Genomic DNA, 57671 nt, shown 5'->3' with positions numbered 1-57671 from the left:
AGCACCTGGGCGCCCGCCGACTCGGCGAGCCGGGCCAGCTCCTCCATGGACTCCTCTACCTCCCAACGCTTCTGTCTCGGGAGTCGGAGGCCGACCAGGATGGCCCGATCGGCAGCACGGTGGGTCACCATCGCCACGTCCCACCGAGGTTAGCCGAAGATACGCGCCCGTTCAACCAATTTCTTGACCTGGGCGATCACCATTCCGGGCTGGCCGGGATCGACGGAAACCCACTGGACGGCCGCCTCGCGGAGGAACCAGGTCCACTGGCGCTTGGCGTAGCGCCGGGTGTCTCGCTTCATGACGCGCACGGCATCAACCAGCGACCCGCCCCGTGTCACGACCGGGGCCAGGTGCCGGTAGCCGATCCCCTGCATCGCGGGGAGATCGAGGGCGAAACCGGCGGCGAGGAGGGCCTCCACCTCGGGCAGGAGCCCTTCGGCGATCATCCGGTCGACCCGCGCGTCCAGCCGGGCGAAGAGCGCCCCGCGGGCCATCGTGAGGCCGACCGTGAGGGCCCGGTACGGGGGCGGAGGCTCGTGCCGGGCCCGGGCTCGGGCGGCGCTGACCGCCTCGCCGGTCAGCAGCACGATCTCCAGCGCGCGCGTGACGCGGACGAGGTCACGCGGGTGAAGCTGGGCCGCCGCTGCCGGGTCCAACTCGGCGAGCCGTTGGTGGAGCGCGGTGGGGCCTCCGGCGGTCGCTTCGGCCCGGAGCCGGCGGCGGAGGGCCAGGTCCGCCGCCGGCAGGGGCGACAGGCCCCGCAGAAGCGCCCGCAGGTAGAGTCCGGTACCCCCGATCAGGAACGGCCAGCGGCCCCGAGCGCGGATGTCGGCGATGGCCCGCGCCGCGTCCCGGGCGAAGCGCGCGGCGTCGTAGGGCTCATCCGGCTCCACGATGTCCAGCAGGTGATGCCGGAGCGTGCGGCGCTGCGCCGCGGTCGGCTTGCCGGTGGCGATGTCCATGCGCCGGTACACCTGGCGCGAGTCGACGCTGACCGCCTCGATGGGCCACTCGCGCGCGAGGGCGACCCCGAGCGCGGTCTTCCCCACCCCGGTCGGGCCGACGATGGCGACGACCGGGATCGGATCCTCCGGCGCCGCCTCCGGGTCGCTGGGCCGCGCTACCAGGTCCGGCGGAGCTCGCGCTTGATGTCGCCCAGTGGGATGCGCGAGACCACCGGGCGGCCGTGCGGGCAGTAGAAGGGGGTCGCGGTGGCGGCCAGGTCGGCGAGAAGCCGCGCCATCTCCTCTCGCGGCAGCGGCTCGTGGGCCTTGATGGCAGCGCGGCACGCCACGAAGGCGAGGAGCCGGTCCAGGACCGGGGAGCTCGGCCGGCTCCCCTCGTCCTCGATCTCGCGGGCGAGGTCGTCCACCAGCCGCTGCGGCTCGTCGCTGCGCAGGAGCGAGGGTACCCCGCGCAGCAGCAGGGTGCCACCGCCGAAGCCCTCGATCGCGAAGCCGAGCCGGCTGAGGTCCGGGAGGGCGCGCTCGACGGCCCGCCGGCGGGCCGGGGACAGCTCGAGGGGTTCGGGAAAGAGAAGCGCCTGGCCGGTCAGAGGCCCGGCCTCGAGGTCGCTCCTGAGGCGCTCGAAGAGGACGCGCTCGTGCGCGACATGCTGGTCGACGAAGAAGACCTCCTCGGGCGTGTAGGCGACGATGAACGTGTCCTCGATCTGCCCGATGGGTTGGCCGAAGAGCGGCGCCGCGTCGTAGGCCGCGTCACCATCGCGGAAGAGCGAGGCCTGATTCTCGCCGGCGCCTGTCGATTCCGACAGGGCGCCGGTCGCCAATGGGATCGCGTCGCCGAACGGGACGGTGAGCCGCTGGGCCGGGACGACCTCGAGCTGGCGCAGGGCCCGAGAGGTCGCCTCGTAGACCAGGTCGTGCAGGACCCGGGGGTGACGGAAGCGCACCCAGGCCTTGGTCGGGTGAACGTTGACGTCGACCTCGGCGGGATCCATGGCGAGGAGGAGGACGGCGAGCGGGAACTGATCGCGCGGGAGCAGGGGGCGATACGCCTCGATGAGCGCCTGGCTGAGGAGCGTGTCCCGTACCGCGCGCCCGTTGATGATGAGGTGGATGTCGTCCCGGTGGGTCCGGGAGAGTGAAGGCGGCGCGACCAGCCCCGTGAGGCGCGCGCCGCCCGCCTCTCCCGTGACCTCGAGGAGCCTCCCGGCCAGCCCGAACCCGTAGAGCCCGCCGAGGCGTTCCCGCGGCGTGGCCCCCCGGGGCGCGTTCAGGGCCAGGCGCCCGTTGGCCGTGAGCCGCAGGTGGACGCCAGGGTGGGCGAGCGCGAGCTGCGTCACGACGCGGGTGATCGCGGCCTGCTCGGTGGGTGGGCTCTTCAGGAACTTCGCGCGGGCCGGCGTGTTGAAGAAGAGGTCGCGGACCTCGATCGAGGTTCCCTCCGGCACCTCCGCGGCGCCGGCCTCGAGCACGATGCCACCCTCCCCGAGGATGAGGTAGCCGCCCGGCGCGCCCCGCAGCCGCGAGGCGAGAGTGAGCCGCGAGACGGCGAAGATGGCGGGGAGCGCTTCTCCCCGGAAGCCGAGCGTGGCGATCGTCGCCAGGTCGGCTTCCGCGGCGAGCTTGGAGGTGGCGTGGCGCTCCAGGGCCAGGCGCGAGTCATCGGGTCCCATGCCGTGGCCGTCGTCGACGACCGAGATGAGCTGACGGCCGGCGCCCCGCACGGCGATCGTGATGCGCGACGCGTCCGCATCGAGGCTGTTCTCGACGAGCTCCTTGACCACCGAGGCGGGACGCTCCACGACCTCGCCGGCCGCGATCTTGTTGACGACGGCGTCGGGGAGCCGCCGGACGGGCCGGGCCACCCCGCTCACGAGCGTACCCTCGGATCAGCCACGTGATCGGGTGCGACGCTGGGCGATGTCACACGCCGTCCTGCAGCTTCTGGCGGAGAGCATGGAGCGCGTTCAGGGCCTGAAGCGGCGTCATGGCGTCGGGATCGAGGGCGGCCACGGCCTCGAGGACCGGATGTGAGACCGGCGGGAAGAGCGCCAGCTGACCGGTGGCCGCGCCGGGTGGCGGCGCCGGCGCCGGTGCCCGCTGGGTGAGCTCCTGGAGAAGCGTCCGGGCCCGGCTCACCACCTCGTCGGGAAGGCCGGCCAGCCGGGCCACCTGGATCCCGTAGGACCGGTCGGTGCCGCCGGGCTGCACCTTGTGGAGGAAGACGATCCCGTCCCGCCACTCGCGGACGGCGACGTGCACGTTGCGGACGCGGGGCAGCTCGGCGGCCAGGCGGGTCAGCTCGTGGTAGTGCGTGGCGAAGAGCACCTTGGCGCCCGGGCAGCGCTCGTGGAGGTACTCGGCCACCGCCCAGGCGATGGCGAGGCCATCGAACGTGGAGGTGCCCCGGCCGATCTCGTCCAGGAGGACGAGGCTCTTCGAGGTCGCGTAGCGCAGGATGGCGGCGGTCTCGGTCATCTCGACCAGGAAGGTGCTCTGGCCGCGCAGGAGGTTGTCCTGAGCCCCGATGCGCGTGAAGATCCGGTCCACGACGCCGACCCGGGCCGAGCGCGCCGGCACGAAGCTTCCGAGCTGGGCGAGCAGCACGATCAGCGCCGCTTGCCGCATGTAGGTGGACTTGCCGGCCATGTTGGGGCCCGTGAGGACCAGGCAGCTCGTGTCCTCGCCGTCGAGCACGAGGTCGTTCGGCACGAAGGGGGCGCCGTCGGTCCGGAGCTCCAGGACGGGGTGCCGCCCCTCGAGGATCTCCAGGACCGCCGAGGTGTCGACGACGGGACGCGCGTAGCCGCGCTCGCGGGCGACGTGGGCGAGGCTCGCCAGCCCGTCGAGGGTTGCCACCGCGCGGGCCGTCCGCAGCAGCCGGTCGGTCTCCCCCGCCACCGCGCGGCGCAGCTCGTCGAAGAGCTCGAACTCGAGCCGGTTCAGTCGCTCTTCGGCGCCGAGGATCTTCGCCTCCTGCTCCTTCAGCTCCGGCGTGACGAACCGCTCCGCCCCGACCAGGGTCTGGCGGCGCGCGTACTCGGGGGGCGCCAGGGGAAGATGCGACTTCGAGATCTCGATTCCGTATCCGAAGACGCGGTTGAAGCGCACGCGCAGGGTCGGGATCCCCGTGCGCTCCCGCTCCCGCGCTTCGAGCCCGGCGATCCAGGCCTTCGCCGCGCGGATCTCCGCCTGCAGATCGGCCAGGGCCGGGCTGTATCCCTCCCGGATCAGCCGGCCCTCGTGGGCCGTGAGCGGCGGGTCCTCGACGAGCGCCGCCTCGAGCTGCTTGGCCAGCGGGCCGAGATCCTCCACGGCCTGGGCCGTCTCCCGCAGGTGGGGATCCGGCGATTCGCTCGCGCGCTCTCGCAGGGCCGGCAGCGGGCGGAGGGCGGCCCGCAGCGCCACCAGATCCCGCGGCGTCGCCACTCCGAGCGACGCGCGGCTGGCGAGGCGCGCCAGATCCCCGATCGCGTCGAGGTGGCCGCGGAGGGTCTCGAGGAGCGCGGGCGCGTCCGAGAGTGCTCCGACGGCGCCGAGGCGCCGGTTGATCTCGGCGGGCTCCCGGAGCGGCCGGAGGACCCACTGGCGCAGGAGCCGGCCGCCCATGGGGGTGAGCGTCCGATCCAGGGCCCACAGGAGCGAGCCGCGGGTCGTCCGGTCGTGGAGGCTCTCGACGAGCTCGAGGTTGCGGGCCGCCGCCTCGTCGAGGACGAGATGGTCCTCGAGGGTCAGGCGCTGGAGCCGCGTGAGGTGGGCGGGAGGTGCCTGCTGGGTCTCCTGAAGGTACCCGAGCACCGCGCTGGCGGCCCGCACGGCCGCCGCCTGCCCGCCGAGACCGAGCCCCTCGAGCGCCGCCACCCGGAAATGCTCCCGGAGACGCTCTTCCGCGATTCGCGGCGCGAACTCGCTCGCGTCGCGGGTGGTGAGGAGCACCCCGGCCTCGCGCAAGCGGGCGACCACGGGATCGGTCGGGGGGAGCGAGGCCGGAACCAGCACCTCGGCTGGGCGGCGCAGGAGGACGGCCTCGGCCAGGGCCGCCGGGTCGGCCGCCTCGCCGACCCAGAAGTCCGCGGCGGTCAGGTCGACCAGGGCCACCCCGAGCCGATCCCCGGCTCGGGCGAGCGCGCCGAGGAAGTTGTTCTGCCGACTCTCGAGGAGCCCGGCCTCGGTGACAGTGCCCGGGGTGATGAGGCGGATCACCTCGCGCCGGAGGAGCTTTCGCCCCTTCGCGGGCGCCGCCTCGACCTGATCACAGAGGGCGACCTTGTGGCCGGCGCGGATCAGCCGCGCGATATACCCGTCCACGGCGTGGTGGGGGACGCCCGCCATGGGGATCGCCCCCTCGCCCTTCTGGCGCGAGGTCAGGGCGATGTCGAGGGCCCGAGCGGCGACGGCGGCGTCCTCGTAGAAGGCCTCGTAGAAGTCGCCCAGCCGGAAGAGCAGGAGGTAGTCGGGGTACCGGCGCTTCCACTCGCGGTACTGGCGCATCATCGGGGTGTCGTCGGTCGCTGCCTCGCGCGCGGGAGGGGTCATCCGTTCGCCGGCGACCGAGGGGGGCGTGTCGTCCGCCACCGGAGCCCGCGCGGCGTCCCCCCGCTCGTCGGCGGCCGGCGGGGAAGGCTCGTCGGCCGCCCAGGGCGGCGTCACGACGTGACCGCGGGGCTCGGGCGGACCGGAGGACTCGCCACCACCCGATCCCCTCACGGTGACAGGTGTACCCGGAGGCGGCGGTACGTCTCGTCGAGGCTTTCCGGGATCACCTTGACCGCCCCCACGACCGGCATGAAGTTCGTGTCGCCCGCCCAGCGCGGCACGACGTGAAGGTGGAAGTGCCCTTCGATCCCGGCCCCGGCCGCGCGCCCCATGTTCACGCCGAGGTTGAACCCGTCGGGCCGGTAGACGGCGCGCAGCGCGGCCAGCGCCCGCCGGGTCACGCGCATGAGGTCCAGGCTCTCCTGGTCGTCGAGGTCCTCCGGCGAGGCGGCGTGGCGGTTCGGCGCGATCATGAGGTGGCCACTCGAATACGGAAAGGTATTGAGGATGAGGAAGGCACTCCGCGAGCGGTCCAGGATCCGGTGCTGGGCATCGTCACCGGCGGCGAGCGCTGTGCAGAAGAGGCACCCCTCCGGCTGGTGCGCGCCGCTCACGTACGACATTCGCCAGGGCGCCCAGAGTACATCCACGGCGCTACCGGACTCTCCGGCCGGAGCCGAGACGCGGTCCGATCGCGGGCAGACCTAGACAGCGTGTGCCCGGACGGCTCGCGCGGCTAGCCGTTGACGAGCTCTTTCAGGCGTTTTCCGACCTTGAAGAACGGGACCCGCTTCTCGGGCACGCTGACGCTCGAGCCGGTTTTGGGATTTCGCCCCCGGCGGGCATTCCGGCGGCGCACACGGAAGCTGCCGAAGCCCCGCAGCTCGACCTTCTCCGCTTTCGCCAGGGCGCCGCTGATGCTGTCGAAGATCGTGTTGACGATGAGCTCGGTCTCTTTCTTGGTGAGGTTCGAGACCTTGGCGACCTCGTCCACCAGGTCGGCCTTCGTCATCGTGGGCACGCTTGCTCCCCCTTCTCCGGTCGGGCTACCCATCTCGTGTCCGCCCCGAGGGCGTGACGGGCGGCCGGGGACCCGCGCCCGCCCTCCTCGACGTTTCGAAGCGGCCTCACGCTACCACGGAGCGAAAACGCCTGTCAAGCCGCGGGGTTGTGACAATGGGGGAGCCGTGCGGCCGTCAGAGAGGAGCCTGACCGGCCGAGCTGCGCACGATGGCTCGGCGGGACCGCCCGCGGAATTACTCCATGAGGAAGAGCGGGAGTTTCGCGGAGCCGAGGGACGAGATCGAAGGGAGCGCACCGCGGGTTGAGGTCAGTCCCCCGAGCGGGGTCTGGCTCGCCACCCAGTCGAGGAGGTCGGCGAGGCGGAAGGGGCGGCGGGGCCGGACCAGACGGGGCTTGCCCGGAATCTTGGCCAGGTCCCCCGCCGTTCGGACCGCGTCCTCGAGCCCCCCCAGCGTGTCGACGAGGCCCAGTTCCTTCGCCTGTCGCCCCGAGTACACGCGGCCATCGGCGAGGCCGAGCACCCGCGTGCGGTCGAGGCCCCGGCCCTCGGCGACGGCGGTGACGAACTGGTCATAGATGTCGTCGAGCAACGCCTGGAGGATGGCCCGCTCCTCCTCGCTCATGGGTTGCCCCAGGTTCCCGAGGTCCTTGTACCGGCCGGCCTTGACGACCGTCAGGTGGACCCCGACCTTTTTCAGGAGCCCCTCGAGGTCGGCGAGCTGCATGAGGACCCCGATGGAGCCGGTCAGCGTGCCCGGGTTGGCGACGATGCGATCGGCGGCCACCGCGAGGTAGTAGCCGCCGGACGCGGCGATCGCGCCCATCGAGGCGACGACGGGTTTACCCTTGGCCCGGGCGCGTCGGATGGCGTCGTAGATCTCCTGGGTCGGCGCCACCACTCCGCCGGGGCTCTGGATCCGGACGACGATGGCCCGGATGGAGGAATCCTCGAGGTGCTCCTCGATCTCGCGGACAACCCGGTCGGCGTCGAGGATGATTCCCTCGACCTCGACGAGCGCCACGCGATTCCCGCCGAAGGAGAGGTTGGTGCGCTCGGCGAGGACCAGGAGGCCCAGGATCGCGATGAGACACGCGACGAAGACGAGGCTGGTGACCCCGAGCGCCCGGAGAAGCCGTCGCCGCATCGCGGTCACCCGCGCCGTTCGTCACCCGCAGCGATGATCATTCGTCGTCATCGTCGTAGCGGTCGTCCCGCTCGCGCCGCTTGCCACGGCGGCCGAAGTGCTCCGGCTCCTCCATCACGGCGAGGTCGGCCGCCAGCTCCTTCAGCGAGAGGCCGATCCGGCGCTCGTTGGGGTCGACGCGGATCACCTTCAGCGTGAGCTCGTCGCCGAGCTGCACCACGTCCTCGGGCCGGACCACCGGCCGGTGCGACATCTGCGAGATGTGCAGGAGTCCGTCGATACCGGGCTCCAGCTCCACGAAGGCGCCGAACTCCGCGAGGCGAACGACCTTGCCCCGCACGTTCGCCCCCAGCGGGAACTTCTGGACGGCGCTTTCCCACGGGTCGGGCTGGATCTGCTTGAGCCCCAGCGAGATCCGCTTGGCTTCCTTGTCGACATGGAGCACGACGGTCTCGATGGCCTGGCCCTTCTTGAGGACTTCGGACGGATGCGCGACGTTCCGGGCCCACGTCATGTCAGAGATGTGCAGCAGCCCGTCGATGCCCGGCTCCAGCTCCACGAAGGCCCCGAAGTCGGTCAGGTTGCGGACCTTGCCCTGGACGCGCATGCCGGGCTGGTAGCGCTGCTCGATCGTGTCCCAGGGGTCCGGCTCGACCTGCTTCATGCCGAGCGAGATCCGCTTCTGCCCCCTGTTGACGTCGAGCACCATCACCTCGACCTCGTCCCCCACGTTGACCAGCTTGGAAGGATGGCGGACGCGCCGGGTCCACGACATCTCCGAGACGTGAACCAGCCCCTCGACGCCCTTTTCCAGCTCGACGAAGGCGCCGTAGTTGGTCAGGCTCACCACCTTGCCGTGGTGCCGGCTGCTGGGCGCGAACCGCTCTTCCACCGTCTCCCAGGGATCCGGGCCCTTCTGCTTGTACCCGAGGGAGACGCGCCCGGTTTCCCGGTCGAAGTGAAGCACCATCACCTCGATCTTGTCGCCCACCTGGACCAGCTCCGAGGGGTGGTTGATACGTCCCCAGGACATGTCCGTGATATGCAGGAGGCCGTCGATACCGCCGAGGTCGATGAACGCCCCGTACTCGGTGATGTTCTTGACGACGCCGGTGAGGACCATGCCCTCTTGCAGGACCGAGAGGGTGTGCTTGCGCTTCTCCTCGCGTTCCTCCTCGAGAACCACCCGGCGGGAGAGGACGACGTTCCCGCGCCGCCGGTTCAGCTTGATGACGCGCGCCCGGATCTGCTGGCCGAGCATGGAGGCCAGGTTCTTGACCGGACGCAGATCCACTTGCGACCCGGGGAGAAAGGCCTTCACGCCGACATCGACGGCGAGACCGCCCTTGACGACCTCGACGACCTTGCCCTCGATCGGACTCCCCTTCTCGTAGGCGCGGGTGATGACGTCCCAGACCTTGATCTTGTCGGCCTTCTCCTTGGACAGGACGATCAGACCCTCGGAGTCCTCCTTCATCTCGAGGTAGACTTCGATGTCCTCGCCGACCACGGGCACGATGCCCGTCCGCTGGAACTCGTCGAGCGGGATGGTGCCCTCGCTCTTGTAGCCGACGTCGACGAGGACCTCGGTGTCGTTCACGGCGACGATCCGGCCGCGGACCACCTCCCCTTCCTCGAGATCCTGGAGGCTCTGCCGGTAGAGGTCTTCGAGCTCGTCCTGCCCGGCGCCCGGCGGCGGTCCGACCGGACCCCTCTCTCGCGTGCCCTCATCCGGAGCGCTCCGTCCCCTGCCCACCTCCTTGAGGGAAGCTCCGGTTCCGACACCCCCGCTCTGATGGGCCGTCGCGAGGGGCTCGGGTTCTGGCGTGACATGTTCCATTCCTGCGTTCCTCCCGTTTAGTGAAGTTGCCCGGCGGGCCGCGGCCCGCGGGCCGTCCGATCCGCGTGGTTGGTGGTGGCCGAGTGGACGGGGAGCGGCGTGGCTCTTCCATCGACCTCGGCCTTCAGGCGACCGATGGCCGCCATGATCTCGTTGCTGATGTCCTGATACCGGTCCTTTCCCCGGCCGCGGGCGAACCGGAGCGGCGGGCCATAGGCCACCGTGATCGGGACCCGCCGCGGCCGCGTGCCCCCGCGCGGCAGCACGTGCCCGGTCCCCCGAATGTACACCGGGACGACCGGCGCCTCCGAGAGGGCGGCGAGCATCCCGGCTCCCGCCCGGCCGGGCCCCAGCGTCCCCTCGATTCCGCGTGTCCCTTCTGGAAACACGAGGAGGGCCTTCCCCTCCCGCAGGAGGAAGAGCGCCCGGCGGAGCGCCCCGGCGTCCGCGCCCTCCCGCTCGACCGGATGGGCGTTGAGGCGCCGGATGAGCGCGCCGAGCAGCGGAATCCGGAACAGCTCGGCCTTGGCCAGGAAGTGGAGCTGGCGCGGCGCACCGGCGCCGACCGCCGGGGGATCGAGGAGGCTCACGTGGTTTGCCGCCAGGAGCACGGATCCCTCGCGTGGCACGTTGTCGCTGCCGAGCGTCCGGAATCGGAAGAGCAGGCGAAGGACACCGAATGCCACTGGCTTCAGGACATCGTAGAGCACACCCGCTCAACCTCCTTGGCCATGAGCTCGATCACCTCGTCCACGGTCAGGTCGCTCGACTCGATGTAGGTCGCATCGGGCATCCGGCTGAGCGGAGCGAGCGCTCGCGTCCGATCGGCCCGGTCGCGTACCGCCAGAGCGTCTCGGACAGCCCCCAGATTCCCTGGCTCGCCCCCCGACTGCGCCTCGGCGAGTCGGCGTCGGGCCCGGGCCTCCAGGGAGGCGTCGAGATAGAACTTGCAGTCAGCCTGGGGAAAGACGACGGTCCCCGCGTCGCGGCCCTCGACCACCAGCGGGCCGGCCTCGGCGATGCGCCGCTGGAGGGCGTCGGCGAACGCTCGGACCTCGCCCCGCTGCGAGAGGGTCGAAGCCAGGACACTGATGGCGGCCGCCCCGAGGGCCTCGGTCACGTCCTGGCCGTTCACCAGGATTCGCTGGGTCGTCGGGGTTCCGCGGAACTCGATCCGGGTCTGCGTCAGGACCTCCTCGAGAGGAGCGCCGGCCGCCACGCGCCAGGCCACGGCCCGGTAAATGGCGCCGCTGTTGAGGTATCGATATCCTAACCGCTCGGCCAGTCCTCGCGCCACCGTGCTCTTGCCCGCTCCGGCCGGCCCATCGATGGTGACGACCGGATGTCGGGTCACCCCCCCGCTCACTCCACCACCTCGATACAGGTCTCGCCGCCCACCCGCCGGCAGGTCGAGACGAAGTCCGGGTACGAGGTCGCGATGCAGTCGATGCCCTCCACCAGCGTCGGGCCGTCCGCGAAGAGTCCGGCGACGACGAGCGCCATGGCGAGCCGGTGATCGCCCCAGCTCGACACGCGCGCCCCCCGGAGCGCGCGCCCCCGGCTTCCGCGGATGCGGAGCCCGTCCGGTCGCTCCTCCAGGTCGGCCCCCATCTTGCCGAGCTCCACGGCCAGCGCATGGATGCGGTCCGACTCCTTCACGCGGAGCTCGGCGGCGTCGGTGATCTCCGTCACGCCGGAGGCCACCGCGGCCGCCACGGCCAGGACCGGGAGCTCGTCGATCGCCCGCGGCACCAGCGTGCCCCCGAGGGCGGCGCCGCCGAGGCGTGAGGGAAGTACGGTGATGTCGGCGAGGGGCTCGCCCTCGGCCGCTCCGGGAACCACCTCGAGCCGGGTCCCCATGTCGCGAAGGGCGTCGAGCACGCCGGTCCGGGTGGGGTTGATCCCCACGCCCTCGACGGTGACGCTGCCCTCACGGGCGAGTGCCCCGGCCACCAGAAAGAAGGCCGCCGATGAAATGTCCCCCGGCACCTGGACGAGGCGCCCCCTGAGCGTGGGTCCCGGCGTGAGGGTGACCGCCCGATCCCCGACGGCGATGTCCGCCCCGAACGCCGCCAGCATCCGTTCCGTGTGGTCGCGACTCGCTGCCGGTTCGACGACGGTCACCGGCCCCGAGGCCGAGAGGCCTGCGAGAAGGACCGCGGATTTTACCTGGGCGCTCGCCATCGCCGACACGTGCCGGATCGGGCCCAGCGGCCGGCTGCCGGCGATGGCCAGCGGGAGGCGGCGGCCGCCGCCCTTCCCGAGGACCCGCGCGCCCATGCGGCCGAGCGGCTCCACGACGCGGTCCATCGGGCGGCGCCGGAGCGAGTCGTCTCCGGTCAGCACGGTGGTGAAGGGCTGGCCGGCCAGGACCCCGAGCAACAGCCGCGCGGTGGTGCCGGAGTTCCCGCAATCGATCACGGCGTCCGGCTCCGTGAGCCCTTCCGGCCCCGCGCCGCGGACCAGGTAGTGGCCGGGCGCCTTGCGCGTGACCTCTACGCCGAGGGCGCCGACCGCGGCGAGGGTGCCGAGGCAGTCTGCGCCCTCCAGGAGGCCGTGCACCTCGGTCACGCCGGTGGCGACGGCTCCCAGCAGCACCGCGCGGTGCGAGATGGACTTGTCGCCGGGCACGGTGAGCGTGCCACCAAAACGCTCGACGGGTCGGACGCGCGCGTTCACGGAAGCTTTTCCCGGATCTCGCGCGCCCGCCCGAGGGCCGCTTCCAGCGCCGTCCACTGCCCGTCGCGGATGAGCGCCTCCCAGTGGTCGAGGACCTGGCGGTAACGGGCGAGGCTCTCGAGGAGCGGCGCCCGGTTCGCGCGGAAGATGTCGGCCCAGAGCGCCTCGGCGGACTCGGCGACGCGGGTCGTGTCGGCGAAGCCCGGTCCCGCCAGCCCCAGCGCATCATCGTCGGCGGCGGCGACCAGCCCGTAGGCCGCCAGATGCGGAAGGTGGCTCACGGCCGCGACGCCGCGATCGTGAGCATCCACCGTGACCAGCCGCACGTGGCTTCCCAGCAATTCCCAGAACTCGGTGACCCGCGCGACCGCGGCCTCGGGCGACCGCGCGGTGGGCGTGAGCAGGGCGAGCCGCCCCTCGAAGAGGTCGGGATCGGCTGCCGCGAATCCCGACTGCTCGGATCCCGCCATGGGGTGACCGCCGACGAACCCGACACCGGGCCGCGGCTCACAGGCATCGGCCGCCGCCGTGACGCCCGCCTTGACGCTGCCGACGTCGGTGAGCACGGCCCCGGACCGGAGATGAGGCCATGCCCCGCGGACGAGCTCCGGGAGCGCCCCGACGGGCGCGCACAGGACGACCAGATCGGCATCCTGCGTGCCCTCGGCGAGGTCCTGGGTCGCTCGATCCACCGCGCGGGCCGCCTGCGCCTGGGCCAGGGTCGCCGCCCGGCGGCTGACCCCCACGATCTCTCCCGCGATGCGCCGCGCTCGCGCCCCTCGGGCGACCGAGCCTCCCAGGAGGCCGAGCCCCACGACGGTCAACCGTCCGACGAGCGGACTCCTCACGCCGGCCTTCGTTTGCCGAGGCTCACGCGGAGGGCCTCGATGAGGCGCGCGTTCTCCTCGGGTGTTCCCACCGTGATGCGAAGACCCTGCTCCTGCCCGAAGGCCGCCGTCGGCCGCACGATGACTCCGGTGCGGAGGAGCTGCTGATAGACCCGGCCGGCGTCCGGGATCTCGACCAGGATGAAGTTGGCCCGGGTCGGGACGTACCTGATACCCAGCTGGTCGAACGCCCGGTAGAGGGTCTTGATGCCTTCCTTGACCATGGCGACCGTGGCCTGGGCATGCGCCTCGTCCTCGAGCGCAGCCAGCGCCGCCACCTGGGCGATGGTGTTCACGTTGAAGGGTTGCCGGACCCGATTGAGCAACGCGATGCAGTCGGGATCGGCGATGGCGTAGCCGACCCGGAGGCCGGCCAGGCTCGAAACCTTGGAGAACGTGCGGAGTACCACTACCCGCCGCCCCTGCCGGAGGTAGCTCAGGCTATCCGGGAAGTCGGGCCCCTGCGCGTACTCGTAGTACGCCTCGTCGAAGGCGACGATGACTCGCTCGGGGATGTCGGCCAGGAATTTCTCGACCTCGTCAGCGGTGACGATGGTGCCGGTCGGGTTGTTCGGGTTGGCGATGAAGACCAGCTTGGTGAGCGGGGTGATGGCCCGCGCCATCGTCGGAAGGTCCAGGCGGTGATCCTTGAGGGTGACCACGACGCGGATCCCGCCGACACTCTGGACGATCGAGGGGTAGACGATGAACGAAGGGTGCGGGAACACGACCTCTTCACCCTGGCGGACGAAGGCCCGGGCCAGGAGCTCCAGGAGCTCGTTGGAGCCGTTGCCCAGGACGATCGCGTCGGGCGCCACGCCGTGGCGCTTGGCCAGGGCCTGGCGCAGGTAATAGCCCGACCCGTCGGGGTACCGGTTCAGGTTTCCCAGGACCTGGCGGATCGCCGCCAGGACCCCCGGCGACGGCGGCAAGGGGTTCTCGTTCGAGGCGAGCTTGATGGCGCCGGCGATACCGAGCTCCCGCTCGAGCTCCTCGATCGGCTTGCCCGGCTCGTAGGGGGCGACATCCAGGATCGGCTCGTTGGCAAGGCGCTCCCAGGAAGTGCTCATAGTCTCCTGTCTCAGCTGGCGGCCGGGTAGGAGCCGAGGACTTTCAGGAACAGGCAGCGCTCGCGCAGCGCCTCCAGGGCTCCCTGCACGACCGCGTCTGCCCGATGGCCTTCGAAGTCGACGAAGAAGACGTACTCCCACGGGCGCCGCCGCGTCGGCCGGGACTCGATCTTCGTCAGATTCAGGCGGGCCGCGGCGACCGGCTCCAGGATGCGATGGAGCGCGCCGATCTCGTCCTTGATGGACAAGAGGATCGACGTCTTGTCGCGCCCGGTGGGACCGATCGCCCGGCGCCCGATGATCAGGAAGCGCGTGACGTTCTGGGCGAAGTCCTCGATGCGCTCGCCCAGGGTGGGCAGCCGATAGAGCTGCCCGGCCAGCTCGCTGGCGATCGCCGCGGCCGTGGCGTCCTCGAGGGCCCGCTCGGCGGCCACCGTCGTGGAGGCGACCTCCGCCATCTGGGCGTGCGGGAGGTTCCGGTCGAGCCACTCGCGGCACTGGGCCAGCGCCTGCGGATGCGAGAACACCTGCTTGACCTCGCTGAGGTCACCCGCGCGCGAGAGCAGGTAGTGGTGGATCGTGACCCGGACCTCGCCTTCGATCAGGAGCTCGGAGTCGATGAGGCGGTCGAGGGTATGGTTGACCGCGCCCTCGGTCGAGTTCTCGACCGGAACCACCCCGACGTCGGCCCACTCGTGCTCGACCTCGGCGAAGACTTCCGGGATCCCCCGCAGCGGCACGTACTCGGCGCTGGCGCCGAAGTGCTCGAGGGCGGCCAGGTGGGTGAACGTGGCGACGGGACCGAGGTAGGCGACGCGGAAGGGGCGCTGGAGAGTGCGGGACGCCGAGAAGATCTCCCGCCAGACGGCCCGCACGGCCTCGGCGGGCAACGGGCCGTCGTTCAGCTGGAGGAGCCCCTCCAGGATTGCCTGCTCGCGCTCGGGGACGAAGAGCGGCCGACCGGCCTCGCGCTTGACACGCCCCACCTCGAGGGCGATCGCCGCGCGCTGATTGAGGAGCTTGAGGAGTTGCCGGTCAAGGTCGTCGATCCTTACCCGCCATTCATCCAGACCCATACACTCTCCAGGGGACGGTCGAGAAAGCCCAACTAGTATAGTGAACCCGGCCGGCCGGCGCAAGGTGGGCAGGGCGCGCGGGACGGGTAGGAGCGGCCCCTACGGGGTTCGCGGCTCGCTCGCTGCCGTCCGCTCGCCGAGCGCCGCGAGCTCTCGGCGATCCAGGTCCCGCCACGCCCCGGGCGCCAGCCGGCCGAGCCGGAGCGGCCCGAAGGCCACGCGCACGAGCCGGCGCACGGTGAGTCCGACGGCCCGACACATCCGCTTCACTTCCCGATAGCGGCCCTCGCGGAGCGTCAGGGCGAGCCACGCCGCCTCAGGCCCGGCCCGCCGGAGAAGCCGTGCCTCTTCGGCCCGGGCCGGCCCGTCCTCCAGGAGGACGCCGCGGCGCAATGCCGCGAGCGCCGCCGGGTCGATCCGTCCTTCCACCAGCACGTGGTAGACCCGGGCCACCGCGTGCCGCGGGTGCGTCAAGCGGTAGGTCAGCGCGCCGTCGTTCGTGAGGAGCAGGAGTCCCTCGGCATCGTAGTCGAGGCGCCCGACCGGGTGGAGACGCACCTCGAGCTCGGGCAGGAGGTCGAACACGCGCGGGCGGCCCCGCGGATCCTCGCGCGTCGTCAGGTACCCGGGGGGCTTGTGGAGGAGGACGTAGCGCTTGGGCTCGGCGCGGGGCAGCTCTTGCCCGTCGACCTCGATCCGGTCGCGCTCGGGATCGGCTCGGGCGCCGAGCTCCTCGACCGGACGGCCGTTGACAGACACACGGCCGGCCTGGATCAGCCGTTCCGCGCCGCGCCGGGAGGCGACGCCCGCCTCGGCGAGGAGCTTCTGGAGGCGGACTCCCGCCACGGTCTCAGGGCCTATCGAACAATCCGCGGGGCACTGCCCTCGCACTCAGGCTCGACCGTACCACCACCGCAAGGTCCGCTCCCGACAACCTGGGCTGTTCCAGGTTCATCCATCCGGCTGCGCTCCGCGCCCGGGAACTCCGAGCGGCGGCTGTGCCGCCGCCACGATTCCTGGGGGAGCTTCGGAGGGGGTGTTCCGACACCCCCTCCGAAGCACCGCTAGGGCTGGCGGAGGGCCGTGTCCTCGGCGGCGTGGGGCGTCGTGGCGGCGGCCGGCCCGGGCTCCGGCGCCTCGGACAGGCCCGGCGCCTCGTCGGCCGCGGCCGGCTCCTGGTCCGTCGGCTCGATGACCGGGGACACGGGCGTCTCGTCCGGCACCTCGAACGGGGGGAGCTCGGAGAGGTCGCGCAGCCCGAAGTGTTCCAGGAACTCCCGGGCAGTGCCGTAGAGGATCGGCCGGCCCGGCGTCGCCTTCCGGCCCACCACGCGGATGAGGCGCCGCTCGAGGAGGGCGGCCAGCACGCTCTCCGCGTTGACGCCTCTGAGCTGCTCGATTTCGGGCCGGGAGATCGGCTGCCGATAGGCCACGATCGCCAGCGTCTCGACCGCGGCCCGCGAGAGCCGGCTCTTGAGGCGCAGGCGCTGGAGCCGGAGGAGGACCGGGGCCAGCTCGGGGCGCGTGACCAGGCGCAGGCCGCCGGCCACCTCGACGACGGCCAGGCCGCGGCCGGGCGCCTCGCAGGCCGCGCGCACGATCTCCACGGCCTGCCGGGCCTCGTCGGGGTCGACCTCGAGCACCTCGGCGAGCCGGGGAAGCTCGAGCGGGGCATCCGACGCGAACAGGAGCGCCTCCAGGGCGGCCACGGTCTCAGGATTCACGGCTCGGTCCTCCCGACAGGGCGCGCTCGATGACGATGTCGCCGAAGAGCTCCCGCTGCTGCGTGCGCGCCTGCCCCAGACGCACCAGCTCGAGGAGGGCGAGCAGGGTCACGACGACCTCCGGGCGCGGCGGACTCGCGCCGAGGAGCGCCGAGAAGAGCACGTACCAGGAGTGGTCCAGCACGCCCAGGATCTCGGCCATCCGGGCCAGGAGCGACGGCGGCTCGGGCTCGACGTCCCGCGTGGGCTCGCCCCGGGCCAGGCGGGCCAGAAACCGGCGATACGCCTCGCCGAGGTCCCACAGGCTCAGGCTCTCGACCGGCAGGTACTCCGGCATCGGCAGCTCGCTCCACGTCCGGGTGAAGCAGAGCGCCCACGCCGCCTCCTTCTCGCGGAGCCACTCGCCGATCGTCTTGACCCGCGCGTAGGCGCGCAGGCGCGCCTCCAGCTCGAGCCGCAGGGCCTCCCCTTCCGCGTCGAGCGCCTCTTCCTCGATGTCGGGCTGCGGCAGGAGGAGCTTCGACTTCAGGTAGATGAGGGTGGCCGCCATCACGAGGAACGCCCCCGCGTCGTCGAGCTCGCGGAACTCCACCGCCTCCAGGTAGGCGAGGTACCGGTCGGTGATCTGGCGGATCGGCAGCCGGGCCAGGTCGATCTCGTTCGAGCGGGCCAGATGGAGGAGGAGATCGAGGGGGCCCTCGAAGCCCTCGAGCCGGACGGTGAGGGCGGACGCGGTGACGGCCGGCTCCAGGCTGGCCATGCTCAGGCGATTCCCACGGCCGCCTTCGCCTCACCGAGGGTCTGGCGAGCGGTCGCGCGCGCGCGGGCCGAGCCGTCGCCCAGGATCTGGCGGATCCGACCCGGGTCGGCCGCGATCTCCGTGCGGCGCTCCCGAATGCCGTCGATGGTCGGCATCATGTGGGTGAGGAGGATGCCCTTGCAATCGAGGCAGCCGATTCCCGCCGTCCGGCAGCCGGTGGCCGCCACCTGGCGCTCGCTCTCGGGCGTGAAGATCTTGTGGAGATCGAAGACGGGACACACCTCGGGATTCCCGGGGTCCGTGCGCCGCTTGCGGGCCGGGTCGGTCACCATGGTCCGGACCTTGGGCACGGTCACCTCGGCGGGATCGGCGAGGTAGATCGCGTTGTCGTAGGACTTCGACATCTTCCGCCCGTCCGTCCCGGGCACCTTGGGAATGACGGTGAGCTTCACCTCGGGCTCGGGAAACACGGGTCCGAAGAGGTGGTTGAAGCGCCGCGCCACCTCCCGGGTCAGCTCGACGTGCGGCACCTGGTCCACCCCGACCGGCACGTAACGTGGCTTGTAGATCAGGATGTCGGCCGACTGGAGGAGCGGGTAGCCGAGGAGCCCGTAGGACGGGGACTCCAGCCCGAGCTGATCGACCATCTCCTTGTAGGTCGGGACGCGCTCGAGCCACGCGACCGGCGTCAGCATCGAGAACAGGAGGTGGAGTTCGGCGTGCTCCGGCACGAGCGATTGAATGAACAGCGTGCTCCGCTCGGGGTTCAGTCCCGCCCCCAGCCAGTCGGCGGCCATCTCCAGGGTGTTGATGCCGAGGTCCCCCTTGCCCGGAATCTCGGTGGTGAGGGCGTGCCAGTCGGCCACGAAATAGAAGCAATCGTACTCGTCCTGGAGCCGGACCCAGTTGTCGAGCGCCCCGAGCAGATTTCCGAGGTGCAGTCGCCCGGTCGGGCGCATCCCCGAGAGCACGCGGCCGCGGCCCGTCGTCACAGCCGAGCCTGCCCCTCGCGCGAATCTGCGCCCCCGCCGGCCGCCAGGTGCGCCGCGAAGCGCTCGAGGTCGGCGGGCGTGTCGACGCCGAGCGACGCGTGCGGCGTCAGGAGCACCCGGATGCGGACGCCGTGCTCCAGGGTCCGGAGCTGCTCGAGCGTCTCCGTCAGCTCGAGCGGGGTGGGCCGGAGGCCGGCGAAGCGCTGGAGGAAGCCGGCCCGAAAGACGTAGATCCCGATGTGACGCAGCGGCGTCACCAACCCGGGCTGTCGGCGGTACGGGATGGGCGCTCGGGAGAAGTAGAGGGCATAGCCGCCCTGGTCGAGGACGACCTTGGTGGCGTTGATGTCCGTGAGCTCGGCATCGTCCCGGATCGGGTGGGCGAGCGTCCCCATCTGGATCACCGGGTCGTCGGCCATCAGCCGCACCAGCTCGTCGACCGCCTTGACGTCGAAGGTCGGCTCGTCCCCCTGGAGGTTCACCACGAGCTCGGCCGGATCGCCCCGCACCGCCTCGGCCACGCGGTCGGTTCCGCTCGGATGCGTCGGGCTCGTCATGGCCACCGCGCCCCCGAACGCGCGGACCGTCCCGGCGATTCGCTCGTCGTCGGTGGCGACGAGCACCCGCTCGACCGCCGTGAGGTGCCGTGCCCGCTCCCAGACGTGGCGGATGAGGGGCTTCCCTCCGGCCACCGCCAGGGCCTTTCCCGGGAACCGCTTGGACGCCCAGCGGGCCGGGATGACGGCGATCGCGCGCGTCATCCCGACCCGTCGGCCGGAAGCGCGCCAGCCGCCTCGAGGCGGTCGACCCAGGCGATCTCTTCGCGGAGGCCGTCGGCGAGCGGCGTCTTGGGAGCCCACCCGAGGAGCCGAGCGGCGCGCCCGATGTCGGCGTAGGTGTGGGGCATCTCGCCGGCGGCTCCCGCCCCCGCCTGGACCCGGGCCTTCCGCCCCGTGAGGCGCTCGAGCTCCGCGATGGCCTCGCGCAGCTCGATCCGGACGCCGCCGGCCACGTTGACGACCTCGCCCGCAGGGAGGTCGGCGGCCGCCGCCCGGCACGTCGCCTCCACGATGTCCGCGACGAAGGTGAAGTCACGGGTCTGGCCGCCGTCCCCGAAGACGGGGATCGGCCGGCCGGCCCGAAGGGCGCGGATGAAGCGGTGGAACGCCATGTCCGGGCGCTGGCGCGGTCCGAACACGGTGAAGTAGCGGAGGGACACGGTGGGGACACCGTAGGCGGCGGCGTAGAGGCTCGCCAGGTGCTCGCCGGCGAGCTTCGTCACCCCGTACGGGGAGAGCGGCCGCGCGGGACTCTCCTCGCGCATGGGGACCTCGGACCGGCCGTACACCGCGGACGACGACGCGTAGACGAACCGGCGGAGCCGGCGGTCGCGGGCGGCTTCGAGGAGGCGCTGGGTGGCCAGGATGTTCCAGTCCGTGTAGATCCGGAAGGCGCGGCCCCAGCTCGCCCGCACCCCCGCCTGGGCCGCCAGGTGGAACACGACGTCCACGCCGTCGAGGAGCACGGCCGGATCGACGTCGAGCAGGTTGCCCCGCAGGAGCGTGAAAGCCGGCGCCCCCTGGAGCGCCTCGAGGTTCGCCTCCTTGAGACTCGGCGCGTAGTAATCGGTGAAGGCGTCGACCCCCGTGACCCGATGGCCGTCGGCCACGAGACGCTCCGCCAGCTGGGAGCCGATGAACCCGGCGCAGCCCGTCACCAGGCACTTCACGCGCGCGGCTCTTCGCCGGCCGTGAGCTCGGCCGCGACGCCGACCCCGTCCACGTCGCCGATCGCGCTCGGGCCCGTCACGGCCCGGGCGCGCCGAATCGGGCGAGGATCTCGGCGATGAGGTCGCGGCTCGAGTGGCGCTTGTCGTCCCCCGCGATCGCGACCTCTCCGCCGCTGTCCCGGACCGTGGCTGCCTCGGGGACGGACTCGGGACTGTAGTCGGTGCCCTTGGCGTGCACGGCAGGGCGCAGCAGCCTCACCAGGCCGTCGGCGGTGTCATCGTCGAAGATCACCACATGGTCGACGGCCGCCAGCGCTGCCAGAAGCTCGGCCCGCTCGGCGGCGGGCATGAGGGGACGGCCGGGGCCCTTCAGTCGCCGGACGGAGGCGTCGGAGTTGAGGCCCACGATGAGGATGTCGCCCAGGGCCCGCGCGGCGGCGAGGTAGCGGACGTGGCCCACGTGGAGGAGATCGAAGCATCCGTTGGCCAGGACGATGCGGCGGTCTCGCGCGCGGGCGGCGGCCGCCACCGCGCGGACCTGCTCAAGAGCGAGGACCTTCCCGGTCATCCCGGCTGCCGGCGCGCGCGTCCTGCCGAATGGCCTCGCACAGCTCGCCCCGTGTGACGGGTGCCGTGCCGCGCTTCATGACCACGACGCCGCCGGCGTAATTCGACAGACGGGCAGCCTCCAGGGGTCCGGCGCCGGCGGCCAACGCGAGGGTGAACGTGCTGATGACCGTATCGCCCGCCCCGGTCACGTCGGCGATCTCGTCACTGCCGTAGATGGGGATGAAGGTCGCGTCGCCGCCCCGCTCGAAGAGGGCGAGGCCCTTGGAGCCGCGGGTCACGAGCAGGAGGCGGGTCGAGAGCCGCGCGAGGAGCCGCCAGCCGGCCTCCTCGACGGCCTTGTCACCGTCGAGCGAGATGCCGAGGAGCTGCTCCACCTCCGGCTCGTTGGGTGTGGCCGCCGTGATCTCGCCGAAGCGGAGCAGGTCGTACCGCGAGTCGGCGCTGACGATGACGCCACCCCCGTCGAGCTGCCGGACCTCGTCGAGAAGCTGCCCGCCGATCGTCTCGTACCCGTAGTCGGACAGCACGACCGCGTCGACTCGGGGGGCCCACGTCCGCAAGCGCTCCAGCAGCGCCGCCTCGGCCGTCACCGGCAGCGGCCCCTCGGGCTCCCGATCGATCCGGCAGAGCTGCTGTCGCGTCGCGACGTAGCCCCCGGCCATGATCCGCGTCTTGACCGGCGTCGCGCGGTCGGCCACCGTCACCAGCCCCTCGGCGGTGACCCCGAGCTCCCCGAACAGCGCGCGGAGAGCGCCTCCGGCCCAGTCGGCGCCCACCACTCCGAGGGGAAGCACGCGGGCTCCCAGAGTATGCAGGTTGTGACACGCGTTGGCGGCGCCGCCGAGGCGAACGTCGCGGGACAGGTAGCGGAGAATGAGGACCGGGGCTTCGCGGGAGATCCGCGCCGGCTTGCCGTAGACGTATTCGTCGGCGACCATGTCGCCGAGGACTAGGACGGTCTTGCCCTGGAACGCCTCGACGGCGCGAAGCAGACGCGCGCCGTCGGCGCTAACCACCGTGCAGAACCATCCCGGAGACCATCGGCCTCATTATACGGATCGCCTCGAAGCTGGAAAGCGGTTTTTCGCACCCGCGACGCCTGCGGGTGCTTCGATCACCCCGGCCCGATGAGCTCGCGGATCTTCGGCTTGAGCTGCTCGTACCTCACCGGCTTGGCGAATCCACCCTGGACGTCGAGATCGAACGTCACGACGTCCCACAGCGCCGACACGACGATGATCGGCACCTCGGCCACGGCCCTCCACTCCGGATCGGTTCGGATCATCTGGACCAGGCTCGCCCCGCCGAGCCCCGGCATGTTGATGTCCAGGATCACCAGATCGATCCCGCCCTGCCGCAGGAACTCGAGCGCGGCGTGCCCATCGTGGGCCATCGTGACCGCGTACCCGTCCCGCTCGAGGAACTCGCCGAGTACCTCGCAGAGATTGGCGTCGTCGTCCACGACCAGGACGCGTTTCACCGCGCTAGCTCATCGGAGGGGGCCTCGACGGCCCCCTCCGAGACCTCCCCCAGGAGGAGAGGTTGCGGCGGCAAACCCGCCGCTCGGAGCATTCCTCCGTGCACTGCCCGGCCGGCCCTGGGCACAGCATTACTCCGGGACACCGCTAACCCACGAAGTGCGCGGTCGCGAACGCGAAGAGGAAGACCACCAGGAGCCCGAAGGACAGCAGCCGCAGACCCTCGGCCAGGCTGCCATCGCGATCCGCGATGCCGGCGGCGGCGAAGGCCGGGACGGCGGCCAGGAGCTCGCGCCCCACGCTCTCCGGCGCGAACAGAACGCCGACGAAGACGGTGGCGGCCGTGTAGATCCCGGCCGTCGAGCCGAGCCGGTGGAAGACCTTCACCGTCAGTGCGATGAAGACCAGCGGCAGGACGACGCGGAGCGAGTCGAGGAGCCGCGTGTAGGCCTGGATGCGGGGACCCCGGGTGAGGATCCAGTAGGTCTCCCGCCAGTAGCCGGCCAGGTCCCAGTGAAAGCGCACGTTCCAGCCGTTGGCGTGCGCGTCCCAGAATGCCAGCGGGTTCCCGAAGGCCAACCACAGGTACACCGCGTAGGCAGCCAGACCAGCCGGCACCAGGCACACGCCGAGCACGTCCTTCATCTCGACGTCGTGGCCCGCTCGCCAGCGCCGGTAGAGCGGCCAGGCGAACGCCGGGAACAGCAGGACGCCCATCGGCCGGGTGGCGGCCGCCAGCCCCCCCCACAGGCCGGCCAGTGGCCAGCGCTTCCGGCCCGCCGCGATGAAGGCCAGGGTCGCCAGCAGGAAGAAGAGCGACTCCGCGTAGATGCTGTGGAAGAAGAAGGAGAAGGGAAAGACCAGAAGCCACAGCACCGCCCGCTCGGCCGCGACGGGGCCGGCCTGGTCTCGCACCCAGACCCAGAACGCGATCACTCCGCCCACCGCCGCCAGGTTCGCGATGAGCAGTCCGGCCACGACCTGGTTGCCGGTCACCGCCGTGAGCGCCTTGATGGTCAGGGGGAAAAGCGGGAAGAAGGCCACGTTCGACTTGCCGGTCGGATCGAACCAGTACCCGCGCTCGACGACGTTCAGGTACCACCAGGAGTCCCACCGCACCCAGGTCGCGATCGAGAGGCTCTGGCCCAGGTACACCTCGGTCGGGGACTGGATGCCGGCCGGGACGATACGGATTGCGCAGGCCGCCACGATGAAGAGCGACAGGCGGGTCAGCGCGAAGTAACCCAGCGAGCGGCACAAGCCCAGGCGATCGGCGGTGGCCGTGACCCAGGCGCGCGCGGTCGCGAGCGTGGACGGGGCTCGGGGCTTGCGGAGGCGAGCACTCGCGGAAACGGACATTGGTGTCTCGGGGACCAGTCGGCGCCGGACCCGGGGGATTGTAGCACGACGGAGTCACCGGCCGAACTGCCCGATGTCAGGCGCTCCCGGTCAGGGCGCGGGCATATGCCTCCTCGACGGCGACCGCGCGGCGCTCCGGCGTGAATCGCGCCAGCACTCGCTGACGCCCCGCGGCGCCCATCGCCCGGGCCCGCCCGGGATCGGCGAAGACCGCCGCCAGGCGCTCCATCACCGCCTCCGGCTGCGGATCGACCAGCCAGCCCGTCTCCCCGTCCACCACGGTCTCGGGCATCGCGCCGAACCGGCCGACGACGACCGGTCGCTCCGCCGCCATCGCCTCGATGACCGCCCGCCCTGACTCCTCCGCGCCGCCCCCGAGGAGCGCGAAGCAGTCCATCGCTGCCAGCACCTGCGGCAGATCGGCGTCACGGTACCCGGCGAAGATCACGACCTCCTCGAGTGCGAGGTCACGCACCAGCCGTTCCACCGCGGGCCGCCCCTCCCCTCGCCCGACGAGCAGGACCCGGAGGGCCGGGAACCGCGCACGCAGCCGACCGGCGGCGCGGAGCAGGACGTCGTGGCCGCGTCCGGGGACGAGGCGCGCGACCGAGCCCACCACGGGGCGGGTGCCGAGCTGGAGCTCGGCCCGCACGGGCCGGCTGTCGGCCCGGGGGGAGAAGCGGCCGACGTCGACCGCGCCCGGCACCACGGTCGGACGCGCGCGGAGGAGCCCGGCTCCCCAGGCCGCCTCGGCGATGGCCTCGCTGGCGGCCAGGACCGCGCCCGTCCGTCGGAAGAGCCACCGGAGCGCCGGACCCCGGCGGATCGCGCGACGGTGATGGACGGTCCGCACCAGGACGACCGGGAGACCCCGGGCGGCCACGGCCGCCAGCCAGTGGTCGTGGCTCAGGTGGGCGTGGACGATCTCGATCCGGCGCGCGCGGAGGAGCCGGCGCAGCGCGCGGACGTCGCGCAGGAGAACCCAGGGACGCGCGGTGCGCTCGAGCGACAGGCTGTCCACCGGCACCAGACCCACGGCGAGCGCCCGGGCCTCGAGGGCGTCGCCGCGGATGCAGGCGAACGCGACGTCGTGCCCGCGCCCCCGCAGGCTGTGGGCGAGACCGAGTGCGGGGTCCGCGCTCCCCGTCCACCAGCGGTTGGCGATCAGGTGGAGCACCCGAAACCGTCTCATGCCGGAGCGCGCGGGTCGACCTGGAGCCGCTCGTGGACCGCGCGCCTCACCTCGTCCACGGTGATGGCGCGGACGCATCGGTGGTCGATGGGACAGTGCGGCTGGTAGCAAGGCGCGCAGGGTGGCGGCCGCCAGAGCGCGAGGTGGCGGCTCCCGAGCGGCGCCGACCGACGTGGATCGGTCGGACCGAACAGCGCGACGACCGGGACGCCCACCGCGGCGCCCAGGTGTGCGGGTCCGCTGTCCGGCGTCACCAGCACTGCGAACTCCGCCAGGAGGGCGGGAAGGAGGGCGACGTGGTCCCGGCCCACCAGAGTCCGGGGCGGTGCCGCCATCGCGTGCTCCACGGCGGCGAGGAGCGCCGCGGCTTCCGGGCTTCCGAGGAACACGACCGGCGTCCCGTCCGCCTCGAGACGGGAGGCGAGCGCGGCGAGACGCTCGGCGGGCCAGAGCTTCGACGGACCGAAGGCGGCGCCGAGCTGGATCGCGACCGGACGGTCCCGGGAGCGCACCCCGACCTCTCGCAGGAGTCGGCGGGCTTCGTCCCGGTGCGTGGGGGCGACGGCGAGCGTGGGAGCCGTCATGCGGGGCGCGAGCCCGAGCGGACGGAGGAGGGCCAGATACTCCGCAACCTGGTGGCAGCGCTCGGCCGACGGCGGCACCGGGTGGGTCAGCAGCGCCGCCCGACCGTCGCCCGAGTACCCGACGCGCCGGCGTGCGCCGGCCAGCCAGGCGCCGAGCGCGCTCTCGAAGGAATTCGGGAGGAGTAGCGCGAGATCGAGGTCGGCCTGACGGAGCTCGCGGGTGAGGGCCCAGCGGTCGGCCCAGCGCCGCGGGTACGGGAGCAGGCGGTTGAGGGCCGGCTCCGTCGCGAGGACGGCGGGCACCCAGGGCCCGAGGCCCCAGAGCTCGGCCCGTGGCAGGGCGTCGCGCAGCGCGTGGATGGTCGGCAGCGCCATCACCGTGTCGCCCAGCCAGTTCGGGCAGCGGACCAGGGCCCGCCGGATCTCGCCGACCGGGATCGGTGCGACGGATCGGCTCACCGGGCGCCCCTCCGACGGTCAGCGGCACCGAGGCCGGCGGTGGGCCCGGTCCCCCTCACGGCGTCCCCAGATGCGCGTCGAGCACCGCCCACCAGGCGGCGTCGCCCCGGAGCCGCAGCCGCACCCGCAGCACCCACACCGGCAGCGTCCCCGGCGGCGGGAGGCGGACGGCATCCTTCTCGGTGGTCAGGAGCACCTCGGCCGCGACGGCGCGCGCGCGGGCCTCCAGCGTCGCGAGGTCGCCCGGCTCGTACGGGTGGTGATCGGGGAACGGGACGAAGTCGAGTGGCGTCACGCCCAGCTCGGCGAGGGTGGCGGCGAAGTTCTCGGGCACGGCGATCCCGGCGAACGCCACGACACGTCGGCCGCGGAGCACGCCGACGCCGGTCACGGTGCCGGCGCCCAGATCCTCGACCGCCTCGGGCTCGTAGCTCGCGAGGGCCAGCGGCGCCGACGGCGCCCGGGCGCGCAGCTCGGTCTCGACGTGGCGGAGGTCCGGCCGTCCGGCGGCATGGGTGAGAACGAGTAGATCGGCGCGCCCGAGCGCCGCCGGCGGCTCGCGGAGGCTCCCGCGCGGGAAGAGTCCGCGGTGGCCCCACGGGGCGCGCGCGTCGAGACAGACGACCTCGACGTCCTTGCGCAAGCGCATCTGCTGAAAGCCGTCGTCGAGCAGCAGGACGTCGGGCCGGAAGCGACGCAGAGTGAAGGCTCCGCCCCGGAAGCGATCGCGATCCACGATGATCGGGACGCCGCCCGGGACGTCGGCCAGGCGGCGCGCCAGCAAGATCGGCTCGTCCCCACCGTCTGCGACGCTCGCGACGAGGCGCTGCCCGTCCGACACGAGCCGCGGCCCGTCCGATGCCCGCCGGCCGTAGCCGCGGCTCAGGATCGCGACCCGCCGCCCGCGCGCGCTCAGGGTCCGCGCGATGAGCTCGACGAGCGGCGTCTTCCCGGTGCCGCCGATGGTGAGGTTACCGATGGCTACCACGCGGCACGGGAGGGTCCGCGTCGTCCGGAGGCCGCATGCGTACGCGGCGCGGCGGAGGGCGAGCCCGGCGCGGTAGGCGAGCGCGGCGACCGCGAGCACGGTGTCCCAGGGCGCCGGGAGCCCTTCGCGCCAGGCGCGCACGAGCCGGGCCCGCTGGGTCGCGCTGAGCACGTGCTCAGGTCACCCTGGAGGGGAGCGGCGGCGCTCCGCCCCCGAGCGCGAGGGGCATGGGCTCACGGCCGCTCACCGTCGCCTCACCCGCTCGAGCACGGCCTCGAGCGCCTCGATCGTGCGCTCACACGCTCCCTGGTGGGCGCGGACGGCCCGCCAGGCCGCTTCCCCGAGCTCGCGCCGGGCCGCCGCGTCCGCGAGGAGGGCGCCCAGCGCGCCGGGGAGCTCACCGGCGTCCCTGACCTGGATGGCGCCTCGCGCCCGGAGGAGCGTCTGGGCCGCGTCGCGGAAGTTGGCCATGTGGGGCCCGAAGACGATGGGCTTGGCGTGGAGGGCGGGCTCGATGACGTTGTGGCCGCCCGCGGGCACCAGGCTTCCTCCGACAAAGATCACGTCGGCGACGGCGTAGAGCTGGGCCAGCTCGCCGACCGTATCGAGCAGGATCAGCTCGCTCGGCGCGCCCGGCTCGATCCGACTCCGCCGCGTCGGCGCGAGCCCCCGGGCCCGGGCGAGAGCCTCCACCTCGTCCACCCGCTCGGGGTGGCGGGGAGCCAGGATGAGACAGAGCGACCCGACCCGGGCGCGGAGCGCCACATACGCGTCCAGGATCGGCCCCTCCTCCCCGCGATGGGTGCTGCCGGCCACCCACACGGGCACCGGCCCGAGGTGCAGGAGCCGCCGCCACAGCTCATCCGCGCCCCCTTCCCCGGCCGGCATCTCCATCTTGAGGTTGCCGGTGACCACCACGCGCTCGGGCTGGGCACCCAGGCTGATGATGCGGCGCGCGTCCTCCTCGGACTGCATGGCGAAGAGCTGGATGTCGTCGAGCACGCGGCGAAACAGCCCGCCCGCCCAGCCGTAGCGCCGGAGCGACCGGTCGGAAATCCGACCGTTGGCCAGGACCGCCGGGACCCCGGCCGCCCGGAGCGTGCGGAGGAGGTTGGGCCAGATCTCCGTCTCGAGGCCGATGAAGCAACGGGGGCGGACCCGCTGGACGGCGCGCCGCGTGGCCAGCGCGAGATCGACGGGGAACACGAACGCCGCCGCCGTCTCGGTCAGGCGCGTCCGGGCGACGCTGGCGCCGGTCGCGGTGACGGTGGACAGCACGACCTCGCTCTCGGGCCACCGCTGGCGGAGCGCGTGGACGAGGGGCACCGCGGCCATGACCTCGCCGACCGAGACCGCGTGGACCCAGAACCGATCGGGCCCCGGCTGGAGCGCGACCCCGCCGAGTCGCTCGCGGAGCGCCAGCGGGTAGCCCGCGCGCCAGACCTTTCGCACGAGGAAGACCGGGAGGTAGGCGAGGCCGAGCAGGACGAGGACCAGGCTATAGAGCCGATACACGTCGCCTGCCGACCAGACGGTCGGCCTCCCCCGTGAGGCGACTCAGGGTCGCCTCCAGACGCTGACGATGGTGCTCGAGCGCCTCCCGGTCGGCGTCCTCGGGGACCACGAGCGGCTCCCCGAAGACGACGGCGATGCGCGCGAACGGGTGCGGAATGAGGAACTCGTCCCACGACGCCAGGACGGTGCCGCGCGAGGCGCCGAGGCCGAGCGGCAGGATGGGCGCCCGCCCCAGCTTGGCGAGGAGCACGGGCCCCGGCTGGGCCACGTAGCGCGGCCCGCGCGGGCCGTCGGGGACCACCCCGATCTCCGCGTGCTGCTCGCGGAGCAGCCGGGCCAGGAGGCGGAGGGCAGACGCGGCCCCGCGCGAGGACGAGCCGCGGACGACCTGGAAGCCGAAGGCCCGGGCGAAGCGGCTGACGAGCTCCCCGTCCCGCGACCGGCTGGCCAGCACGTGGACGCGCCGGAGGCGACCGTAGAAGTAGGGGAACATCAGGATCCGGCCGTGCCAGGCGGCATAGATCAGCGGGCCGCCGACCGCCCACAGCCGGTCCGCCACCTCGCGATTCGCCTCGGTGAGACGGAGGCTGGCGCCGAGGAGCCGGATCAGTGGGCGGCCGACGGCCACCAGTCCCGCGAGGACGAGCCGGTCGCGCCGGGTGAGTCCACCCCCGGCCGCCTCACCCCGGGACGGCAAGGCTGCTCTCCCGCAGGACCGCCCGCGCCGCCCGCTCGCCGGCCCCCGCGTCTCCGAGTCGCACGCGGACGTCGTGGAGAGCGGCCTGCTGCGCCGCGCGCTCGGCCTCGTCAGCGAGGAGCGCCAGCCCGGCCCGCGCTACCCGGGCAGGCGTGGCTTGTCCCTGGATCAACTCGGGGACCGCGCCGCGCCCGGCGATGATGTTGGGCAGGCTGATGTGCCGAACGCCGCGGACGAGCAGCCGCGCCAGGACGTACGAGACCCGCGAGAGGCGGTAGACCACGACCATCGGGGTCCCGTAGCAGGCGGCTTCGAGTGTCGCCGTTCCGGAGGCGACCAGCAGCAGATCGGCACCTGCCATCACGCGATAGGCCTCGCCCGGCAGGATCCGGACATCCACCCGCGAGTCTCGCACCAGCGCCTTCGCGACGGCCGGCGCGATCGTAGGAGCGAGCGCCAGGACGACCCGGGCGGCGGGCACGCGGTCTCGGATGGCGGCGGCGGCATGAAGGAGCAGCGGCAGGTGGCGTCGCACCTCCTCGACCCGGCTCCCGGGAAGAAGCCCGATCAGGGGCTCGGCGGCCGCCAGGCCCCGGCGCGCCGCCTCGCGATCCAGGGGTGGCAGCACGTCGAGGATCGGGTGGCCGACGAACTCCACGGGGACCCCGGCCTCGCGATAGAAGCCGACCTCGAACGGGAACACCGCGAGGACGCGCGTCACGTCGCGGGCCATGACCCGCAGCCGGCCCCGGCGCCAGGCCCAGACCTGGGGAGGGATGAAGTAGACGACCGGGATGCCGAGGGTGCGGGCGTGGCGGGCCAGGCGGAGATTGAAATCGGGGAAGTCGATCAGCACGAGGACGCTCGGGCGGCGTTCCCGGAGGCACCGTCGAAGGTCGCGCAAGATGCGGAGGAGCGCGGGAAGCCGGCCCAGCACCTCGGTGACGCCGACGACCGCCGCCCGGTCGATCCCGTGCAGGAGGCGCACCCCGGCGGCGCCCATGCGGGCACCGCCCATTCCCGCCAGGCGGATCCCCGGGGCGAGGCTCACGAGGGCGCGCGCCAGCGTCGCGCCGTGAAGATCGCCGGAGGCTTCCCCGGCGACCAGCAGGACGTCAATCGGTCGGGAGATCCCCGCCGACTCCGACAACGCTGATGCCCATCCGCTCGGCGTCGCTCGCGATCCGCTCGCGGTCCAGGAGGAGGACCCGATCCGCTTCCACGGCCAGGGCGGCTGCCCGGCCCTCGCCGCAAAGTGCCAGCGTGGCGGGGCCGATCGTCGGCACGTCGAAGCGGTAGTCGTGGCTGGGCCCCGTCGCCTTCACCACCACCGCCCCCGGGCCGGCCAGCGCGAGTCCCCGGCGGATCGTCTCGTCCGTGCCCTCCATGGCCTCGACGGCCACGACCGTTCCGTTCCGGACGACCACGGTCTGGCCGATGCCGTGCCGGCCGAGGTCGCGGGCGATCCGGAGGCCGCACCCGACGTCGGCCCGGGCGGCTTCGCTCAAGGCCGGTCCGGCGGCGTGCCCGACCGGCGCCAGCCAGGCTGCGAGAAAGCGCCGCTGGTCGAGCAACTCGATGCCCAGCGCCGCCAGCGCGGTGGTGGCCGTCCGGAGAAGCCCGTCGTCCGTCCAGTCCGGGCTCCGCGCGACGAGCGCCCGGGCCGCCTGGTCGAGGAGCTCCCCCCGGAAGAGCCCGTGCTTCGAGATGCGTCCGGCCAGCACCACGTGGCGGATGGCCTCCTCGACGAGAGCATCGACGATGGGTCCGACGTCTCCGACCCGGCACGGGACGACCCGGTCGACCACGTCGGAGAACCCGGCGGGATCGTCGAGCGCGAAGGCGATGACGCGCCAACCGGCGCGACGAGCCTCGCGGGCCACCAGGGCGGGCAGGACCCCCGCCCCGCCGACGAGGCCGAGGCTCTCCGGCATGTTAGATCATGGGAGGCGGCCTCGACGGCCCCTCCCAGACCCGCCCCCCAGGAGAAGGTGGCGCGGGCCAAGCCCGCGCTCGGAGCGGAACATCAACCGTGGGCGGTTGGGCAAGCCGCGGGGCATGGTTACTCCGACAGCGTCCTAGCGGGGCGGCCAGCGGAGGTGGACGCTTTCCTCCCGGATCATGCGCTCGATCGCCAGGGCGACGGCGAGGGAGCGGACGTCGTCGTATTCGCTGAGGTCCACCCGCCCCGTCCGCTGAGCCTCGCGGACAGCGTTCAGCAAGTGGAGGATCTCGAGCTTGAGCGGGTTCTCCTTGTGCACGAAGAGGTGCTCCACGAAGGATTCCTGCCGATACCGGATGGACTCTCGGTTCAGGATGTATTCGGAGGCGGCCCGCCGGTGAATCTGGATGTCCTGGTCGGTGTAATTCAGGAAGATATAGGCGTCCGGCTGGGTGATGGCCAGCGTGCGGATCTTCTGCTCGGTGGCTCGGCTGGCGGTGATGTTGGCCAGCGTGCCGTTGGCGAACAGCATCTGGACGTTCGCCACGTCGGGGTGTGTCGACTGCACCCGGGCCCCGGCCGCGGTGATCTCCTGAATGTCGGCGTCCACCAGGCCGAGCACGATGTCGATGTCGTGGATCATCAGGTCCATGATCACGGTGTCGTGCTGGACCCGCGGGACGAACGGGCCCAGGCGACGGGACTCGACCAGGATCGGACTGACGACGATCTTCCGGAGCTCCTGGACGGCCCCGTTGAATCGCTCCACGTGCCCAACGTGGAGGACGACGTTTTGCTGCCGGGCGATCCGGAACAGCTCGCGCGCCTCTTCCAGCGTGGGGCTCAGCGGCTTTTCCACCAGCACGTGGATGCCGGCCTCCATGCAGGCACGCGCCACCTCGAAGTGAAGGGGCGTCGGGACGGCGATGGAGACAACGTCGACCTTGCCGAAGAGCTCCCGGTAGTCGGTGAACCCCTGGGTGTCGTACTGAGCTGCCAGCCGGGCCACCGTGCTGGGGTCGAGGTCCACCAGGCCGACCAGGTCGACATCCCACAGCTCGGCATAGACGAGGGTGTGGTACTGCCCCATGTGGCCGGCCCCGACCACTCCCGCTCGCATCCGCTTTTCCGCTCTCTTCACCCCTCCACCTCTTCGGTCGGCTCCGGGCCACGCGGCCGGTGCCGACAAATGCCACGCTTGGACGTGGCGATGAACTCGGCCAGTTGGTCGACGTACGGGGAGGGCGCCAGCTCGGCGCGGATCTTCTCCAGCGCCTTCTCCGGCGTGTGGCCCGATCGGTAGAGGATCCGGTAGGCCCGTCCGATCAGGAGTCGCGCCTCGGCGGGCACTCCGGCGCGCCGCAGACCGACGACGTTGACGCCCCGGACGTGGGCCGGGTTCCCCTCGACCAGGAAATACGGCGGCACGTCCTGGGGCAGGCGGGTGCAGCCGCCCACGAAGGCCAGGGTGCCGATCCGCACGAACTGGTGGATGCCGGCCAGGCCCGAGATGACGGCCTTGTCGCCGACCTCAACCCACCCGGTCAACCCGGTGTAGCCCGTGAGCACGACACCGTTGCCGACCCGGCAGTCGTGGGCGATGTGGGAGCTCGCCATAATGAAGCAGCCGTCGCCGATCGTCGTCCAGCCGTCTTCCACCGACGAGCGGTGGATCGTCGCGTACTCGCGGATGATGTTGTCGGCTCCGATGCGGACGCCGGAAGGCATGCCGGGCTTCCACTTGAGGTCCTGGGGCGGGAAGCCGATGATCGCTCCGGCGAAGATGCGCGAGCGCGGACCGATCTCGAGCCGCCCTTCGAGGACCGCATGGGGCCCGACCTCGACGCCGTCCCCGAGCTGGACGTCCTCTCCGATCACCGCGTAGGGACCGATCCGCACCCCGATTCCGAGCTCGACCTTGGGGTGGATGACCGCCGTGGGATGGATCTCGGCCCGGAAATCGTCGAGGGGACGCCAATCACCCGGCGAGCTCCCGCCCTGCTCGCCGGTCGGCTCGGCGGTCATTCCGGGGGGCCCGTGGCGGTCTCCAGGCGCCGCTCGAGTGCGGCCACCCGCTTCTCGAGGCGCCGGACGGATCGAAGCAGTTCCGGCAAGCGCGGCAAGGACACGGCCACTCGGCGGCCCTCGGCGATGGGGATGGCCGGAGTCCCGAGGACGGCGGTCCCCGGGTCCACGTCGTCCGTCACGCCCGACTGCGATGCGACCCGGGCGCCGTCACCGACCCTGACGTGGTCCACGATGCCCACCTGCCCCCCGATGATCACGCGGTTCCCGATCCGACACGAGCCCGAGATCCCCGCCTGCGCAACGATGACGGTGTCCGCGCCAACCACGGTATTATGGCCGATCTGCACCAGATTGTCGATCTTGCTTCCGCGGCCGATGATGGTGTCGCCGAGCGTCGCGCGGTCGATGGTCACGTTGGCGCCGATCTCCACGTCGTCCTCGACCACCACTCGGCCGACCTGCGGGATCTTCCGGTGCCGGGTACCGTCGAACGCGTACCCGAACCCGTCGGCGCCCAACACGGCGCCGGCGTGGATGACCACGTGGCGACCGACCTCCACGTCCTCTCGGAGCACGACGTGGGGATGCAGCACGCTGGCCTCCCCCACCCGGCAGCGCTCGCCGAGCACGACGTGGGGATGCAGGACCGCTCCGGCCTCCACGACGCTCCCGTCACCGACCACGACGTGGGCGAGCACGGCCGCGTCGCCGGCCACCCGTGCCGAGGCCGCCACGACCGCGGTGGGATGGATCCCCGAGGCGGGCCTGACCTCGGGATGGAAGACCCGGAGCAGCGTGGCCAGCGCGAGGTGCGGGTGGGCCACCCGGATCACCGAGCGGCCGGGCAGGGTCACGTCGAGCGCCACCAGGAACGCGGAAGCGCGGCTCTGTTCGGCGAGGGCTCGATAGTGGCGGCCGGCCACCAGGCTGAGGTCGCCGGCCTGGGCCCGATCGAGGCTGGCCATACCCCGGATGGGCAGATCGGGATCGCCGTCGATCGCGCCGCCGACGAGCCGGGCCAGCTCGCCCAAACGCCGATTGCCGCTCACCGGGTCACCCTGAAGAACCACTGGAGCCGTGGTCGGCATCGGGCCCCGGCTCGGGCCGGCTCATAGCCCGCGGGCTGGCTGCCGCCGGCTCCTCATCTACTTCTTCTCCTTGGCCTTCTCCTGGTCGTAGAACTTGATCACGTCCTCGGTGACGTCCGCCTCGGCGTCGCCGTAGATCACGCTGGCGCCCCGCTTCTCGAGAATGAGGAGATAGCCGCGCTCCTTCCCGACCCGCTCGATGAGCACCGTCAGGTCCTGGAGGATCCGCTGGGTGAGCGCTTGCTCCTTGCGCTCGAGCTCCTTCTGGAAGTCATCGACCACACGGCGGAGATCGCGCACTTTCCGCTGGAGCGTTTCTTCCTTCTCGCGCTTGGAATCCGCCGAGAGGACGAGCCCCTTCTTCTCGAGCTCGTCCCGAAGCTTCTCGACCTCGGCCCGGCGGGTGTCGACATCCTTCTGCATCGCGGCCTTCTCGCGCTCGAGCTGCTCGCGAGCGGCCACGCCGGCCACCGACCGCACGAGGACCTTCTGCACGTCGACGAACCCGATTCGGGAGGCCGCCGCCCCGCCGTCTCCGGCCAGAACGAGGACGGCCGCCAGGGCGGTTACGAGAACTGCCAGTCGCTTCATGTACTACCCCTCGTCGCCTCAGAAGGGCGACCCGACCGTGAAGTTGATCTGACCAGAACTCTCGCCCGGTTTCCGATCCAGGTTGTACCCGTAGTCGAGCCGGAGCGGTCCCAGCGGGGAATAGAACCGGAAGCCGGCGCCGACCGTGAGGCGGAGGTTGGCCGGATCGAAGTCGGTGCCGAAGCCGTAGGCGTTGCCGGCGTCGAAGAACAACGCAACCCTGAACCGCGGGAAGATCGGGATCAGCAGCTCCGTGCTGCCGACCAGCTCCTTGTCGCCGCCGATCACGAAGCCCTGGGCGTCCTTGGGAGCGACCGACCGGGTGCGCTGGCCGCGGAGGGTGGTCGCGCCCCCCAGGAAGAACCGCTCGAAGATGGGGACTTCCTTTCCACCCCAGCCCTGGACGATCCCGGCCAGCCCGCGGGCCCCCACCACCCAGTCGAAGAAGGGCAGAGGCCAGTACCAGGCCGTCTCGCCCACCACCCGGTACCATTGCGTGTCCCCGCCGAGGCCGGCAAAGGCGATGCCGAACGCGTTCCGGCTTCCCGAGCTCGGCTCGAAGATGTTGTCGCGGGTGTCCCGGGCCACGCCGAGCTCGACCAGGGAGTTGAGCTTCCGCCCGACCTCCGCCTTCAGATCGGCGCTCGCGTTGTCCGCCACGTTGCTGATCTTGACGTCTTCCAGCCGGTAGACGGCCGTCATCGACACGAACTCAGTCAGCGGGTAGGTACCCCGCACGTCGCCGCCGATGCGGGCTTCGGTGAAGTCGTCGAAGTCCCGCTCGCGGAGATAGAGGTCGAAGCCGGCCCGCAACGGGATGTCGAACAGGTAAGGCTCGGTGAAGCTCAGCTGGACCAGCTGACTGGCGGAGCCGATGCGAAACTGGAGGGACACCTCCTGCCCTCGGCCGAAGAGGTTGCGCTGGGTGATCTCGACCGTCCCGAACAGCTTGTCGAGGGAGCTGTAACCGGCCCCGATGCTGAACATGCCGGTGGCGCGCTCCTTGACGTCGATGTTGACGATCACCCTATCCGGTGTCGATCCGGGCTCCACGGTCGCGTTGACTTCGTCGAAGTATCCCAGGTTGAAGAGTCGCTGACGGCTTCGCACCAGCTTCTGATACGTGAAGAGCTCGCCCTCGGCCACCCGCAGCTCCCGGCGCAGCACCTTTTCCGAGCTCTTCGTGTTGCCGGTGATGTTGATGCGCTCGACGTAGACTTGCGGCCCCTCTTTGATGGCGAGGGTGAGGTTGACCCGGCGGGCCTCCAGGTCGGTGTCGGTGCTCGGAGTGACCTCGGCGCGGGCGCGCCCCAGCTCGGAGTAGCGGTCGGTGATCTTCCGGATCGCCGTCCGCACGGCGCTCCGGTCGAAGGCGTCCCCCGGTTTGAGCGCGATCAGGCTCCGGATCTCGGCTTCACTGAGGATCTCGTGGCCCTCGATGGCGACCGCGCCGACGTGGAACTGGGGGCCTTCCACCAGGCGGGTTCGGAGGATGATCTTGCCGCGCTCGAAATCGGGAACGATCTCGTGCGACTCGATCCGGGCCTGCACGTACCCGTGGTCGGCGTAGAAGCCGAGGATCCGATCGGCGTCTTCCTCGAAGATCTTGCGGTGCACCTTCGAGAACGGGAGGATCCACAACATGCGCTCCTTCGTCATCATGGCGCCCTTGATTTGCTTGTCGGTCAGGGCCTGGTTGCCTTCGATGACGATGCGATCGATGTACATCTTGGCGCCTTCGTCGATCCGGAAGACCACCCGGATGTCCCCTTCGGGGGTCCGCTCCGTCCGGGGCTGGATGGTGACGCCGAAGAACCCGTCCTCCTCGTACTTCTGGCGGATGGCGTCGACCGCGCGCTGCACCTCCACGGGGTTGTAGAGGACGCCGATGCGCAACCCGGCCTTCTCCCGGAGCTCCTCCGTCTTCGCGTCGCGGTTGCCCTCGAATCCCACCTCGCGGAGGAGGGGCCGCTCGATGACGACGAAGATGACCCGGAGGCCGCCCTCGAATTCCTCCACGCGCACCTGGACGTCGTCGAAGAACCCGAGGGCGAAGATGGCGCGGACGTCTTCGCGCAAGGCGCCGGGGGAGAAGACATCGCCGATCTTGGTCTGGACACGGTTGAGGATCACCGGGGACTGGATCCGGCGATTGCCCTCCACCGTGATGTCGCGGACGGTCGGCTGAGGCTCCTGGCCCCGGGCGACCCCGACCAGGCCGAGGAGCATGACCACGAAGAGAACGGAGAGGCGTCGGCCTCCGTTCGCCACCGTTGCCCTCCCGGAACGGAGGCTTCGCCTCACCCGATCGGCAGCGTCTGGCGGCTCAGCGCTCCGCCAAGTTCAGGGATGGTTCCGTCAGTTCGTTGATGGGCTCGAAGGCGAAATTCTCGCCGTCGGGCCGCACTTCGATCCGGGACCCTTCCTGGATCTGGCCGCTGACGATGGCTTCGGCGAGCGGGTCCTCGATGTGCTTCTGGATCGTCCGGCGAAGCTGACGCGCCCCGTAGGTCGCGTCGTAGCCCTTCTGCAAGAGCAACTCCTCGGCCTCGAGGGTCAGCTCGATCCGGATCGCCTTCTCCTCGAGCTGCTTGTTCACCCGGGTGATCATCAGCCTGACGATGGCCTTGATGTCCGCCTCGCTGAGGGCGTGGAAGACGATGACCTCGTCGATCCGGTTGATGAACTCGGGCCGGAAGGCCCGCTTGAGCTCTTCCAGCACCCGCTCCCTCATCCGCTCGTAGCCTTCCTCGGCCGATTCCTGGAGGAAGCCCGGGCTCACGCGCTTCCCGATCAGGTTCGTCCCGAGGTTGGACGTCATGATGAGGATCGCGTTCTTGAAGTCCACGACGTGCCCGAGCGAGTCGGTGAGCCGCCCGTCGTCGAGGACCTGGAGGAGCATGTTGAAGACGTCGGGGTGCGCCTTCTCGATCTCGTCGAAGAGGACGACCGAGTACGGACGCCGGCGCACCTTTTCCGTCAGGTAGCCACCCTCCTCATAACCCACGTAGCCCGGCGGCGCGCCAAGGAGCCGCGAGACCGAGAACTTCTCCATGTACTCCGACATGTCGATGCGGATCATCGCGTTCTCGTCGCCGAACAGGAATTCGGCCAGCGCCCGGGCCAACTCCGTCTTCCCCACCCCGGTGGGGCCGAGGAAGATGAACGAGCCCACGGGACGCTTGGCGTCCTTGAGGCCGGCCCGCGACCGGCGGATGGCGCGGGAGACCGCGCGGAGGGCATCCTCCTGTCCCACGATGCGGCCGTGGAGGGCTTCCTCCATCCGGGAGAGCTTGGCGGACTCCTTCTCCTCCAGGCGTGAGAGCGGGATGCCGGTCCAGCGGGAGACGATGTACTCGACGTCTTCCTCGTTCACCACCGACGTCTGCCGGCCCTTCTTCTGCTCCCATTCGCGCTTGAGCTCCTCGTCCCGGCCCCGGAGCACCTTTTCCTTCTCGCGAAGCGAGGCGGCCTTCTCGAACTCCTGGGCCTCGAGGAACATGTCTTTCTCGCGAACGACGCGCTCGATCTCCTTGTCGATCTCCTTGAGCTCGGCCGGGGGCGTCATCGACTGGAGCCGGGTCCGGCTGGCCGCCTCGTCGATGACGTCGATCGCCTTGTCGGGGAGGTGCCGTTCGGTGATGTGCCGGTCGGCGAGCTTGACGGCGGCATCGATCGCCTGGTCGGTGATCTTGACCCGGTGGTGCGCCTCGTACTTCGGCCGGAGCCCCTTGATGATCTCGACCGACTCGGCCACCGACGGGGCCCGCACGATGATCGGCTGGAACCGCCGCTCGAGGGCACCGTCCTTCTCGATGTGCTTGCGGTATTCGTCGAGCGTGGTGGCCCCGATGCACTGGATCTCGCCGCGCGAGAGGGCGGGCTTGAGCATGTTCGAGGCGTCGATCGCGCCCTCGGCCGCGCCCGCTCCGATGAGCGTGTGGAGCTCGTCGAGGAACAGGATGACGTTCTCGGACTGCCGGATCTCCTTCATGACGGCCTTCAGGCGCTCTTCGAACTGGCCCCGGTACTTGGTGCCGGCCACCAGCGCGCCGAGATCCAGCTGAAGGAGGCGCTTGCCGACGAGCACATCGGGCACGTCGTGGTTGACGATCTTCTGGGCGAGCCCCTCGACGATGGCCGTCTTCCCCACCCCGGGCTCCCCGATGAGCACGGGGTTGTTCTTGGTGCGGCGGGAGAGGATCTGGATGACGCGCTCGATCTCCATCTCGCGCCCGATGACGGGGTCCAGCTTGCTCTCGCGGGCGAACTGGGTGAGGTCCCGGGCGAACTCGTCGAGGACGGGGGTCTGGCTGCGCTTCTTGGGGCGCGGGTAGTACTGGTCACCCAGGAGCGCCAGGGTCTCTTGGCGGACCTCGTCGAGTCGCGCGCCGAGCGATTCGAGGATCTTGGCGGCGATCGACTGGCCTTCCTTCATGACGCCCAGCAGAAGGTGCTCCGTCCCGATGTAGTTGTGGCCGAGCTGACGGGCCTCCTCGATGGAGAGCTCGAGCACCCGCTTGGCCTGCGGGGTGAACGGCACCTCGCCGAAGGTCAGCGTCTTGGGGAATCCCCCGAGCGCCCGCTCCACTTCCGACTTGACGGTCTCGAGCCGGAGGCCGAGCCGCTGGAGGACAGCGGTGGCGATCCCCTCCCCGTCTCGGATCAGGCCGAGGAGAATGTGCTCGGTTCCCACGAAGTCGTGACGGAACCGTCCCGCCTCCTCCCGGGCCAGGATGATGACTCGCCGCGCGCGCTCCGTGAACCGTTCAAACACGCTCGCCCTCCAGCGCCCTTTCTCCCGGACCCCACCGGACACGGGCGCACATTGCCCGACATCCTCATGATACCCGAGGCCCGGCGGAAGTTCACGGAAAAAATGCCCGAGCGGGCCGGGACTTATGGGGCGCGTCTCTTCCCGACGCGCGTCGAGCCGACGCTCGTGGACCTTGACGGGCCCTACCGGAGGTGCTTATTTATCCTCGATTCGGCGCGTCCGGGAGCGCGTCTGGATTTCCAGTGCGCTGGCCGGCTTTCCCGGCTGGTCCGCCGATCGAGGGAGGGCAACGTGAGGCCTGTCGGACGACGCGTCGCGTGGCGGCGCTTCGGCGGCGCCGTCGTGGGGCTGCTGCTCGGACTCGCGCTCCTCCGACTCGCGGCCTTCGGGGGCGCGTCCCAGATGCCTCACGGTGATTCACCCCCGGTGGAGCCCGAGTCGGCCGGTCCGACCGCCAACGGTCGCCTCGTCCTCAACCTGAGCAACAACGCGGGCAGCTCGGAGAAACCGCGGGTCGCCTCGTCGTTCCCGAACCGGGTGTACGTCGTCTGGATGGACCGCAGTCCGGGGAACCGGGAGATCTTCTTCACGCGGAGTACGGACGGCGGCCGCACCTTCGAGCCGACGCGCAACCTCAGCAACAGCGCCATCGACTCTGAGTTCCCCCAGATCGTGGCGTCAGGCCGGTACGTGTACGTCGCCTGGGATGAGGGGTTCAACGAGGGGACCGGGGAGGTCTACCTCCGCGCGAGCGCGGACGAGGGCGCCACCTTCGGGCCGCGCGTCCAGCTCAGCGACAATGCCGGCTTCTCCTCCAGCCCCCGCGTGGCCGCCGCGCTGCACAAGGTCTACGTCGTCTGGCTGGGCCAGCCCACCGGGGAGAGGTTCGCCGACATCCTGTTCCGGCGGAGCACCGACGGCGGCGCGAAATTCGCGCCTCAGCTGAACCTGAGCAGGAACCTCGGCTTCAGTACCCAATTCCCGCGCCTGGCCGCCCACGGGGATCACGTCTACGTCGCGTGGACCGAGTCGAGCCCATACCCGTCACCCCTCGACGTCTTCTTCCGGCGCAGTCTCAACGCCGGCGCGTCGTTCGGCGGCGTCCAACGGCTCAGTCGCAACCAGACCTTCTCCTCGTTCCCCGAGATCGCCCTCGCGCCCCAGCCGGGCGCCGAGGACGTCTACGTAGCCTGGGGCGAAGACACCCGGAACGATCCTCCCTATAATCCGGAGATTTTGGTGCGACGGAGCACCAACAGCGGCGGGACTTTCGCCTCGGCGAAAGGCGTCAGTCGCGGCATCCGCTATTCCTGGCAGTACCAGATCGCCGCCGCCGGCACGAACGTCCACCTCGTCTGGCTGGCCTACCGGGGGGGCTACAACGACCTGCTTTTCGCGAGGAGCCGGGATCGGGGCGCAACCTTCGAAGCCCCCCGAAGCCTCGGCCCGGGATTCGCCGACTCGCATCCGGGTCAGGTCGCCGTGTTCGGGAACGTCGTGGACGTCCTCTGGCCGGCGCGCCGGACGGCCGGCGATCACGACATCGTCTGGCGGCGCAGCTCGGACGGTGGGGCGACGTTCGGCGACGCGGTCAACCTGAGCAACACTTCGGGGGGCTCGACGTGGGTGGCGCTCAGCCGGTCGCTGACCGCGCTCTACGTCGTGTGGCAAGACGGCACGCCCGGCAACCAGGACATCTTCTTCACCGCCGTGAAGTAGGATGGCCGAGGACGTCCGCGTGCGGGGAAAACCGAGGGAGGGCCATGCGCCACTTCAAGTCGTGTCTGCTCCCGTTAGCCGGCATCCTTGTTCTCGGAGCGACCGGAGCGGCCCTGGCGCCGCTCGTGCAGAGTCGGTTCGCCGTCGCGGCGATCCTGCCACAGGACCCGGACACCGGCCAGCCTTTCAACATGCTGGCGGGTGTGCACTTCAGCGCCGGCGAGACTCAAAAGTCGGAGTCCTTCACCATCCCGGCCACCAAACGGGCCGTGATCGAGACGGTGTCCGTGTTGGGCCAGACGCCGCGGGGTGAGATGCTGGCGACGCTCAAGACCACTGCCCCGGGCCTGAGAGTCCCCGCCCAGAGCATGGACCACATCCTCGCCTTGACATTCCAGGGCGTGATCTTCAGTAACCGGAGAGCGTTCGCAGCAACCCAGAACGTTCGACTCTATGCCAACGCGAACACCGCTGTCATCGCCGCCGGCTTCCGCAGCAGTGGGGACGGGATCGGCTTCATGGCCTTCCGGATCAGCGGGTATCTTCTGAGCCCCTGAGCCTTCCGCGACCACGGCGGACGCCCGAGCCGGAATCGGGTAGGGCTTAAGACTCGACGACCGCCCGGCCATCCACCAGCCGGACGACGCGGTCGGCCCGGCGGGCCAGCTCGAGGTTGTGCGTGGCCACGACGAACGTGACGCCGCGCTCGGCCTGGAGCCGCCCGAACAGCTCGAAGACGCCCTCGCTCGTCTTGGGATCGAGGTTCCCGGTGGGCTCGTCGGCCACGATGAGGGCGGGGCGCGCGACCAGGGCGCGGGCGAGGGCGACCCGCTGCTGCTCGCCGCCGGACAGCTCGTTCGGGCGATGCTCCACGCGCTCGGTCAGGCCCACCTCGCGCAGGGCATCGAGGGCGAGCTGCCGCGCCTCGGCCGCGCTTCGCCGCTGGATGAGCGCGGGCAGCATGGCATTCTCGAGCGCCGAGAACTCCGCCAGCAGATTGTAGAGCTGGAAGACGAAGCCGACCTCGTCGCGGCGGAAGCGGGTGAGCTCGACGTCCGAGCGGGCGAAGAGATCGACGCCGCGGACGAGGACGCGCCCCGCCGTGGGCCGGTCGAGGGCGCCCAGCAGGTGGAGGAGCGTGGACTTCCCGACTCCCGAGGCGCCGACGATGGCGAGGAATTCCCCCTGGTAGACGGTCAGGGTGACGCCCTTGAGGACCCGCAGCGCCTCGGCGCCGGTGCGGAACTCCTTCTCCAGGCCCTCGGCGACGACGAGCGGCGGGCGCGGCGCCTCACTCATAGCGGATCACCTCGACCGGATCGAGCCGGGCCGCCTGGCGGGAGGGGTAGAGCGTGGCCAGGAACGACAGGATCAGCGCCGAGAGGGCGATCACGACCATGTCCCGCGGGTTCATCCGCATCGGCAGGACGGAGAGCTGGTAGACGTCTCCGGGGATCTTCACGATGTGGTAGGTCTCCTGGATCCAGCCGATGGCGACCCCCAGCACGACCCCCACCAGGGTGCCGACGGCCCCGATGAAGACTCCCTCGGCCATGAAGATCAGCATGACGCTTCGGGCGCCCGCTCCCAGGGCTCGCAACACGCCGATCTCCCGCCGCTTCTCGGCCACCATCAGGATGAGGTGGCTGATGATGGCGAACGCCGCCACGAACACGATCAGCGTCAGGATGATGAACATGGCGGTCTTCTCGAGCTGGATGGCCGAGAAGAGGTTGCGGTTCATGTCCATCCAGTCGCGCGTCCAGTACGGGAAGCCGAGGGTCTTGGCGATGTCCAGGGCGACCCGCCGCGCGCGGTACGGGTCCGCCACCCGGACCTCGATCCCCGAGACGCGGCTGCCGAGGTCGGCGAACTGCTGCCCGGTCTGGAGCGAGGTGTAGGCGAGCGCCGAGTCGTATTCGTAGAGCCCGACCTCGAAGATGGCGACGACGCGGAACGGCCGCATCTTGGGGATGGTGCCGACCGCCGTCACCGCGCCCTTGGGGGAGATCGCGGTCACCGTGCTGCCGACGGAGGCGCCGAGGTTCCGCGCCAGCTCGCGGCCGAGGGCGATCCCGGGCTCGGGGCCGGCCAGGTCGGCGAGGTTTCCTTGCCTCACCCGACGCGGGAGCTCGATGGCCCCCGCCTCGGGGTCGATCCCCCGCAGGACGACTCCGGTGGCCGCCTGCTCGTGGGAGAGCATCGCCTGCTGCAGGACGAACGGGGACGCCGAGCGCACCTCGGGGTGCCGGCGGATCACCTCGAGGGCGTGCCCCACGTCCTCGATCCCCTGCCCGGCCGCGTCCATCACGAGGAGGTGAGCCGTCGTCCCCACGATCTTCTCCCGGAGCTCCTCCTCGGCCCCCGACATCACACCGAGCACCACGATCAGCGTCATGACCCCGAGCGCCATCCCGGCCATCGCGATCACGGTGAGGAGCGACAGGAAGCCGCGTCGGCCCTTGGAGCGGAGATACCGGAGCCCGATGAAGAGCTCGAAGGGGAGCGCGCGCCCGCTCACTGGGCGACCTTCACACGACGCGGCGCGACGGGACCGTCCCGGGCCGGCCCATCAGCCCTCCGCCTCGCCCCCGGTCTCCGGACGCAGGAGCGGGAAGAGGATCACCTCGCGGATCGAGGCGCGATCGGCGAACAGCATCACCAGCCGGTCGATCCCGATGCCTTCCCCGGCGGTCGGCGGGAGCCCGTACTCGAGCGCCCGGACGAAGTCCTCGTCGAGCCGATGGGCCTCCTCGTCACCCGCCTCCCGCGCCAGGAGCTGCGCCTCGAAGCGCCGCCGCTGCTCGATGGGATCGTTGAGCTCCGAGTACGCGTTGGCCAGCTCGAGCCGGCCGATGGACAGCTCGAACCGATCGACCAGCGACGGGTCCTCGCGCTTCTGCTTGGCGAGGGGGGACAGCTCCACCGGGAAATCCACCACGAACGTCGGCTGCACCAGGTCGGGCTCGACGAACGTCTCGAAGACGTCCTTCCACAACTGGTAGGCCGGGGTGGCGCCGTCCCAGCCCCAGCCCTCGGGCTCCACTCCCCGCGTCCGGGCCACCTCGGCCGCCCGTCGCACGATCAGGTCGCGATCCGCCAGGGCCGGCGGATCGAGGCCGAGGACACCGGCGACCCCGTCGAGGTAGCTGAGCCGGCGCCAGGGCGGGGTGAGGTCGATGGTGTCGCCCTGGTAGGTGATGCTGGTCGACCCCCGGAGCGTCCGGGCGAGCTCGACGAAGAGCGCTTCGGTCAGCTCCATGAGGTCGCGGTAGTCGGCGTAAGCCTGATAGAACTCCAGCATCGTGAACTCGGGGTTGTGCTCGGTCGAGACGCCCTCGTTCCGGAAGATCCGGCCGATTTCGTAGACCCGGTCGAGCCCGCCGACGACCAGCCGCTTGAGGTGGAGCTCGAGCGCGATCCGGAGGTAGAGCGGCAGGTCGAGCGCGTTGTGGTAGGTCGCGAACGGCCGGGCGGCCGCACCCCCCGGAATCGACTGCATCGTCGGGGTCTCGACCTCGAGGAAGCCGCGGGCGTCGAGGAACGCCCGGATGGCCTGGATCACACGCGTCCGCAGCCGAAAGGCCTCCCGCACTTCGGGGTTCACCAGGAGGTCCACGTACCGCTGTCGGTGCCGGGTCTCCACGTCCTTGAGCCCGTGCCACTTCTCGGGCAGCGGTCGGAGCGACTTGGTGAGGAAGGTCCACGCCTTGACCTGGACGGTGAGCTCGCCCGTGCGCGTGCGGAAGAGTTCGCCGGTGACGCCGACGAAGTCGGCCACGTCGAGCTCGATGAAGCGGGCGTACTCGCTGCCCAGAAGGTCCGCCCGGGCATAGAGCTGGATCGGCCCGCTCCCGTCCTGAAGGGTCGCGAAGCACGACTTCCCGTGGTGCCGGAGCGCCATCAGGCGACCCGCGACGCTGACGGGCCCCGCGCCCCGGAGCTCCTCGTCGCTCGCCTGGTCCCAGCGGGCGTGGAGGGGGGCCGCCCAGTGCGAGACCGGGTATCGTGTCCCGAAGGGATCGATGCCGGCCGCCCGGAGGGCTTCGAGCTTGGCCAGGCGCCGGCGGATCAGCTCGTGCTCAGCCACCGCTACTTCGCCGCGGCGAACAGATAGGACTCGATGAACGGGTCGATCTCCCCGTCCATCACGGCCTCCACGTTCCCGATCTCGACGCTGGTGCGGTGATCCTTGATGAGCTGGTAGGGCGCGAAGATGTACGACCGGATCTGGCTCCCGAAGGCGATGTCCTTCTTCTCGCCGGTGAGACGCTCGAGCTCCGCCTTGCGCTCCTGGTCCGCGAGCTGGTAGAGGCGGGCCCGCAGGACGCGGAGCGCGGTATCGCGGTTCCGGAGCTGGGAGCGCTCGTTCTGACACGAGACGACGATTCCGGTGGGCAGATGCGTGACGCGGACCGCGGAGTCGGCGGTGTTGACCCCCTGGCCCCCGGGGCCCGACGAGCGGAAGACGTCGATCCTGAGGTCCTCGTCGCGGACCACCACCTCGACGTCCTCGACCTCGGGGATGACGGAGACGGAGGCGAAGGAGGTGTGGCGGCGGCGCGCGGCGTCGAACGGCGAGATGCGCACCAGCCGGTGGACGCCGGTCTCCCCCTTGAGGTAGCCGTAGGCGTACTCGCCGCTCACGGTGAGGGTCACCGACTTGATCCCGGCCTCGTCCCCCGGGAGCAGGTCCACGACTTCCACCTTGTAGCCGCGCCGCTCGGCCCAGCGCGTGTACATCCGCAGCAGCATCTGGGCCCAGTCCTGCGACTCGGTGCCGCCGGCGCCGGCGTGGATGGAGACGATGGCGGCCTTTCGGTCGTGCTCTCCGGACAGGACGACCGTCAGCTCGAACTCCCGGAGCTCCTGCTGGAGGCGCCGGAGGCCGTCCTGGATCTCGGGCTCGAGGCTCTCGTCCGCCTCCTCGGTGGCCATCTCCCAGAGGAGGCGCAGCTCGCCGAGCTGGTGCTGGAGCTCGCCGGCCCGGCCGACCAGCCGGCTCAGCTCGTTGCGTTCGCGGATGAGTCCCTGGGCCCGCTTGGCGTCGTCCCAGAACGCCGGGGCACCCATCTCGGCCTCGATCGCGGCGAGGCGGGTTTCCTTGGCCGGGAGGTCAAAGATGCCCCCGGAGGTCGTCGAGCCGTCGCTCGAGCTCGGCGAAGTCCCGTCTGAGCTCGTTCAGCACTAGCGGACCCGGGCGGCGCCGAGCCGGCCGAGGAGGGCGGCTGCCGCCAGCGCGCTCATCAGGTAGGCGAAGAGGTTGCCCGCGCGCGTGTAGAAGGTCTCACCCGCCCGCCGAGGGACCTCGACCTGCAGGAACCCCCGGCGGAAGAGGCCGAGCTCGGGACCGATTCGACCCGAGGGGGCGACCAGCGTGGAGACCCCGGTGTTCGCCGCTCGGACGATGGCGACGCCGTTCTCGACCGCGCGGAGGGGTACCATGGCCAGGTGCTGGAGCGGCCCGCCGGAGTCCCCGAACCACGCATCGTTCGTGATGTTCACCATGAAGCTCGCGCCCTCGACGACGAACTGGCGGAAGAGATCGGGGAAGATGACCTCATAGCAGATCACCGCCCCGAACGGCGTCCCCTGGAGGGGGAAGATCACGCGCTCCCGGCCCGGCGTGAAGTCGCCGATCTCGGCCGCAATCGCCTCCACGAAAAACAGCAGTCCCTTCAGGGGGACATACTCCCCGAAGGGCACGAGTTGCATTTTATCATAGCGGGCCTGAACCCCCGCCTGTCCCACGAAAAACGCGCTGTTGAGGTAGCGCGTGGCGCGGCCCTCGCGCCGGGCGTCCGGCGCGCCGACGAGGAGGGGCGCCCGGACTTCGCCGGCCAGGTCGGTGAGCCACCCCAGGACCCAGGGCTCGTAGAGGAGGTAGGCCGGCACCGCCGCCTCCGGCCACACGACGAGCCGCATCCCGGGGGCCGCGCGCCGCGTCAGCTCGGCGTAGATGCGCAGGGTCTCCTGCTGGTAGGCCCGGTTCCACTTGATCGACTGGTCGATGTTGCCCTGGATGATGGCGACGGGTATCGTGTCGGAGCCGGCCGGGGGGACGCTGGCCCGGCCGACCGCGAGGGTGCCGCCGAGAACCACCAGGATCACGGCCGCGCCGAGGGCCATCGCCTGACGGGTGCGCGCGAGCAGGAACCACGCCAGCGCGGTGTTGACGAGGACCATCAGACCCGAGACCCCGTAGACTCCCGTCCAGGCGGCGACCTGGATCAGCTCGAGCCGGCGATAGGGGATGTAGCCGAGGAGGCCCCACGGAAAGCCGGAGAGCAGATGCGTGCGGGCGAGCTCGCCGGCCACCCAGAATGCCGGCGCGAGCCACAGGGCGGCCGGACCCAGCGTCGCCCGCAGCCAGGCCACCGCCCAGGCGACGCCGCCCCAGTAGAGGGCCAGGTAGGCTGACAGCGCGACGAGGACGAGCGCCGCGACCGGCCGGGGCAGCGTGGAGTAGGTCGTCATCGTGTGGATCAGCCAGCGTAGCAGCGGGACGAAGAAGGCGAGGCCGGCGAGCCCAGCCTCGACGAACGCCCGGCCCGGTGAGCGGGCGGTGGCGGCGAGCCAGAGCACGGGCGCGAGCCCGACCCAGCCGATGAGGTCCCAGCCGGGCCGCGGATAGGCGAGGTGCAGCACCACCCCGGCGCCGACCGCCAGGAGGAGGCGCCGCGCTCGCTCGTCGACGCGCCTCATGGCTCACGCTTCGGAGGGAGCCTCATCGCACGGTCGGTCCAGGCCGTCGCCTTCTCGAACGCACGCCTACCGTCCCCGGAGGAGGCGGTCGCCGAGGATCCGGGGCAACCCGGCGGCGTGGATCCGACGGCGCGCCTCGAGGGCGTCGTAGGCGATGCGCCGGCCCTCGACCACCCCGGCCTCCAGGTCCCAGACCGCGTAGGCCGCCCACGGGTCCCCATCGCGCGGCTGGCCCACGCTGCCCACGTTGATCAGGTATTGCGCCCCCGGCTGGAGGACCGTCCGGCCGGAGCCGGGCCGGAAGGCCACCCTCCCGTCCGCGCCCAGGGTCCAGGCCGACGGCAGGTGGGAGTGCCCGATGAAGCAGAGAGGCGTCGTGAAGGCCGTGAAGGCCTCTGCCCCGTCTCCCGGGCCGACGATGTAGGGCCAGCTCTCGGGGGCCCGGGGCGAGGCGTGGACCAATGTCGCTCCAGCATGCTCGGCCACCAGCGGGAGCGCCGCCAGGTAGACGCCCTGGTCGGCGGTCAGCTGCTCGGCCGTCCACTCAGCCGCCGCCCGCGCGTGAGGGTTGAACCAGTCCAGCGCGAGGCGGCCGGCGGCGGCATAGTCGTGGTTGCCGGCGACACTGCGGGCCCCCCGCGCCCGGAGCATCTCGACCACCGAGCCGGGATCGGCGCCGTAGCCCACGAGGTCCCCGAGGCAGAAGACGCCGTCGACGCCGAGACCGTCGAGGTCGGCGAGCACCGCCTGGAGGGCGGGCTCGTTGCCGTGGATGTCCGAGAGGATCGCGTACCTTACGGAGAAAGCTCCCGGCGCACGCGGTCGAGCACACCGTTGATGAAGCGGGTCGACTCCTCGGTCGAGAACTTCCGAGCGATGTCCAGGGCCTCGTTGATGGCGACCTTGGGAGGCACCTCGCCCCCCCAGAGGAGCTCGAAGATGCCGGCCCGCAGGATGTTCCGGTCCACCACCGCCATCCGATCCAGGTCCCAGTGCTCGGCGAACCGACCGATCAGCTCGTCGATCTTGGGCTGATTGGCGCGCGTCCCCCGGACGATCGTGTCCGCGAAGCTGCGGATGGCGTCCGGCACCGCCTGCCGGCGCCAGAACTCGTCGGCCGTTGCGTCCAGGTCGCTGTCGCCTCGCAGCTCGAGCTCGTAGAGAAGCTGGAGTGCCAGCTCACGCGCCTTCCGACGGCGACCCATATCTACTCTTCTTCGGAGGGGGCCTCAACGGCCCCCTCCGAGACTTCCCCCAGGACCGGTGGCGGCGGCAAAGCCGCCGCTCGGAGCGGACCACCATAAGCGGAGAGGTTCGGCGTCACGGTGCGCGCGGTCGATCCGACAGCTTCCCGGCTACCTTCGCGCGCGGCGCCGAGGCCGTCGAGGCTCCAGCAGGCGCCGGAGCTCCACCAGCTCGACGGCGGCCACGGCAGCCTCCTCGCCCCGGTTCCCGACCCGCCCCCCGGCCCGGTCCTGCGCCTGCTCCTGGTTCTCGGCCGTGATGACCCCGAACGTGGCCGGGACACCGGTCAGCCGGCTCACCTCGGCGATCCCCCGGGCCGCCTCGCCCGCGACATACTCGAAGTGCGGGGTCTCGCCGCGGATGACGCACCCGACGCAGACCACGGCGTCGACTCGGCCCCGGCGGGCCAGCATGAGGGCCACCTGCGGGACCTCGAACGCGCCCGGCACCCAGAACACGCTCACGTCCTTCTCGGCGGCGCCGTGCCGCCGGAGGGCGTCCCGGGCCCCTTCCACGAGACGCTTGCCGATCTCCTCGTGGAACCGCGAGGCGACGATCGCGAATCGGCGGCCTCGGGCCGCCGGCCGGCCGCGGTGCTCCGGCGCCCTTCCACTCACCGCAGCACTCTCGGACCAGCCACTCGATCGGGTCCGGGGCAGGGCCCGGGCTGGCTCACGGCATCCAGGAGAACATATGGCCCAGCTTGTCCTGCTTGGTCTTCAGGTAAAAGCGATTCTGGTCGGACGGCGGGATCTCGATCGGCACCCGCTCGGCCACCGTGAGCCCGTAGCCCTCGAGTCCCACGATCTTCTTCGGGTTGTTCGTCAGGAGCCGCATCGAGCGGACACCGAGATCGACGAGGATCTGCGCCCCGATGCCGTAGTCGCGCAGGTCCGCCTTGAAGCCCAACGCCTCGTTGGCCTCGACGGTGTCCTTGCCCTGATCCTGGAGCTCGTAGGCGCGCACCTTGTTCAGGAGACCGATGCCCCGTCCCTCCTGGCGCATGTAGATCAGTGCGCCCCGGCCCTCGGAGGCGATGATGGTGAGGGCCTTGCGCAGCTGGTCGCCGCAGTCACACCGCTGCGACTGGAACACGTCGCCGGTCAGGCACTCCGAGTGGACCCGGACCAGGAGCGGCTCCTCACCGCGGATCTCGCCCATCACCAGGGCCGGCACCACGCGGTCGTCCACCGTCGTCTCGTACGCGATGGCCGTGAAGGTCCCGTACGGGGTGGGCAGGACCGTCGTGGCCGCCCGGCGGACCAGCTTGTCCTTCTGGATCCGGTAATGGATCAGGTCCTTGATGGTGATGATCCGAACCCCGCGCTCCTCGCCGAGCGCGAGGAGCTCGGGCAGGCGCGCCATCCGCCCTTCCGCGTTCATCACCTCGCAGATGAGGCCGGCGGGGAAACAGCCGGCGAGCCGGGCCAGATCCACTGACGCCTCCGTGTGTCCGGCCCGCCGCAGCACCCCGCCTGGCATCGAGCGGAGCGGGAAGATGTGCCCGGGGCGAGCCAGGTCCTCCGGCTGGGTGCCGGGATCGACCAGCGCCCGGACCGTGAGCGCCCGGTCGTAGGCGGAGGTGCCGGTGGTGACGCCGCGCTTGGCGTCGACCGTCACCGTGAAGGCGGTGCCCATGGCCGCGGTGTTCTCACTCACCATCATGCCGATCCGGAGCGTGTCCAGCCGCTCGCCGGTCAGCGGCACGCAGATGATGCCCCGGCCGTGGGTCGCCATGAAGTTCACGGCCTCCGGGGTCACCCGATCGGCCGCCATGACGAAGTCGCCCTCGTTCTCGCGGTCCTCGTCGTCGACCACGATGAGCATCCGGCCTTGCCGGATGTCCTCGATGGCCGCCTCGATGGAGGCGAACGGCCGATCGTCGTCGTGCGTGTCGTATGCGCGGCCCATCTCACTCCTCCCGTGCCCGGGCCACGAGCCCGTGCTGTTCCAGGAACTCGCGGGCCGGCTCCCCGCCGGGGAGGAGCGCCCGCACGTACTTGCCGATCACGTCCATCTCGAGATTGACCCGAGCCCCGACCCCGCGCCGGCCGAGCGTCGTCACCGCGAGCGTGTGGGGAATGAGGGCGACGCTGAATCCTGTCCCGTGGAGGCTCGCCACCGTCAGGCTCACCCCGTCCACCGCCACCGATCCCTTCGGGATCAGGAGCGGCTGCAGCGCGGGCGGCATCTCGACCGTGAGGCGGCGCCCGGCGCCCTCCGGCTCGACGGCGCTGACCCGCCCGACCCCGTCGACGTGGCCCAGGACGAGGTGGCCGCCGAGCCGGGTCCCCAGGCGGAGGGGGCGCTCGAGGTTCACCGGGTCGTCGCGGCGAAGGTCACCGAGCGCGGTGACCCGGAGCGTCTCGTCGGCCAGGTCGAACTGGAAGGCGGCCGCCTCGGTGCCGACCACCGTCAGGCACACCCCGTTGACCGCGACGCTCTCACCGAGCGTGGCCTGGCGGGCGAAGTCGGCCGGGGCCCGGAGGGTGAGCTGCCAGCCCGCGGCGTCTCGGGCGAGCTCTTCCACCGAGCCGAGCGCCTCGACGAGTCCCGTGAACATCAGCTCACCATCAGCGCGCCACGTCGGCCTCGATCAGGAGATCTTCGCCGATCCGCCGATATGTTACACCCGCGAGGGTTACCGATTCCTTGAGGGCTCGTCCGGCTCCGCCCACCGGCCCGGGCGCCGTCCGGCCCCCCAGGAGCCGGGGGGCGACGAAGAACGCCACGCGATCGACGAGTCCCGCCTCGCAGAGGCCGGCTCCCAGCTCCGCCCCGCCCTCGGCCAGGACTGAGACGACGCCGAGCTCCCCGAGCGCGCGGAGGAGCGCCCCGAGGTCCACGCGCCGGCCGTCCCGGGGAAGCTCGAGGACGCGCGCCCCGGTGGCGCGCAGACCCGCGGCGCGAGCCGTCGGGGCCGGCGCGCCGCACGCGACAATCGTCCGGGACGGGTCCCCGGCGCGGAGAACGCGGGCATCGGCCGGCGTCCGGAGTCGGCTGTCGGCCACGACGCGGTACGGCTCCTTGGCCGGCGCCCCGGGAAGACGGACCGTCAGCTCGGGGTCGTCGCGCAGCACCGTCCCGATGCCGACCAGGATGGCGTCGGCCCGGAAGCGGAGCCGATGAGCCTCCTCGCGCGCGGCGTCTCCCGTGATCCACCGGGAGGCCCCGTCCCAGGCGGCGATCTTCCCGTCGAGCGTCATGGCCGACTTCAGCGTCACGTGGGGCCGGCCCGCCGTCACGAACGTGAAGAACGCCCGGTTGAGCGCGCGGGCCTCTGGCTCCCCCACCCCGATCGCGACCTCGATGCCGGCCGCCTGGAGGCGCGCCAGGCCGCGTCCATCGACGAGGGGATTGGGGTCCAGGCAAGCCGCCACCACCCGGATGACGCCGGCTTCGATGAGGGCGTCCGCACACGGCGGCGTGCGCCCGTGGTGCGCGCACGGCTCGAGCGTCACGTAACAGGTAGCCCCGCGAGCGGCCTCGCCGGCGGCGACGAGCGCCGCCGCCTCGGCGTGCGGCCCGCCGGCCGCGCGGTGCCAGCCCTCGCCGACCACCGTGCCGTCTCGCACCAGGACGGCGCCGACCGCCGGGTTCGGCGACGTGAGCCCGAGCCCCCGCTCGGCCAGGCTCAGCGCGCGCGCCATCCAGCCGGCGTCGTCCATGTCAGGCCGAGACCAGGGCCGCCACGAAGGTCTCGGGGTCGAAGACCGCGAGGTCCTCGGGGCGTTCCCCGGTGGCCACCAGCTTGATGGGGAGGCCGAGCTCGCGGGCGATTCGGACCACGATGCCGCCCTTGGCCGTCCCGTCGAGCTTGGTGAGGATGAGCCCGGTCAGCGTGAGCGCCTCGTGGAAGAGCCGGGCCTGGGCGATCCCGTTCTGACCGGTCGTCGCGTCGAGGACCAGGAGGGTCTCGTGCGGCGCCCCGGGAAGCTGCCGGCCGATGACACGCTTGACCTTCTGGAGCTCGGCCATGAGGTTCGTCTTGGTGTGGAGCCGCCCGGCGGTGTCGACGATGAGGGCGTCGGCCTGGCGGGCCTGGGCGGCCTTCACGGCGTCGAAGGCGACCGCCGAGGGGTCCGCCCCCGGTCCCTGCTTCACGACCGGCGCGCCCACCCGGTCCCCCCAGCGCTCGAGCTGCTCGATCGCCGCCGCCCGGAACGTGTCGGCGGCGGCGAGCAGGACCTGGCTCCCATCACGCTTGAGTGCCCAGGCGAGCTTGCCGCAGGTGGTCGTCTTGCCGGAGCCGTTCACGCCGAGGACGAGCAGGACGGCCGGCCGCGTGTCGAGGGCGAGGGGGGCGGCGGCACCCTTGAGCGCGTCCCGGAGGTGAGCCGCCAGGCTCTCCCGCACGTCGCCATCGGTGAGGCGCCCGCGCCGGGCCTGGTCCCGCACGGCTTCGATGAAGGCCTCCGTGGTCTCCACGCCGAGGTCGGCCTGGAGCAGGAGCTCTTCCAGCTCCTCCAGGGTGGCCGGCGTCAGCTCCTCCCCCTTGAAGACCCGGTCGAATCCTTCCTGGAACGCCTCGCGGGTCTTGTTGAGACTCTCGCGAACGCGCTCGGTCAGGGCCGAGAAGAACTTCACGGGCAGAGTCCCCGCGCCTCCCGGCACCCGCGCAGAAATGTACCGACCCCCGCCGCCTGCATGGCAAATCGTAGTCTAACACAGGGGTTTGAGCCCGGCCCCGGCTCGCCCCGGGGCTCCCGCGAGGCCGACGACCGGGGACGAAGCTACGCGAAGATAATTGACCCCGCCTAGGTCAGGTTGACGGAGACGATGCGCGAGAGCCCCGGCTCCTCCATGGTGACCCCGTAGAGCACGTCCGCCGCCTCCATCGTCTTCCGGTTGTGCGTGATGACGATGAACTGCGTCTGGCCGCTGAGCTCGCGGAGGACCCGGGTGAAGCGATGGATGTTGGCGTCGTCGAGGGGCGCGTCCACCTCGTCGAGGAGACAGAACGGGCTCGGCCGGTAGTAGAAGATCGCGAAGAGCAGCGCGAGTCCCGTCAGCGCCTTCTCGCCGCCGGAGAGCAGGGAGATCGCCTGAAGCCGCTTGCCCCGGGGCTGGGCGACCATCTCGATCCCCGATTCGAGCGGGTCGCCGCCCTCCGGCGCCTCGACCAGGCGCAGCTCGGCATGGCCACCCTCGAAGAGCCGGGCGAACAGCTCCTGGAAGTTGCGGTTGATCGCCTCGAACGCCCGGACGAAGCGCTCCTGCGCGGTCCGCGTCATGCCGCGGAGCGCCCGCTCCAGGTCCTTCACGGACGCGGTGAGGTCGTCGTGCTGGGCGCGGAGGAAGCCGAGACGCTCGTCGAGCTCGCGGTACTCCTCGTCCGCGATCAGGTTGACCGGCTCGAGGGCCGCGATCTTCGTCCCCAGCTCCTCCACCCGCGTCCGCATCGCCTCCATGTCGCGCGCCGGGTCGTGCGTCTGGCGTAGCGCTTCGGGCGTCACCTCGAACTGCCGGCGCGCGTCGGTCTCGAGGTCCTCCCGGCGGACGCGCGCCTCGGCGGCCCGCACGGACAGCTCCCGCAGGCTGTGCGTCAGCCGGCCGAGCTCGCTCTCGCTGCCGCGCACCTCCTCACCGAGGGCCCGGAGGCGCTCGGTGAGGGCCTGGAGCGCCTCGGCCGCCACTTGAGCCGCCGCTTGGGCCGCGTCGCGTTCCTGGCGGAGAGCGACGGCCCGCTCCTCGAGTCGGGCCCGCTCGGCCGCTGTCAGCCCGAGCCGCTCCCGGACGGCGATGCCCCGCGCCGCTCCGGCGCTCATTCGCTCGCGCACATCGGCCTCGGCCCCGCGGAGGCGCTCGACGTCGCTCTCGGTCGCGTCGATACGGCCGGCCAGCGCGGCCAGGTCCACCTGCGCTTCCAGGAAGGCCTGGGCCCGCGCGGCTTCGGCCGTCGCATCCGACTCGATGCCGGCCAGGACCCGCGCGAGCCCGGCGTCGGCGGTGGTGGTGGCGACCTCCACGGCCGCCAGCTCGCCGCGCCGGGCCCCGAGCTCGACTCCGACGCCCGCCGCCTCGGCCGCGAGCTGCGCCGCTTCCGTGCGGAGCGTGTCGGCAAAGAGGCCGGTGCGCTGCGCTTCCTGGTCGAGGCGCTCCAGATCCTTGGCGGCGCCGAGCCGGTCGGCTTCGGCCCCTTCCCGCGCCGCGCCCGCCGTCTTCTGCTGGACGGCGAGCTCCGTGAGCTCGGCCTCCCGCGCGCGGACCCGGCCGAGGGCGGCCTCGAGCGCCGTGTCGGCTTCGGCCACGCCCGCCTGGAGGTCCCGGATGGCGCGCTTCCGCGCGAGGAGCGAGGCGTCGCTCCCGCCGGCCGCCCGTCCGCCGCCCACGGCGCCGGGCGGCGTCAGGACCTCGCCGGCGATCGTCACGAAGCTCGTCCCGTTGCCGTTCTGGCTCCAGAGCCGCTCGGCCGCCCCCAGGTCGCGGACGACCACGACCGACCCGAGCAGGTTCTCGACGAGCCTCGGGTAGCCGGATCCCACGAGCGAGCCGGCTGGCCCGATCACTTCCTCCCCGACCGGCAGATACCCCTTGGGCCCGCCGTTCAGCCAGTCCAGCGGGACGAAGGTCGCCTGGCCGCCGCCGCGGCCCAGATAGGCGAGCGCGTCCTTGGCAGCGGCGAAGGTCTCCACCACGACCCACTGGAGGCGTTCGCCGAGGGCGGCTTCCATCGCTCGCTCGAGCTCGCGCGGCACCTCGAGCAGATCGGCCACGGTCCCGACGACGCCCTCGAGCCGCGCCTCCCGCGCGGCCGCGAAGACCGCCTGGACGCCGCGTCCATACCCGGCCCGCTGGGCTTCGAGCTCTTCGAGCGCCGCGAGGCTCGAGCGGCGAGCCGCCAGCGCGACGCGGCACTCGTCGGCCTCCTCGACGGCGCGCGCCCGCGCGCCGAGGGCGGCTTCCAGGGCGGCCGCCAGGCGCGCGAGTGTCGCCTGGTGCGCGGCGGCGCGAGCGGTCGCCTCGGCGAGCCGGGCGTCGGTCGCCGACCGGTCGTCGAGGAGCCGGCCGCGCTCCAGATCGGCCTGGCCCTGCTCGGCCGTGAGCCGCTCGAGCCGGCGGCCGAGCTGCTCGCCCCGCTCTTCCAGGCCGCCGAGGATTTGCCCGAGCTCGGTGCGGCGTCCGGCGAGGACGACCTGCTCGCGACGGAGCCGCTCGGCCTCCTCGCGCGCCTCCCGCAGGCGGCCCCGCAGGATCTCCAGCGCCGCCTCCTCGGTCAGGGCGCGCTGGCGGAGGCGGGCGAACTCGTCCCGCAGAGTTCCGGCCAGGGCGAGCTTGGCCGCCCGCTCCTCTTCGAGGGCCTGGAGCCGCGCCGCGAGCGTCTCGGCTTCGTCACCGAGCCGGAGGAGATCGCCCTCCAGCTCCTGCTCGAGCCGCATGATCTCGGTGGCCCGCTCGAGACACGTGGTCAGCTCGAGCTCGGCCCGGTCCCGGCCGTGACGCAGGTCCGCGGCGCGGTGCTCGGCCGCCATCGCGTCGGCCCGCAGGAGCTCTTGCTCCGCGGTGAGGGCGGCGACGCGCGCCCGGAGCGCCTCGGCGCGATCGGTGGCCGTCCGCTCCTCCGTGGAGAGGCGCGCCTCCTCCCCGAGGAGCGCGGCGTGCTCGGCCGCCAGCAGCGCGAGCTCGAGCCCGCGTCGCTCGCCCTGGAGCGCCTTGTACTGCCGCGCCTTTCTGGCCTGGCGCTCGAGCGAGGTCAGCTGGCGCTTCACCTCGTCCATCACGTCGCGCACGCGCAGGAGGTTCTGGCGGGTCGCCTCGATCTTCTGGAGTGTCTCCGTGCGCTGCTGCTTGTAGCGGGTGATTCCGGCGGCTTCTTCGACGAAGACGCGGCGATCGAGCGGACGTGCAGTGAGGATGTGAGCCAGCCGCTCCTGCTCCATCAGGGCGTACGCCTTCGGATTGACGCCCGTCCCCAGGAACAGGTCGTGGATGTCCTTCAGCCGGCAGGCAGTCTTGTTGAGGAGGTACTCCGACTCGCCGTCGCGGTAGAGGCGCCGGCCGACGGAGATCTCGCTCCAGGGCACGGGGACATCGCCATCGTTCGAGAAGGTGAGGAGCGCCTCGGCGAGCCCGAGCGGCCGGCGCGAGGTGGAGCCGTGAAAGATCACGTCTTCCATCCGGTGCCCGCGGAGCGCCTTCGGGCTCTGCTCACCGAGGGCCCACCGGAGCGCGTCCGCGATGTTGGTCTTGCCGCAGCCGTTGGGGCCGACGATGGCGGTGATGCCGGGGAGAATCTTGACGTCGGTTCGATCGGCGAACGACTTGAAGCCGAACAGCGTGAGCCCTTGAAGGCGCATACCCCTGA

At 71.5% G+C, this 57671-nt stretch carries 52 protein-coding genes (1 of these 52 running past the window's edge); 2 read left to right on the top strand and 50 right to left on the bottom strand.

Annotated elements, in window-relative coordinates; all coding sequences use genetic code 11:
- The 37 genes from hflX to VGW35_25145 all read right to left on the bottom strand — a co-directional run.
- A protein-coding gene (gene hflX / locus VGW35_25325) for a GTPase HflX (GenBank protein HEV8310997.1) crosses the window boundary here: on the bottom strand, positions 1-131 show its start. 1180 nt of this gene lie to the left of the window's left edge; the window shows 131 of its 1311 coding nt (coding positions 1-131); its start codon is at positions 129-131; its stop codon lies beyond the left edge, outside the window.
- 18 nt (positions 132-149) lie between these two features.
- Positions 150-1070 (bottom strand): tRNA (adenosine(37)-N6)-dimethylallyltransferase MiaA, encoded by a 921-nt coding sequence (gene miaA / locus VGW35_25320; protein ID HEV8310996.1) that lies wholly within the window; start codon positions 1068-1070, stop codon positions 150-152.
- 53 nt (positions 1071-1123) lie between these two features.
- Complete coding sequence (gene mutL / locus VGW35_25315) at positions 1124-2842, bottom strand: DNA mismatch repair endonuclease MutL (protein HEV8310995.1); 1719 nt, start codon at positions 2840-2842, stop codon at positions 1124-1126.
- A gap of 49 nt (positions 2843-2891) precedes the next feature.
- Positions 2892-5504 (bottom strand): DNA mismatch repair protein MutS, encoded by a 2613-nt coding sequence (gene mutS, locus VGW35_25310; protein HEV8310994.1) that lies wholly within the window; start codon positions 5502-5504, stop codon positions 2892-2894.
- Between the two features lie 167 nt (positions 5505-5671).
- Positions 5672-6127 (bottom strand): HIT domain-containing protein, encoded by a 456-nt coding sequence (locus VGW35_25305; GenBank protein ID HEV8310993.1) that lies wholly within the window; start codon positions 6125-6127, stop codon positions 5672-5674.
- 113 nt (positions 6128-6240) lie between these two features.
- Complete coding sequence (locus VGW35_25300; GenBank protein HEV8310992.1) at positions 6241-6516, bottom strand: HU family DNA-binding protein; 276 nt, start codon at positions 6514-6516, stop codon at positions 6241-6243.
- A 244-nt stretch (positions 6517-6760) separates the two neighbouring features.
- Positions 6761-7672: a signal peptide peptidase SppA gene (gene sppA, locus VGW35_25295; GenBank protein HEV8310991.1), complete on the bottom strand. Its 912-nt coding sequence runs from the start codon at positions 7670-7672 to the stop codon at positions 6761-6763.
- A 37-nt stretch (positions 7673-7709) separates the two neighbouring features.
- On the bottom strand, positions 7710-9428 hold the full coding sequence (locus VGW35_25290; protein ID HEV8310990.1) for a 30S ribosomal protein S1: 1719 nt from the start codon (positions 9426-9428) through the stop codon (positions 7710-7712).
- A gap of 101 nt (positions 9429-9529) precedes the next feature.
- Positions 9530-10222: a lysophospholipid acyltransferase family protein gene (locus tag VGW35_25285; GenBank protein ID HEV8310989.1), complete on the bottom strand. Its 693-nt coding sequence runs from the start codon at positions 10220-10222 to the stop codon at positions 9530-9532.
- Positions 10204-10866, bottom strand: a complete 663-nt coding sequence (cmk, locus tag VGW35_25280; GenBank protein ID HEV8310988.1) for a (d)CMP kinase — start codon at positions 10864-10866, stop codon at positions 10204-10206. The genes VGW35_25285 and cmk overlap by 19 nt, the downstream gene beginning before the upstream one ends.
- A gap of 8 nt (positions 10867-10874) precedes the next feature.
- Positions 10875-12191, bottom strand: a complete 1317-nt coding sequence (gene aroA / locus VGW35_25275; GenBank protein ID HEV8310987.1) for a 3-phosphoshikimate 1-carboxyvinyltransferase — start codon at positions 12189-12191, stop codon at positions 10875-10877.
- Positions 12188-13039, bottom strand: coding sequence for a prephenate dehydrogenase/arogenate dehydrogenase family protein (locus VGW35_25270; GenBank protein HEV8310986.1), 852 nt, complete (start codon positions 13037-13039; stop codon positions 12188-12190). Before VGW35_25270 ends, aroA begins: the two co-directional genes overlap by 4 nt.
- Positions 13036-14148, bottom strand: coding sequence for a histidinol-phosphate transaminase (gene hisC, locus VGW35_25265; protein ID HEV8310985.1), 1113 nt, complete (start codon positions 14146-14148; stop codon positions 13036-13038). The genes VGW35_25270 and hisC overlap by 4 nt, the downstream gene beginning before the upstream one ends.
- An 11-nt stretch (positions 14149-14159) precedes the next feature.
- Entirely contained in the window at positions 14160-15224 is a 1065-nt protein-coding gene (gene pheA, locus VGW35_25260; GenBank protein ID HEV8310984.1) for a prephenate dehydratase, read from the bottom strand.
- 99 nt (positions 15225-15323) lie between these two features.
- Positions 15324-16070 carry a pseudouridine synthase gene (locus tag VGW35_25255; GenBank protein HEV8310983.1) on the bottom strand — a complete coding sequence of 249 codons (747 nt, stop codon included), beginning with the start codon at positions 16068-16070 and terminating at the stop codon, positions 15324-15326.
- A gap of 218 nt (positions 16071-16288) precedes the next feature.
- Positions 16289-16948 carry an SMC-Scp complex subunit ScpB gene (gene scpB, locus VGW35_25250; protein ID HEV8310982.1) on the bottom strand — a complete coding sequence of 220 codons (660 nt, stop codon included), beginning with the start codon at positions 16946-16948 and terminating at the stop codon, positions 16289-16291.
- The gene (locus VGW35_25245) at positions 16938-17708 is read right to left on the bottom strand and encodes a segregation/condensation protein A (GenBank protein ID HEV8310981.1); all 771 of its coding nucleotides are present in this window, start codon (positions 17706-17708) and stop codon (positions 16938-16940) included. Before VGW35_25245 ends, scpB begins: the two co-directional genes overlap by 11 nt.
- 2 nt (positions 17709-17710) lie before the next feature.
- Positions 17711-18700: a tryptophan--tRNA ligase gene (gene trpS / locus VGW35_25240; GenBank protein ID HEV8310980.1), complete on the bottom strand. Its 990-nt coding sequence runs from the start codon at positions 18698-18700 to the stop codon at positions 17711-17713.
- Positions 18697-19461 (bottom strand): 3-deoxy-manno-octulosonate cytidylyltransferase, encoded by a 765-nt coding sequence (gene kdsB / locus VGW35_25235; protein ID HEV8310979.1) that lies wholly within the window; start codon positions 19459-19461, stop codon positions 18697-18699. Before kdsB ends, trpS begins: the two co-directional genes overlap by 4 nt.
- Positions 19458-20429 carry an NAD-dependent epimerase/dehydratase family protein gene (locus VGW35_25230; GenBank protein HEV8310978.1) on the bottom strand — a complete coding sequence of 324 codons (972 nt, stop codon included), beginning with the start codon at positions 20427-20429 and terminating at the stop codon, positions 19458-19460. The genes kdsB and VGW35_25230 overlap by 4 nt, the downstream gene beginning before the upstream one ends.
- A 76-nt stretch (positions 20430-20505) precedes the next feature.
- Positions 20506-20997, bottom strand: a complete 492-nt coding sequence (locus VGW35_25225; GenBank protein ID HEV8310977.1) for an adenylyltransferase/cytidyltransferase family protein — start codon at positions 20995-20997, stop codon at positions 20506-20508.
- Complete coding sequence (locus VGW35_25220) at positions 20972-22015, bottom strand: PfkB family carbohydrate kinase (protein HEV8310976.1); 1044 nt, start codon at positions 22013-22015, stop codon at positions 20972-20974. The genes VGW35_25225 and VGW35_25220 overlap by 26 nt, the downstream gene beginning before the upstream one ends.
- A gap of 98 nt (positions 22016-22113) precedes the next feature.
- A complete protein-coding gene (locus tag VGW35_25215) occupies positions 22114-22479 on the bottom strand; it encodes a response regulator (GenBank protein ID HEV8310975.1) in 366 nt (121 codons plus the stop codon).
- 145 nt (positions 22480-22624) lie between these two features.
- Positions 22625-23836, bottom strand: coding sequence for a mannosyltransferase family protein (locus VGW35_25210; protein HEV8310974.1), 1212 nt, complete (start codon positions 23834-23836; stop codon positions 22625-22627).
- A 76-nt stretch (positions 23837-23912) separates the two neighbouring features.
- The gene (locus VGW35_25205; protein HEV8310973.1) at positions 23913-25028 is read right to left on the bottom strand and encodes a glycosyltransferase; all 1116 of its coding nucleotides are present in this window, start codon (positions 25026-25028) and stop codon (positions 23913-23915) included.
- Positions 25025-26071 carry a lipopolysaccharide heptosyltransferase II gene (waaF, locus tag VGW35_25200; GenBank protein HEV8310972.1) on the bottom strand — a complete coding sequence of 349 codons (1047 nt, stop codon included), beginning with the start codon at positions 26069-26071 and terminating at the stop codon, positions 25025-25027. The genes VGW35_25205 and waaF overlap by 4 nt, the downstream gene beginning before the upstream one ends.
- Before the next feature lie 55 nt (positions 26072-26126).
- Positions 26127-27230 carry a tetraacyldisaccharide 4'-kinase gene (gene lpxK, locus VGW35_25195; protein HEV8310971.1) on the bottom strand — a complete coding sequence of 368 codons (1104 nt, stop codon included), beginning with the start codon at positions 27228-27230 and terminating at the stop codon, positions 26127-26129.
- A gap of 72 nt (positions 27231-27302) precedes the next feature.
- Positions 27303-28574 (bottom strand): 3-deoxy-D-manno-octulosonic acid transferase, encoded by a 1272-nt coding sequence (locus tag VGW35_25190; GenBank protein ID HEV8310970.1) that lies wholly within the window; start codon positions 28572-28574, stop codon positions 27303-27305.
- Positions 28558-29271, bottom strand: a complete 714-nt coding sequence (locus VGW35_25185; GenBank protein HEV8310969.1) for a lysophospholipid acyltransferase family protein — start codon at positions 29269-29271, stop codon at positions 28558-28560. Before VGW35_25185 ends, VGW35_25190 begins: the two co-directional genes overlap by 17 nt.
- Complete coding sequence (lpxB, locus tag VGW35_25180; GenBank protein HEV8310968.1) at positions 29255-30421, bottom strand: lipid-A-disaccharide synthase; 1167 nt, start codon at positions 30419-30421, stop codon at positions 29255-29257. The genes VGW35_25185 and lpxB overlap by 17 nt, the downstream gene beginning before the upstream one ends.
- The gene (lpxI, locus tag VGW35_25175) at positions 30387-31205 is read right to left on the bottom strand and encodes a UDP-2,3-diacylglucosamine diphosphatase LpxI (protein HEV8310967.1); all 819 of its coding nucleotides are present in this window, start codon (positions 31203-31205) and stop codon (positions 30387-30389) included. The genes lpxB and lpxI overlap by 35 nt, the downstream gene beginning before the upstream one ends.
- A 144-nt stretch (positions 31206-31349) precedes the next feature.
- Positions 31350-32354 (bottom strand): Gfo/Idh/MocA family oxidoreductase, encoded by a 1005-nt coding sequence (locus tag VGW35_25170; GenBank protein HEV8310966.1) that lies wholly within the window; start codon positions 32352-32354, stop codon positions 31350-31352.
- Positions 32351-33238 (bottom strand): acyl-ACP--UDP-N-acetylglucosamine O-acyltransferase, encoded by an 888-nt coding sequence (lpxA, locus tag VGW35_25165; GenBank protein ID HEV8310965.1) that lies wholly within the window; start codon positions 33236-33238, stop codon positions 32351-32353. Before lpxA ends, VGW35_25170 begins: the two co-directional genes overlap by 4 nt.
- On the bottom strand, positions 33235-34290 hold the full coding sequence (gene lpxD / locus VGW35_25160) for a UDP-3-O-(3-hydroxymyristoyl)glucosamine N-acyltransferase (GenBank protein HEV8310964.1): 1056 nt from the start codon (positions 34288-34290) through the stop codon (positions 33235-33237). The genes lpxA and lpxD overlap by 4 nt, the downstream gene beginning before the upstream one ends.
- Before the next feature lie 96 nt (positions 34291-34386).
- Positions 34387-34920 (bottom strand): OmpH family outer membrane protein, encoded by a 534-nt coding sequence (locus VGW35_25155; GenBank protein ID HEV8310963.1) that lies wholly within the window; start codon positions 34918-34920, stop codon positions 34387-34389.
- A gap of 18 nt (positions 34921-34938) precedes the next feature.
- Entirely contained in the window at positions 34939-37191 is a 2253-nt protein-coding gene (bamA, locus tag VGW35_25150) for an outer membrane protein assembly factor BamA (protein HEV8310962.1), read from the bottom strand.
- A gap of 55 nt (positions 37192-37246) precedes the next feature.
- A complete protein-coding gene (locus VGW35_25145) occupies positions 37247-39697 on the bottom strand; it encodes an ATP-dependent Clp protease ATP-binding subunit (GenBank protein HEV8310961.1) in 2451 nt (816 codons plus the stop codon).
- Positions 39698-39988: 291 nt separating this feature from the next.
- On the opposite strand from VGW35_25145, the gene VGW35_25140 reads away from it, so the two are divergent.
- Both VGW35_25140 and VGW35_25135 read left to right on the top strand, forming a co-directional pair.
- Positions 39989-41416, top strand: coding sequence for a sialidase family protein (locus VGW35_25140; GenBank protein ID HEV8310960.1), 1428 nt, complete (start codon positions 39989-39991; stop codon positions 41414-41416).
- Positions 41417-41460: 44 nt separating this feature from the next.
- A complete protein-coding gene (locus tag VGW35_25135) occupies positions 41461-41973 on the top strand; it encodes a hypothetical protein (GenBank protein ID HEV8310959.1) in 513 nt (170 codons plus the stop codon).
- Positions 41974-42019: 46 nt separating this feature from the next.
- On the opposite strand, the gene VGW35_25130 is transcribed toward VGW35_25135, so the two are convergent.
- The 13 genes from VGW35_25130 to smc all read right to left on the bottom strand — a co-directional run bounded on the left by VGW35_25130 (position 42020) and on the right by smc (position 57663).
- Positions 42020-42715, bottom strand: coding sequence for an ABC transporter ATP-binding protein (locus VGW35_25130; GenBank protein HEV8310958.1), 696 nt, complete (start codon positions 42713-42715; stop codon positions 42020-42022).
- Entirely contained in the window at positions 42708-43937 is a 1230-nt protein-coding gene (locus VGW35_25125) for a lipoprotein-releasing ABC transporter permease subunit (GenBank protein ID HEV8310957.1), read from the bottom strand. The genes VGW35_25130 and VGW35_25125 overlap by 8 nt, the downstream gene beginning before the upstream one ends.
- A gap of 51 nt (positions 43938-43988) precedes the next feature.
- Positions 43989-45506 carry a lysine--tRNA ligase gene (lysS, locus tag VGW35_25120; protein HEV8310956.1) on the bottom strand — a complete coding sequence of 506 codons (1518 nt, stop codon included), beginning with the start codon at positions 45504-45506 and terminating at the stop codon, positions 43989-43991.
- Between the two features lie 2 nt (positions 45507-45508).
- Positions 45509-46604 (bottom strand): peptide chain release factor 2 gene (gene prfB, locus VGW35_25115; protein ID HEV8310955.1). Its coding sequence is split into 2 segments (ribosomal slippage): positions 45509-46534 and positions 46536-46604, totalling 1095 coding nucleotides; the frame shifts between segments, so codons are not numbered across the junction.
- Complete coding sequence (gene lnt, locus VGW35_25110; protein HEV8310954.1) at positions 46604-48121, bottom strand: apolipoprotein N-acyltransferase; 1518 nt, start codon at positions 48119-48121, stop codon at positions 46604-46606. Before lnt ends, prfB begins: the two co-directional genes overlap by 1 nt.
- 66 nt (positions 48122-48187) lie before the next feature.
- A complete protein-coding gene (locus tag VGW35_25105; GenBank protein ID HEV8310953.1) occupies positions 48188-48907 on the bottom strand; it encodes a metallophosphoesterase family protein in 720 nt (239 codons plus the stop codon).
- Positions 48908-48915: 8 nt separating this feature from the next.
- The gene (gene nusB / locus VGW35_25100; GenBank protein ID HEV8310952.1) at positions 48916-49326 is read right to left on the bottom strand and encodes a transcription antitermination factor NusB; all 411 of its coding nucleotides are present in this window, start codon (positions 49324-49326) and stop codon (positions 48916-48918) included.
- A 150-nt stretch (positions 49327-49476) separates the two neighbouring features.
- A complete protein-coding gene (gene ribH / locus VGW35_25095; protein HEV8310951.1) occupies positions 49477-49983 on the bottom strand; it encodes a 6,7-dimethyl-8-ribityllumazine synthase in 507 nt (168 codons plus the stop codon).
- A gap of 55 nt (positions 49984-50038) precedes the next feature.
- Positions 50039-51277 carry a bifunctional 3,4-dihydroxy-2-butanone-4-phosphate synthase/GTP cyclohydrolase II gene (locus tag VGW35_25090; protein HEV8310950.1) on the bottom strand — a complete coding sequence of 413 codons (1239 nt, stop codon included), beginning with the start codon at positions 51275-51277 and terminating at the stop codon, positions 50039-50041.
- A 1-nt stretch (position 51278) separates the two neighbouring features.
- Positions 51279-51929, bottom strand: coding sequence for a riboflavin synthase (locus VGW35_25085; GenBank protein ID HEV8310949.1), 651 nt, complete (start codon positions 51927-51929; stop codon positions 51279-51281).
- A 10-nt stretch (positions 51930-51939) separates the two neighbouring features.
- Positions 51940-53034, bottom strand: coding sequence for a bifunctional diaminohydroxyphosphoribosylaminopyrimidine deaminase/5-amino-6-(5-phosphoribosylamino)uracil reductase RibD (ribD, locus tag VGW35_25080; GenBank protein ID HEV8310948.1), 1095 nt, complete (start codon positions 53032-53034; stop codon positions 51940-51942).
- Between the two features lies 1 nt (position 53035).
- Positions 53036-53953: a signal recognition particle-docking protein FtsY gene (ftsY, locus tag VGW35_25075; protein ID HEV8310947.1), complete on the bottom strand. Its 918-nt coding sequence runs from the start codon at positions 53951-53953 to the stop codon at positions 53036-53038.
- Between the two features lie 170 nt (positions 53954-54123).
- Positions 54124-57663 carry a chromosome segregation protein SMC gene (gene smc / locus VGW35_25070; protein HEV8310946.1) on the bottom strand — a complete coding sequence of 1180 codons (3540 nt, stop codon included), beginning with the start codon at positions 57661-57663 and terminating at the stop codon, positions 54124-54126.
- Positions 57664-57671: the final 8 nt, after the last annotated feature.

This window comes from Candidatus Methylomirabilota bacterium (genome assembly GCA_036005065.1).
Lineage (GTDB): Bacteria > Methylomirabilota > Methylomirabilia > Rokubacteriales > DASRDR01 > DASYQW01.
This window is presented reverse-complemented; position numbering and strand designations above follow the sequence as displayed.

Bases quoted from the DNA above. Each gene is read 5' to 3' on its own strand.
- kdsB (HEV8310979.1), bottom strand. From the start codon at position 19,461: ATGACGCGCGCGATCGCCGTCATCCCGGCCCGCTGGGCGTCCAAGCGG.
- pheA (HEV8310984.1), bottom strand. From the start codon at position 15,224: ATGGGTCTGGATGAATGGCGGGTAAGGATCGACGACCTTGACCGGCAA.
- nusB (HEV8310952.1), bottom strand. From the start codon at position 49,326: ATGGGTCGCCGTCGGAAGGCGCGTGAGCTGGCACTCCAGCTTCTCTAC.
- VGW35_25205 (HEV8310973.1), bottom strand. From the start codon at position 25,028: ATGAGACGGTTTCGGGTGCTCCACCTGATCGCCAACCGCTGGTGGACG.
- VGW35_25300 (HEV8310992.1), bottom strand. From the start codon at position 6,516: ATGACGAAGGCCGACCTGGTGGACGAGGTCGCCAAGGTCTCGAACCTC.
- lpxI (HEV8310967.1), bottom strand. From the start codon at position 31,205: ATGCCGGAGAGCCTCGGCCTCGTCGGCGGGGCGGGGGTCCTGCCCGCC.
- mutS (HEV8310994.1), bottom strand. From the start codon at position 5,504: ATGACCCCTCCCGCGCGCGAGGCAGCGACCGACGACACCCCGATGATG.
- VGW35_25085 (HEV8310949.1), bottom strand. From the start codon at position 51,929: ATGTTCACGGGACTCGTCGAGGCGCTCGGCTCGGTGGAAGAGCTCGCC.
- VGW35_25090 (HEV8310950.1), bottom strand. From the start codon at position 51,277: ATGGGCCGCGCATACGACACGCACGACGACGATCGGCCGTTCGCCTCC.
- VGW35_25130 (HEV8310958.1), bottom strand. From the start codon at position 42,715: ATGAGTGAGGCGCCGCGCCCGCCGCTCGTCGTCGCCGAGGGCCTGGAG.
- hisC (HEV8310985.1), bottom strand. From the start codon at position 14,148: ATGAGCACTTCCTGGGAGCGCCTTGCCAACGAGCCGATCCTGGATGTC.
- VGW35_25155 (HEV8310963.1), bottom strand. From the start codon at position 34,920: ATGAAGCGACTGGCAGTTCTCGTAACCGCCCTGGCGGCCGTCCTCGTT.
- sppA (HEV8310991.1), bottom strand. From the start codon at position 7,672: ATGCGGCGACGGCTTCTCCGGGCGCTCGGGGTCACCAGCCTCGTCTTC.
- VGW35_25245 (HEV8310981.1), bottom strand. From the start codon at position 17,708: ATGGCCAGCCTGGAGCCGGCCGTCACCGCGTCCGCCCTCACCGTCCGG.
- ribD (HEV8310948.1), bottom strand. From the start codon at position 53,034: ATGGACGACGCCGGCTGGATGGCGCGCGCGCTGAGCCTGGCCGAGCGG.
- VGW35_25210 (HEV8310974.1), bottom strand. From the start codon at position 23,836: ATGTCCGTTTCCGCGAGTGCTCGCCTCCGCAAGCCCCGAGCCCCGTCC.
- VGW35_25305 (HEV8310993.1), bottom strand. From the start codon at position 6,127: ATGTCGTACGTGAGCGGCGCGCACCAGCCGGAGGGGTGCCTCTTCTGC.
- smc (HEV8310946.1), bottom strand. From the start codon at position 57,663: ATGCGCCTTCAAGGGCTCACGCTGTTCGGCTTCAAGTCGTTCGCCGAT.
- lnt (HEV8310954.1), bottom strand. From the start codon at position 48,121: ATGAGGCGCGTCGACGAGCGAGCGCGGCGCCTCCTCCTGGCGGTCGGC.
- VGW35_25225 (HEV8310977.1), bottom strand. From the start codon at position 20,997: ATGACCGGGAAGGTCCTCGCTCTTGAGCAGGTCCGCGCGGTGGCGGCC.
- lpxA (HEV8310965.1), bottom strand. From the start codon at position 33,238: ATGACCGCCGAGCCGACCGGCGAGCAGGGCGGGAGCTCGCCGGGTGAT.
- VGW35_25135 (HEV8310959.1), top strand. From the start codon at position 41,461: ATGCGCCACTTCAAGTCGTGTCTGCTCCCGTTAGCCGGCATCCTTGTT.